This is a genomic window from Bacillus cereus group sp. MG4, assembly GCF_040460055.1.
GTDB classification, from domain to species: Bacteria; Bacillota; Bacilli; order Bacillales; family Bacillaceae_G; genus Bacillus_A; species Bacillus_A wiedmannii.
The window spans coordinates 1,439,507-1,497,177 of the sequence record NZ_JARVGZ010000001.1 but is presented as its reverse complement, the minus strand read 5'-3'; the positions used below and the strand labels follow the sequence as shown (position 1 = coordinate 1,497,177).

Sequence of the window (57,671 nt, the reverse complement as noted above, 5' to 3'; positions counted from 1 at the left end):
ATAAATGCAGGTAGTGTACCAGCTACAAATATATTTTTTCAAGATTCAATTCCACAAGGGACATTATTTATTGAAAATAGTGTAGTTGTTAATGGGGTTTTACAAGAAGGGGCAGATCCAGAACTTGGATTCCCATTAAATAATTTGCCTACTGGCGCGAGTGTAATTGTTGCGTTTGAAGTATTAATTGATGAAATTCCCCAAGGGAATAATGTCGTAAATAATGCGAATGTAACTGGAGATTTTCTTGTAAATCCAACAGAGCCACCGATAACTGTAACAGTACCAAGTAATACTGTTATGACAGTGGTGAATTCTTCAGGGTTAAATGTAATGAAAAGTGTAAGCGCTGCTGAAGCAGGTGTAGGAGATACGTTAACGTATACAGTTCGTATACAAAATATTGGAACAGTAGCAGCGACAAATGTATCAGTCATTGATCCAATTCCATCTGGAACAACATTTGTAGCAAATAGTGTAGTAATAAATGGAACGCCTCAACCTGGTTTAAATCCAACAACTGGATTTCCACTTGCTAATATTCCAGTAGGAGGGATGGTAACAGTTACTTTTCAAGTGACAATTACGAGTGTACCACCAAATAGAGTTCTTCCGAATAATGCGAATGTAACTGCTGATTTCCAAGTAAGTCCTCTCCAGCCACCAATTACAATTGTAACGATTAGTAATATTGTTGTGACGCGAGTAAATGTAGGGTCACTTAATGTAATGAAGAGTGTAAATACACTGCAAGCAGGAGTAGGAGATACGTTAACGTATACGATTCGCATTCAAAATACAGGAACTGTTCCTGCAACGAATATTATTTTCCAAGATCCAATTCCGTCTGGTACTGTGTTTGTAGCAAATAGTGTGACGATAAATGGAGTCGTTCAGCAAGGCGCGGATCCTATGACAGGTTTCCCGGTACCAAATATTCCGGTCGGGCAAACGGCTACGATTACGTTTCAAGTTACAGTGACGAGCGTTCCGAGCGGTGGAAATATAAGAAACCAATCGAACGTTACTGCAAGTTTTCTTATAAATCCAGCAAACCCTCCAATAACGACTGTTACGAATAGTAATTTTGTAGTGACGCAAGTAAACACAGCACAGTTAAATATACAAAAATCTTCATCTGTACAACAAGCAGCACTTGGAGAAACTTACACGTATTCTGTTGTTATTCGAAATAATGGAACAGTAACAGCAACAAATGTCTCTTTCATTGATCCAATTGCCCCAGAAACAACATTTGTAGCAAATAGTGTAGCGATAAATGGAACGCCTCAACCTGGATTTGATCCAAATATAGGTTTTACGCTTCCTAATATCGCAGCTGGAACATCATTGACTGTAACATTCCAAGTAACAGTAGTTGCGCCATCCACGCGCGGAGCTGTACTAAACACGGCATCTGCTACAGCCACTTTCTTATTAAATCCTTTACAACCACCTGTAACAACGACAAATTCAAGTAATACGACAGTAGTTACAATACCGTTACCTCCTCCTGGTGAAGTAACAGCAACAAAAATAGTTGACGTTGCAACTGGAGCGGTTGGGGATGTATTAACGTATACCGTGCTAATAACGAATGTAGGAATTATACCTGTTACAGATGTGTTCTTCCAAGATGTTATACCAGAAGGAACGACATTTGTAGAAGATAGTGTAACGATAGGTGGGGTGCAGCAACTTGGTTTAAATCCAGAAATAGGATTTACAGTTACTCCATTATTAATGAATGGTGGAAGTATTGAGGTAACGTTCCAAGTGACGATTACTGAAATTCCAGATAATGAAGTCATATTAAATGATGCAGACGTTACGTTTACTTCACAACCAAATCCGCAGGAACCACCAATTACGGAAACGATATTAACGAATTTAGTCGTTACGATGATTAATATAGCGTTTGTTTTTCCATTGAAACTAGTAGATAAAGAAGTAGCGACTGTAGGAGAAATATTAACGTATGATGTATTGATCTTTAATTTCGGAACAGTGGCAGCGACCAATGTTGAATTTATCGATACTACTTCCGCCGGTGTAGCATTTGTACCGGGAAGTGTGAGCATAAACGGGGTGCCGGCACCAGGATTAGATCCTTTCATTGGTTTTACAGTTCCAAATATACCTGTAGATGATTTTGTACTTGTCACATATCAGGAGATGGTAACGAGCATACCAGAAGGTGGTACAGTTGTTAACTTTGTAGACGTTACCGCTACATTTGCTGTAAGTGAAACAGAACCGCCTATTACTGAGACGACGACAAGTAACACGACATTAACAGAAATAAATGAGCCTGGTTTGAATGTTTTAAAATCGGTGAGTCAGCCGGTTGTTACAGTAGGCGATACAATCACATATACAACAGTAGTTCAAAATACAGGGACAGTGGTAGCGACGAATGTTCAATATAGTGATGTATTACCTTCCTCTATAACATTCGTGCCGAACAGTGTAACAATAGGCGGTGTGACACAACCTGGATTCAATCCTAATAATGGATTCCCACTTCCAGATATAAACCCAGGGGCTAGTGTAGAAGTTACATTTCAAGTAACGGTAGTCAGTGTTCCATCAAACGGAACAATTGCCAATACGGCAAATGTTACAGGAAGTTTTATATTAGTACCAGGAGAACCACCAGTTGTAGTGAATCAGCCAAGTAACACGACGCTCACAACTGTAAATAGAGGACGATTTACTGTTATTAAACAAGTAAATAGAGCAGCTACTCTCGTTGGAGATGTATTAACGTATACGGTTCAAATAACGAATACAGGAACAGTAACAGCAAATGATGTTCAGTTTATTGATACAATTTCAGCAGGAGCGTCATTTGTACCAAATAGTGTAACGATAAATGGAGCCCTGCAACCAAACTTAAATCCGATTACTGGCTTTGGAGTTGGAGATATACCAGTTGGTGAAACGGTTGTAGTGACGTTTCAAGCGACAGTTACAAACATCCCGGCATCAGGAACAATTACGAACGTTGCAAATATAACAGGAAGCTTTACTTTAGTACCAGGAGAGCCACCGGTTGTAGTAACAGAGCCGAGTAATACGACAATAACAAGGATAAATAGAGGACGATTCAGCGTTATAAAATTTGTAAATAAAGAAGCAACACGTTTAGGAGATACGTTAACGTATAGTGTGCAAGTTACAAATACAGGAACGGTAACAGCGACGAATGTCCAGTTTATCGATGTTCCGTCACCTAGTTTAGAATTCGTTCCTGGAAGTTTACAAATAAATGGAATTCCACAAGTAGGTTTAGATCCATTTGTAGGCTTTTCATTACCTGATCTTGCAGTAGGGGATAGTGTATTAATTACCTTTGCAGTAAATGTAATCGCAGTTCCGCCTTCTAGTAGCATTATGAATACAGCGAGAGTAACGGGTGATTTCGAATTAATTCCAGGAGAACCTCCGTTTACAATTACGAGTTCAAGTAATACGACAGTCACACCAGTAAATAGAGGCAGTTTAGATATGCAAAAAGAAGTAGATCATTCAATTGTTGGAGTAGGAGAAACGGTAATGTATACGGTTCGAATATTAAATACTGGTACTGCTGATGCGATGAATGTTCAATTTATCGATGTCCTATCTCCGGAAGCTGTTTTTGTACCAAATAGTGTAATTGTAAATGGAGTAGCTCGTCCGGGAGTAAATCCGCAGGTTGGATTTACGATTTTAGACATTCCAGTCGGTGAGACGGCGATTGTAACATATGAAGCTACGATTACGAGTTTTCCAGATGGTGGTACAGTAGTAAACGTTGCTGGGGCATTAGCAGAATATATTTTAGTACCAGGAGAGCCGCCAGTTATAGTAATGGACACGAGTAATACTGTGATTGTAACGGTAAATACTGCAATTTTATTTGTTGCAAAAGGAGCAAACTTTGAAGTAGCGATGGTAGGAGATGTTGTCACTTACGGAATTGCTGTTATAAATGATAGTACAGTTCCTGTGACGAATATTGTTTTAACGGATATCATTGATTCGAATACGCTATTTATAAATGGCACGGTAACGGTCAATGATGTACCTTTTCCATTTGCCAACCCGAATACTGGTATTCCGTTAGGTGATTTTCAACCAAATGATGCAGCTATTATTAATTTCCAAGTTGTAATAACAGGAGGGCAAATAAATAACTTAGTTACAAATACAGCGACAGCGAGTGGGTTTGCAACTGTGAATCCAAATGAACCGCCTGTAGTAGTTGAAGGTGATAGCAATACAGTTGTTATCCCGTTTATTCCTCAAAATGTCTCAACGACAGTCGTAAAAACGGCGGATCATCAAACAGCAACGATTGGAGATGTTATTACGTTTACGACAGTTATTACAAATACGGGAGATACAGCGATACAAAATATTCGTTTTCAAGATATGTTAGATAGTAGTGTTCGATTTGTTCTTGGAAGTGTAAAGGTTGATAATACGCCAGTGCCAAATGTAAACCCAGTATCAGGATTTCTTATAGGAAGTTTAAATCCAGGTGAAGCACGCACAGTCTCGTTCCAAGTAGTAGTTCAGAGCGCGCCAAGTGGTTCAGGAAATTATATAAATCAAGCGAGTATTCGCTTCGAACATCAAGTAGGTACAGTGTTACCACCTGTTACACAAATAATAGAAAGTAATATTGTGGTCATACCGTTCGTCCCAACGATCGAACAAATTTGTGAAACGAACTTTAATTGCTTAAATAAAATTCCATTTCAATGTTCTCCGTGTAATCATTTGCACGAACATAAGAAATAAAAACAAAAAGAGCATTTTGTGAAGTGCCCCCCTAAAAGTTAGACACGGTTATTTCATTAGGCAGCTTGATAAAAGTGAGTCCGGTATGTACCGGGCTCATTTTTAATTTTGCCTTAATCCGTAGTGCTTTTTCTATATCATTTAAAGCAATGGATCTATTGTTAAAAAAGTCAATTGATTTTTAAAGTTTAAAAATATTTTAATTTTTTAATAAAGGAACCTAAATCATAACCTGTTTTTATTATAGCTATAGCTGAAATCACAATTAATGGGTATTTAATATATGGATTGTTGAGGAGTTCCATTATGTTTTTCATGTTGTAAACCTCCTTGGTATTATTTATATCATTATATTTAAAATATATAATATAATGATTGACAGTCAATATAATGTAAAGAAAGATACTTAATTGAAGGAGAACTAAACAAAATAATAGATAAAAAAACCTTTATTTTTATCATTTCTTCTACAAGTAATTAAGAGTCAGTATAGCATATAGAAACAGATCTTAGGAAAGAAGCTATTGGGCAATTGAAATAAGCCTCTACTTTTACCGTATTTAGTTTAAGAATTAGTTTGTCCAATTCTTTTGAAACATAACTATAATAATTTAATTTCAATATCATAAGCAACTCAATTATTATATAGAAATACAAATTCAATGACTTGAGTTCAATGTTTTGTTACGCTATAAATAGCTTGATTTGTTTTTAACTTAAACATATTAAGAGTACTTAATAATTTTGATGAAGGTGTACTTACGAGTATTTCAGGAAATAGTGCTCAAGATTTACAGCAACAGGGAGACTTAAATCAGTCTAGTACTCTATCAAAAGAGGATGCAAAGAACCAGATTTTTAATCTATACGGGAACGATCTTAAATTTGTTGAGGAACCTGAGATCAAAGAAGTAGTATATGTGAATACGTCCTATAAAGTAAAATTTATGCTCTGGATCTTTAGCTCAGCTGGTTAGAGCAAACGGCTCATAACCGTTCGGTCGTAGGTTCGATTCCTACAAGGTCCACTTATAAAAACAAGGGGAAAGCACTCAAATGGGGGCTTTCTCCTTGTTTTTAATAAATAAAATGTCTTTTTTCCTTTAGCAAGGTTTATAAAATTCTAAGAGTTCAACTGGAATATTATTTTTGTATGCTATACATGCTTTTGTATCACCAGGCTGAATGGTCTTTTTGTCAATTAACAAAAGCGCAGCAAACGTATTTGCTTCTATCTCTAATTTGTCAACGGAAAAGAATGTATTCTTACGCAGAAAAGGTGTATTTGCATGAGTATGTAGGACTGCATGTCCTAATTCATGAGCACAAACAGTTCTTTGCATAGATGGAGACAAATTAGTATTAATGACAATGAAACGATTTCTTTTTTCATATTTATAAAAACCATTTATTTCTTCATGTAAATCCCATGTTAATATATGTATTTTTAAGTAATCTGCAAGCTCATAGGGGTTTGTCGTGTTGTATTTGGTGCTAAGTTGTTGGACTAGATCTCTAATGACGAATTTCAATGTATTCCCTCCTAAGCTCGCATCAGTTATCGTCTGGATTACGATATTTCTTAGGCACGTATTTTTTATTAATTACTTTCGTTTGTTTTACAATGTAATCCATTGCATCTAATAGTGATTCTACAGCTTCTTGACTCATAGGTTCACCAGAGAACATTAAGCCATCTTCTCCTTGAAGGTCTTTCTTTATTTCTTCCATTCTTTTTGCTATGTCTTTCTCATCTTTTGGCGTTAATTGCTTCTTTGTTTCGTCCGTAACATCTCGTCCTAGTAAATAGTCAGCTGAAACCGAAAAGCAATCAGCTAATTTAGTTAGAACATCATGTGGAGGGAATCTTTCTTCTGATTCGTAGTAACCTATCATTCTTTGGGATACTCCAATTTTTTCAGCTAGTTGTTTTTGTGTTAAATTTTCTTTTTTTCGTAAGGATTTTATTCTAAGTCCTATCACATTGTTCACCTCTCTAATTGAACTAATTGTTCTCTTTTGAATTTATCTTAGCACAAATTGTTCTTTTTTGCATTGACAAAGAACAATTAGTTCTGTAATCTGTATTTAGAACTAATTGTTCTTTCGGAGGTGTGATAATGGGAAATAAAATGTACGATCCGCAAAAGAATTTATATAAAGAAATTGCACATTATTGTGGAGTGACTGAACGGTATATTCGAATGATTGATCAAAAAGAAAGAACTCCATCAATGGGAACAGCTAAGAAGATTGCTAAGTATTTTGATATGAGTATAGATGCTCTTTTTTTTAGTAATAAATCGAACTTAAAGTTCTTTTTAATGTCGTGTTGGTTTGAAAGGAATAAAAAGTAGGTTTCATCATGGGGAAGTTATTGATAGTGAGTACAGAATCTCGAATGTAGGTATTTGATCTTAACAATAGTGGAGAGGTAGATATTATGGGGATTTTTAGAGTTAAAAAGGATAATAATTATTCCGTTATTAATAATACAGGTTTAAAAGATAAAAGGCTTTCTTGGAAGGCGAAGGGGATATTAGCATACATACTTACACTTCCAGATGATTGGGTGTTTTATAGGGAAGAATTATCGCAGCACGCAAAAGATGGTATTAATAGCTTAAGAGCTGGAATGCAAGAATTAAAAGAGTACGGATATATTAAGAGATTTCCTATTAAAGATGTAAAAAACAAAATTGTTAGGTGGGAGACTATTATTTACGAAATCCCATTGGAGGATTTTCCACCAGTGGAAAATCCACCTGTTGATAATCCTGTTGCTGGGAACCTAACGGTGGAAAACCGCAAGCTACTAAATACTGATATACAAAGTACTAAAGAACTAAATACGGATATACCAAATACAAATTATCATCATGATAATCAAGATAAATCACTATCACAAAGATTGATGGATGAAGATTTTAAAATAGCTTATAGCTATTTGCTGAAAAACGGTATTTCGTTAAGTAAAATAGCTATCGCAGAGCTTGGTGAATTTTGTGGAGTATTGGGAAGTGAATTGATTCTTGAAGCAGTAAATAGATCTCTTGATGAAAATGTACCGAAATGGAGATATGTACGTGGGATTCTCAAAAAGTGGGAAACAAAAAAAGTAAAAACACGAAATGACGTAGCTGTACTAGATGAACAGTTTGATCTTAGTAAAAATAAAAAACAATCTGGTTCAGGATACACAAAACGAAATGAAATGGTACCAGGATGGTTACATCAAAAGGAAGATGAAGACTCAGGAGAACAACATAGACATATTAATGAGGTAACGATTGAAGAAGAGCGTGAGAGGTTAAAAGCTTTATTAAGAAAATACAAATCACAATAAATATCCGTTTTTCCGATTAAATTGATTATTAAGGTTAGTTTATCTTTGGTTACATCAATAAAAGCAGAATTTAAATAAAGAAAAGTAGGGGGATTATTGTATGTTTGACTGGCTGAAAGATTATCAGAAACTAGAAGAAGAAATTACATATTTAGAATATAACTTAGACAAATCAAAAGCGGAATTAAAGCGCTGGATTAGTGGTGATTTGCAAAATGTACGATTAACCGCTGAATCGGAAGGGGCTAAAGTAGAAGACCGGATTGAAGCTATTGAATATGAATTAGGACATAAGATGAATGAAGTGTTCAATTTAAAGATTTTAATTAATAAGTTTACAGGACTAGATCATCAAATACTCAAAATGAAGTATGTTGATGGAATGACCTTAGAACAAATAGCGTTTGACTTGCATTATAGTACAGGCTATATCCGACGAAAACACGCTGAAATAAGAAAGATTGTCAAGTTTTTAGATGGGTATTAATGTTACCTTTTTATAGGCTACATGCGGTGTACAGAAAGTATTGAAAAAGTGATTTATAGTAGTAATATAAGATTTCGACGAAAGAGCAACTATTTTTATGGTTGCTCTTTTTGTTGTGAAAGAAGCGAAGTACTATGGAGTAATTCAATAGGTTAATAGGTATTTAGAAGTTAAAAGTACTTAGTAAAATAGTAGTGTTTGGTCCAAAAATAATAGGGAAATAAGGAGATGTTTAGTAATGGGTATGTTAGCTGCGTCAGTTAAGACAAAGAATTTGCCGCAACGGGTCCTCCGATGGCAGACAATGGTAGAAAATGAATGTAATGCACAAGGGGTACCTGAGTTAGTACCTTATGTATTAGGAATTATTATGGTGGAAAGTGATGGTAATGCTGAACAGACGCCCGATATTATGCAGTCAAGTGAATCTCAAGGGAGACCGATGAATTCAATTGACAATCCTAAGGAGTCAATTCATTACGGGGTAATGCACTTAATAGGAGCTTTTGCAGATGCAAAAAAATATGGTATTACAGATTTAAGTGCAATTGTTCAAGCATATAATTTTGGGCGTTTTTACATCCGTTGGTTAGCCTCTAACAATAAACAGCATTCACTGCAGGTGGCAGAACAGTATTCTAAAACTGTTGTTGCGCCATCTCTTGGAAATAGCACTGGCGCAATGATTCGATATAGTCATCCTATCGCTGTGGCATACAATGGTGGCTATAAATATAAAAATGGTGGAAATTTCTTCTATGCTGAAATTGTTAAACAGTATGTAGATTTTGTCGGAGGAGTTGATCCTACTGATGTAGATACGCGTAAAAACGTGACGCTACCTTCTGATTGGTTAACTAATAACTTAGGTTGGTTACAATGTGTAGAGCGACAATCTTGGGTGTATAAAGAACCAAATGAACTTGCGGAAGTAGTAGGAAAGATTCCTCTTGGCAGTGGGCATGTGTATTTAGAGACTGCATGGGATGGGAAAAGATTTTGGTTTAAAATTGCCAATGATAACTGGGTTCCTGAAACAGTAATGCGTATTGAAAAAGATGGTAGAAGTAAAGGTGTCATTTGGAATGAATGGGATGGGCTAGAATGTTACCATCACGCAAATTACAACAGTGGTATACGCGATCGAGCAAGTGTAGGCCAATGGGTAATTGAGTTTAGAGATAACAACTGGATTTATATTACAGATAAAGGGTGGGTAGAGTTTGACGAAAAAATTATTCGTTGGATTCGCTAAAAAAGATAGTGCTCTTATTGAAGTACTTCACAAAAGTCACCTGAGAAAACTAAAGTATATCTGGATGTGTTAAACATACATTATATTTTGAAAACAATACATGGTTAAAGGAAATCTTAATGTAAGGTAACGACGGAGAACTTTTTTCTATCAATCTTATGGTATGAAAAATTAGTATATAGGCCAAAAATATATAAATAGTAAATCAAGGTGCTTATGTAAGTACCTTTTTTATATGGTGTGAAAAATAGAAAGGAAGATTAATATGGCAAAATTTATTTATCCAACAGATACAACAAGGGTAACAAGTGGTTTTAGAGGCAGTAGACCAGATCATCATGGGGTAGACCTTGCAGAACCAGGTTATCATCCGATTTATGCAGCGGCTAGTGGACAAGTTAGTTGCTCTTATTATTCATCTAGTTATGGTGAATGTATTATGATTGTGAATAATATTGATGGGGTCAAATGGGAAACTGTATATGCTCATATGCGTAGTGGTTCTCGAACGGTGAATGTAGGGGATTATGTTACCCAAGGACAAACTATTGGAGTTATGGGGAACACTGGAGATTCTAGTGGCCAACACTTGCATTTTGAACTGCATAAAGGCGGCTGGAATATTAATAAGAGTAATGCTGTGAATCCGTTAGACTATCTGGGAAAAGGAGACGGTGGTAACACTGGAAATGGTTCTGATCCTACTGATGTAGATACACGTAAAAACGTGACGCTACCTTCTGATTGGTTAACTAATAACTTAGGTTGGTTACAATGTGTAGAGCGACAATCTTGGGTGTATAAAGAACCAAATGAACTTGCGGAAGTAGTAGGAAAGATTCCTCTTGGCAGTGGGCATGTGTATTTAGAGAGTGCATGGGATGGGAAAAGATTTTGGTTTAAAATTGCCAATGATAACTGGGTTCCTGAAACAGTAATGCGTATTGAAAAAGATGGTAGAAGTAAAGGTGTCATTTGGAATGAATGGGATGGGCTAGAATGTTACCATCACGCAAATTACAACAGTGGTATACGCGATCGAGTAAGTGTAGGCCAATGGGTAATTGAGTTTAGAGATAACAACTGGATTTATATTACAGATAAAGGGTGGGTAGAGTTTGACGAAAAAATTATTCGTTGGATTCGATAGATTTGTTAAAAAGAAGAGTAGGTCCTTATGGAGCGACTCTTCTTTATTTTTTATTAATTAGAATCACAAGCTAAATAACAATGTAGCTAGAAAAAGGATTTCTATCAATGATTAACAAAGGAGCATATATAAATGAAGAAAATAGCAGATATATCTTATCATAATGGAAATATAAATTGGGCTGAAGCGAGTAATGATTTGGAGCTGGCTATTATTCGTGTACAATATGGATCTAATAAGGTTGATTTAAAATATAAAGAATATGTCCAAGGTTGTAAAGCATATGGAGTTCCATTTGGTCATTATGCTTATGGATGTTATACAAGTGTCCAAGACGCTATTGTAGAAGCAAGAGATTTTATGAATCGTGCAGACAAGGATGCAAAATTCCTTGTATTGGATGTAGAAGATGACACACTTGCTAGTTGTGGACCCACTAACTTAGCAAAAGCATCACAGGCCTTCATTGATACATGTCGTGCAGCGGGCTGGAAAGTTGGATTATACGTGTCACATCACATGTATACAAGTTATGGACTAAATAGTGTGAGTGCAGATTTCTTATGGATTCCTCGTTATGGTGGCAGTAAACCTGCATATAGCTGTGATCTATGGCAATATACTGAAACTGGTAGCGTTGCAGGAATTACTGGTAATGTAGACTTAAATTACTTAGTAGGAAATAAAACTATTGAATGGTTTATAGGAAAGGGCTCTAATTCAAATAATCCTGATCCTACAGATGTAGACACCCGAAAGAATGTATCATTACCACCAGATTGGTTAACCAATAACTTAGGTTGGTTACAATGTGTAGAGCGACAGTCTTGGGTATATAAAGAACCAAATGATCTTGCGGAAGTAGTAGGAAAGCTTCCTCTTGGCAGTGGCCATGTATATTTAGAGAGTGCATGGGATGGGAAAAGATTTTGGTTTAAAATCGCCAATGACAACTGGGTTCCTGAAACAGCAATGCGTATCGAAAAAGATGGTAGGAGTAAAGGTGTCATTTGGAATGAATGGGAAGGATTAGAGTGTTACCATCATGCGAATTACAACAGTGGTATACGTGATCGAGTAAGTGTAGGACAATGGATAATTGAGTTTAGGGATAACAATTGGATTTACATTAAAGATAAAGGTTGGGTAGAATTTGATGAAAAAATCATTCGTTGGATTCGCTAATTAAAAAAATTATTTGTATTAAAGTAAAACTAAAAAAGATGAAACATATCGATAGGATAGTTTTAGAACAAGTAGTGTTTGAGTTGCATTATAGTACAGGGTACATCTGACGAAAACATGCTGAAATAAGAAAGATTGTCAAATTTTCAAATGGGTATTAATGTTACCTTTTTGTAGGCTACATGCAGTGTACAGAAAGTATTGAAAAAGTGATTTATAGTAGTAATATAAGATTTCGACGAAAGAGCAGCTATTTTATGGTTGCTCTTTTTGTTGTGAAAGAAGGTGAGCAACATGAAGTAATTTTATAGATTAATGGGTATTTGGCTGATAGTCATATTTAATATAGTAGTAGTTTTTTAGGCAAGCATAATGGGAAAATAAGGAGATGTTTAGTAATGAGTATATTAGCTACTTCAGTTAAAACAAAGAATTTGCCACAACAAGTGTTACGTTGGCAATCAATGGTAGAAAGTGAATGTTCTGCACAAGGAGTACCTGAGTTAATTCCTTACGTACTTGGAATCATTATGGTGGAAAGTGACGGGAATTCTGAAAAAACACCTGATATTATGCAATCAAGTGAATCACAAGGGTGGCCAATGAATACAATTAAAAATCCTAAAGATTCAATTTATTATGGAGTAAAGCATCTAAAAGGAGCTTTTGATGATGCGAAAAAAAATGGTATTACAGATTTAAGTGCCATTGTTCAATCATATAATTTTGGACGAGCTTACCTTCGCTGGTTAGCTTCAAACAAGAAACAACATTCATTACCGGTGGCGGATCTGTATTCTAAAACGGTTGTTGCACCATCACTTGGAAATACAACAGGTGCCATGGTTCGATATAGTAATCCAATTGCTGTGGCATACAATGGTGGCTACCGATATAAAAACGGAGGGAATTTCTTCTACGCTGAAATTGTTAAGCAATATGTTGATTTTGATGGGGGAACTAATCCTTCTGAAAATAAAGAACCATCAGAGTGGGCGAGAAGTGCATGGAAGTGGGGATTAGAAAAAGGAATTGTAGATGGGAATTCACATCCACATGGAACGGTAGTAGAAGAAATCTTGGTACACATGTTACAACGTGTATACAACAACAAAGTATTTTTAGGTACTGGAAGTGCAGTATCCTTCGCTATTGATACAAGTTACCGGAATGGAGAACCGTCAGAATGGGCGAGAGACGCATGGAAGTGGGGTCTAGAAAAAGGGATTGTAGATGGAAATTCACATCCATATGGAGAAGTGACAGAAGAAATTCTGGTACACATGTTGCAACGTGTATACAACAACAAAGTATTCTCAGGTACTGGAAGCTCAGGAGCATTTGTCACTAATGTAAGTTATCAAAATGGAGAGCCATCAGAATGGGCGAGAGATGCATGGAAATGGGGATTAGAAAAAGGAATTATAGATGGGAATTCACATCCACATGGAAAAGTAACAGAGGAAATTTTAGTACACATACTACAACGATGTACAAATAATGGGGTATTTAAGTAATTATAAGACTTTCATATTATAAAGATTCTTGTCAAATAAAAAAGTAAACGAAGGTACTCATTTAAGTACCTTGATTATACTGTGCAAAAAAGAAAGGAAGATTAGTATGGCAAAGTTTATTTATCCAACAGATACAACGAGAGTAACAAGTGGTTTTAGAGGCAGTAGACCAAATCATCATGGGATAGACCTTGCTGAAGCAGGGTATCATCCGATTTATGCAGCGGCTAATGGAAAAGTTAGTCGCTCGTATTTTTCATCTAGTTACGGTGAATGTATTATGATCGTGCATACTATTGATGGAGTTACATGGGAGACTGTATACGCTCATATGCGTAGTGGTTCTCGAACGGTGAACGTAGGAGATTATGTTACCCAAGGACAAACTATTGGAGTTATGGGGAACACTGGGGATTCTAGTGGCCAACACTTACATTTTGAACTGCATAAAGGCGGCTGGAATATTAATAAGAGTAATGCTGTGAACCCATTAGACCATTTAGGAAAAGGACCTGATCCTTCTGAAAATAAAGAGCCATCAGATTGGGCAAAAGATGCATGGAAATGGGGATTAGAAAAAGGAATTGTAGATGGAAATTCTCATCCGCATGGAACAGTTTTAGAAGAAATTTTAGTACACATGTTACAGCGTGTATACAATAACAAAGTATTCTTAGGTACTGGAAGCGTAGTATCGGTTTCTATTGATACAAGTTATAGAAATGGGCAACCATCGGAATGGGCGAGAGATGCATGGAAATGGGGACTAGAAAAAGGAATTGTAGATGGAAATTCTCATCCACATGGAGAAGTGACGGAAGAAATCCTGGTACACATGCTGCAACGTATATACAATAACAAAGTATTCTCAGATACTAGAAGTACAGTGTCAATCGCCTCTAATATGAGCTACCAAAATGGAGAGCCATCAGAATGGGCGAGAGATGCATGGAAATGGGGATTAGAAAGAGGAATTATTGATGAGAACTCACATCCACATGGAAAAGTGACAGAGGAAATTTTAGTGCACATTCTACAACGATGTGCGAATAATGGAGTATTTAATTAAATAAAAAGCCTGATTCTTATTCTACTAATCCCTGTCTAATAGACAGGGATTAAAATTTATAATTAGAAGATTTAAATTCACAAATTGTTTGTTTTTAGTGTAGCTGAACTAAGTGTATACAATCTACGTTGTGTTTTAGAAATAGTATATGTTTACTAGAAACATATTTTTGATATTAGGTTACGACGTAAGTGATCCGAATTGGTAGTTTTTCTGTTAAATACTGCACTCATTAAATATCTGAATATTCTTTCGAGTCGGAGAGTAAATATTACTCCTTTAATTAAATTAAGATATTATTTTTTAAACTACATAGCAAAATTTACGTACTAAATGAGATTGTTAGAAAATCAATAAACAAAATTAAAACGGGAGAGGAAGATATGACAAATACACATCCAGAGGAAAATCAATTTCAGAACCAAATTCTAAATCAAATCATGCCAAGCGATGACAATAAATTTATGGAAATTGATGACGTTGTGGATAATTTAGTGAATGCTGGGATTATTACCGCTAGCAATTTTAACGTCAACGTGGAGCTGTTTAGAGGAAGTCCAATTACTGTTTCCATTGTAAAAACGGGAAACCCAGCAACAGAGGTTCCTACAAAAGTAGTTACCGAGGATATTATTGAGGGACAAATTGAGGTGGACGTTAAACCAGAAGGGATTAAATAATGAGATGAAAAGACAAGTATATGCATATTAAGATTTTTAATTTTTAATTAAATACGAAGTAGGAGAGAGGTGGAAATAATGGATGGTTTGCAAGAGATGAAAGGTGATGTTCAGGAAATAAGACAAGATATTAAAGATATACGACTAGAGATTAGAGGTCTAGAAATGAGGACAGCAGGTAATGAAAAAGACATTATTAATATTAATAAGCAATTAGATAAGATTAGTGCAAATACAACATGGATATTACGCCTTATTATTGGTGGAATAATTGGAGCAGCTCTGACCTTCCTCTTGAAAGGTGGCGGTATGTAATGATTGAAATTACGGCAATGATTGGGGCTGTTATAGGGTTATCGCAAATTGCTAAAACAAATGGATTGCAAACAAAATATATTCCGATATTTAATTTGACGCTTGGCATTATACTGGGTGTTTTATTTTTGTCTCAAGATATCAAAATGAATATATTTCAAGGAATGATTATCGGATTGTCAGCAAGTGGATTGTTTGACCATACGAAAATTATAAAAAAGGATAACAATAGGAAATGAAAAAGAAATCCAAATTAACCCATGGAATGATCGTATCATGGAAGAAGAACACAAGTGGTTATTAGAACCAAACGCGAAAATTTGGCCCGAAAAGGAATAGACGAAAATAAAAACGAGCACTCCTATTTATAGTGATGAAGTGACCCCTAAAAGTTAGACAAGGTTATTTTATCAAGCTGCCTTAATCCGTTTTGTATTATAATAATCTATATATTTTTCTAATTCTATTTTAAAATGCTCTACACTTTCAAATTCTTTTATGTAGAGGAACTCCGACTTCATAATTCTGAAGAAATTCTCTATTACTGCGTTGTCGTAACAGTTACCTTTTCGAGACATGCTCTGTACAATAGCTCTTGATTCAAGTGTACGGACGTATTGTCTCATTTGATAATGTCATTCTTGATCAGAGTCCATCAGTAGTTGGTGATTTTCAGGCAAATGTTCTAATGCATTCTCTAACATCTTTGAAACAAGTGAATACGTCGGTCTAGAACCAATTGTATAGGTAATAATTTCACCATTATACAAGTCTAATACAGGTGATACATACAGTTTCTCTCCAAACAATGTAAACTCTGTGATGTCCGTTACCTATTTTTGATTCGGTGCATCTGTATAAAAATTACGCTCTAAAATATTAGGTGCAATTCTACCGACTTTTCCTTTATAGGATTTATATTTCTTCATATGCACAACACACTTTAATCCAAGCTCTTTCATAATGCGTTGAACCTTTTTGTGATTCACTTTCTGACCACGATTCGTTAATTCATCACGAATGCGACGGTAACCATAACGACCTTCATTTTCCTCATAAATCGCTTTCATCTCAGCTTTCAAATCGGCATCTACATCTGGACGATTCATTTTCTTTACTAAATTATAATACGTGCTTCGTGGAATATTAGCTAGCTCCACGAGTGCCTTCACCGAATATTTATGCCTTAATTCATAGACTACTTGCGCTTTGTCTGGTCTCGTGATTTTTCCAAACAGAAATCGTTGAAGGGGCAGGAATGTTAAAAATAGCTGCCATCTCAAATAAGGACATACCGTTTTCAATCATAAAGTTTAGTACGTCTAGTTTAAATTGTCGTGTGTAATTTGTACAACGTTTTAGAAAAGCTTCCACACCATTCTGTTTATACTGGTTTACCCAATTCAAAATAATTGTGTTACTTATACCGATCGCTCTACCTATTTTTCGATAACTTTCATTTCCGTTCAAATACCGTAGAACGATTTGTATTTTTTCATCAGCTGTAAATTTAGCCATAGAAAAACTGCACCTCCAATTGTTAGACTGTGTCTAACAATGGGGGTGCAGTTCAGAATAAGATGCTCTTTTTGTATCAATCACATAGATTCATTTTCGGGTGAGGTAAAAAACTCGTTGATTTTGTTGGAAAGTAGAAATGGAATGGCTCCTTTTATAATAGAAATATCCCAGTCCCACCATGCGAGATTTTCTAGTTTGTCAATCGTTTCTTGCGGGAAACGATATCGAATAAATTTTGCAGGATTACCAGCTACAATTGCATATGGGGGTACGTCTTTTGTAACAACACTCTTTGCCCCAATAATGGCTCCGTTACCAATTGTAACACCAGATAAAATGCAGGATTGATAACCAATCCATACATCGTTGCCGACTACGATGTCACCTTTTGAAGAAGGATGACCAGTAATATGTGCTCCTTCATTAAAAAATGCATTAAATGGGTATGTCGTTATCCAGTCTGCGCGATGTTCACCGCCAAGTATAAAAACGACTTCTTCTCCTAATGAACAAAACTTACCTATTTTTAATTTCGTTTCATCATTCCAAGAAAAAATGGTTGGACCTACTTTACTATAAGTATAATCACCAATATCATATTTATTATATTCAGGTTTTTGATTTAAAAATAACATAACAAATTTAGCATCCTCTCTAAAGCAAGTAATGGATATGGAACATTATATGCAACTTGGAATAAGTGGAACTGTGTTATATGAATTGGTAATACACAATTAGTAGGTGCAACGAATAAAAAGGGAGTGGAATGAATGATATACGAAATGGGGCTATATAATAAACCTTTTCAGTCAATTCAATCAGGAAAAAAAGTATATGAAGTACGTTTATACGATACAAAACGTCAACTTATAAAACAAGGCGATAATATTGTATTTACAAACCTTACGACAGAAGCAATGATGACTGTAAAAGTAACGGAAATAAAACGATACGCAAGCTTTAAAGCAATGTACGAACAAATTGATCACAAATTATTGGATTGTGAAAATGATAGTTTAGAGGAAATGCTAGAAAGTACATACAAAATATATACGAAAGAACAAGAAAAAAAGTGGGGAACAGTTGCGATTCGTATTGAGGTAATAAAATGATAAGAAATCGGGGCGGGGCTATCATTGTACAGGAAGGGAAAATTGCTCTTATAAAACGTATTCGAGAAGGGGAAACATATTATGTTTTTCCAGGCGGAGGAATTGAAGAAGGAGAAACAGCTGAAGAAGCAACAAAGCGAGAAATTTATGAAGAATTAGGGGTACATATAAAGTGGAGCATCTGATTGCAAAGGTGGAGTATAAGGGAACGGAGTATTATTTTAATGCCCATATTGTAGGTGGAGTTTTCGGAAATGGTAAAGCTGAAGAATTCGAAATGAAAGATAGAGGGAGTTATATTCCATTATGGTTGCCGATACACGAGTTGGAGAAAGTGAATATAAAACCGTATGAAGTGGTCGGAAGTATATGTAATCATTATAAAAAGTAAGGTCTGACAACATACAAAAAAAACCATTGACATAGTCTTCTGATTTAAGTATTGTATTCGAGTATGTTTATAATCAGGAGGTTTATATGAGCAATCAAACTACTACACATCATGTGAAAATGACAACAGCAGATCCATCTGGAATTGGTCTATTTGGATTAGCGATGGTAACACTTGTAGCATCATCTCAAAAGTTAGGCTTAACAGATGGCGTTTCACTTGTATTACCGTGGGCAATCTTTTTAGGAGGATTTGCACAAATCTTTGCGTGCATTCACGATGCAAAGCATAACAATACGTTCGGTACAACAGCATTCGGTGCCTACGGCCTATTTTGGTTAGGTGTTGGAATGACTTGGTTAATTCAACTTGGAGTATTTGGCGAAAAATTAGCACAAGCTGCAGATTCAAAACAGCTGGGTGTAGCCTTTATTGGATATTTGATTTTCACAATCTTTATGACAATTGGTGCAATGGAAACACATAAAGTATTATTTATGATTTTCGTCCTTATTGATTTCTTATTTATTGGTCTTTCATTAAGTACTTTAGGTGTTATGCCGCATGCAATGCATAATTTAGCAGCGTATTCTGAACTATGTATTTCATTATTATCTTTCTATGGTTCAGCAGCAGCAGTGTTAAATACACACTTCGGTAAAGTTGTATTACCAGTTGGAAAGCCGTTTGGTATTTTTAAAAAGTAATAAAAAAGCACAGGTGATTGTATAGTCATCTGTGCTTTTTTGTATGGAATAAATAAAAATGAAAAATATAATTGAAATTGATTATCATTATTAATATAATGAGAATGAGAATCATTTATTGTAAGAGGGGGATGCCGAAGTGGCAAAAATTTTAATAGCTTATGCAAGTATGTCAGGAAATACAGAGAGTATTGCTGATTTAATAAAAGTTAGTTTAGATGCTTTTGATCATGAAGTAGTATTGCAAGAAATGGAAGGCATGGATGCTGAAGAATTATTAGCCTATGATGGAATCATTTTAGGATCTTATACGTGGGGCGATGGTGAATTACCGTTTGAGGCGGAAGATTTCCATGAGGACTTAGAAAATATAGATTTATCAGGGAAGAAAGTAGCGGTATTCGGATCAGGTGATACGGCGTATGAACTATTTTGTGAAGCGGTAACGATATTTGAAGAAAGACTTGTAGAACGCGGTGCAGAGCTTGTACAAGAAGGATTGAAAATCGAACTAGCTCCAGAAGATGAAGAGGATGTTGAAAAATGCAGTAATTTTGCAATTGCATTTGCTGAGAAGTTCTAAGAATGGGAGTGTCAACGTGGAGACAATGTTAAGTGCGACCGCTATTACAAAGTTAAGAGATGGAAAACTTATGTTAGCTACTACATATAATGGCTTATTTATTGAACGAGGCGGAGAATGGAAACAAATATTAAATGGTTTTCAAAAACGAATTAGGGATTTACATAGCGAAGATAATGTAGTGTATGGTGTAGGTGACGAAGGGATTTTTATTCGTAGTATGAATGGTGGGGAGAACTGGACGGTTCAGCGTTTTCCAACAAAAGCAACGAGTTGGAATGTGTGTAGTAATGTACAAGGAACAGTCATTGCTCATGGAGATAAAACGTTGTATCGTTCTAATGATTTTGGTTCGACATGGGAAACCATTCATCCATTTCTTGAGTATGGTGGCGGGGCACCATCTATTCGATCGTTATTTTTATATAAACATTACTTATTTATTGGTACGAAAATACATGCTAAATATGGTGGTGTTTGGCTCTTTAATTTGGAGACACGTAAATTAAAGAGGATTAAAATCGTGATGAATCAGATGATCTCAGCGTTGACTGTACACAATTCTTATATAGTAGCAGCGAGTGGATCGTGCAAGGGGATTAGCGGGAATATTTCTTTTTGTAAAATAGATGAAAGTATTGAGAGTGAAAAAACATATTGGCACACATGTCAAAGTGAGCAGAAAGCAAGTAGCTATTTAGCCTTGAGTGTAGATCAACATGTGCTATATACAACGTCAACGCAAAATAAGGCGGGGATTAGTACGGTTTGTCGTGTACTTTTAGAAGAAGGACTTGTTACAGTATGTGACTCAGTTAAAGGGCATGGCTGGCGCATCGTTAACCAAAAAGAGGGTTATGTTGTAGCTGGATCAGGTGAATCAAAAGCGATGCAATGGAAGAAAAAAATTATATAGCAAAAAAAACTTTACTTTTATTATATTGATATGATATAGTTACTTTAAACCATTTTACTTTTAATAATATAGAGATTTAAATGAGCTGTAACTTCCGAGGAGGATAGCAATGTTAAATCTCCTCTGGGGTTGCAGTTTTTTAATTTTTGAAGTATTATTGTAAAGTGGTTGAAAATGAATATGTACATATAGGTACATTGTAGGAGGATTTTTTAAATGCAAAACGGTAAAGTAAAATGGTTTAACGCAGAAAAAGGTTTCGGTTTCATCGAAGTTGAAGGCGGAGAAGACGTATTCGTTCATTTCTCAGCTATCCAAGGCGACGGCTTCAAATCTTTAGAAGAAGGTCAAGAAGTTACTTTCGAAGTAGAACAAGGTAACCGTGGACCTCAAGCTACAAACGTTAACAAGAAGTAATTATGGAAAAAAGAAGGGCTTGCCCTTCTTTTTTTTGCATTTTTATTGAATAACCTCCTATGTACATATAATAATGAGATTAAATTTTCGTTTATTAGACGAAGTATTTCATGCATAAAGTGTATGAATGAATAAATAAATACTGAAAATAGAGTATGTGTGTGAAAAGGAATTTAGAAAGAGGTAAATAAATTGGAAAACGCTACACATTTTATTGTGTTCGATATAGAGAGAAATTTCAGGCCGTATAAATCAGAAGATCCGTCAGAGATAGTTGATATCGGAGCTGTAAAAATAGAAGCAAGTACAATGAAGGTAATTGGAGAATTTTCGGAGTTAGTAAAGCCGAGTGCACGACTCACTCGTCATACGACAAAATTAACGGGAATTACAAAGGAAGATTTAATTGGTGTGGAGAAATTTCCGCAAATTATAGAGAAATTTATTCAATTTATCGGAGAAGACTCTGTATTTGTTTCATGGGGAAGAGAAGATTATCGTTTTTTATCTCATGATTGTACGTTACACGGTGTAGAATGCCCATGTATGGAAAAAGAGAGCAAATTTGATTTGCAGAAGTTTGTTTTCCAAGCGTATGAAGAGTTATTTGAGCATACACCAAGTTTACAATTTGCAGTAGAACAGCTCGGTTTAACGTGGGAAGGGAAGCAGCACCGAGCTTTAGCGGATGCTGAGAATACAGCGAATATACTTCTTAAAGTATATAGCGAGAGAGACATTCATAAACGGTACAAAAGACATGGTGAGCTTGAACTTGTAGAGAACGGAAAACTAACAGAAAAAGCGAAAAAAAAGATGCGAAAATGGGTATTTAAAGAAATGAGAAAAAATACAGAGCGTCCTTTCGCTTGGAGTACATTTGAAAGTAGTGACACGTGGGAAAGTATAACGGAAAGATATTATATAAGTGAAGCTACAGTAGAACTTTTGAAAAAGCATTTTCGTACGGCGGTTAGAAAAGCGGAAAGACAGATTAGATATTTGGCTGAGATGGAGGAGAATGTAGAGGTTAAATGACATTCTCCTCTATTTCTAGATACATAAATTTAACGTCATTGTACTGATGGATGAATAAAGTATTCATATTAAATAGGAATTGATTTGTTGTGATTGGGCCATTATAATTGCTTTGAAAATTAAGGTGTGGTAAGAATTTTTAAATACATTCATAAAATTAGAGCCCATAGAAATGAAAAAGGATAGAGTTAAATGGAAGCAATCTTTAACATTGTAATAGTAATATTTTTAGTTTTTGGGATAATATTTACCACGCTATTAGCAGTAATTGCACTTCCTTTCATAGCAAAGAAGAAGAATTGGAAAAAGCTTAATATATCTTTAAAGCGTGGTGTATTAAAGATTAAAATCGAAGAGTAAATATGAGTTTTATACAAGGGAGGTGTGATAGTGATAGACTTGAATATTAAAGACTTCACCGTACAGATGGAATTAAACGGTGTCTTTTGGAATGAGGATGGGCTTGCTGAAATGACGGTGACTACAAAAGCTGAGCATTCTCTTATTCTTCGTCTAGTAGTTGACTTAGAAAGTAAAACTATTAGGGCGACGAGTGCCAAAATAGTGAATGGATTCTGCCCTCTGTGCAAACAGAAAAGGGACGAATGTAGTGAACTTAATGACTTGCAAAACAAAATGGATATTTTAGAAGAAGCCTATGATTGGGTAAGAGAGCATCCAGAATATCGTTTTCAATTATCTTTTTACGAGTACAATAAATTTGAGGTAGTGAAGTGAAATTTTCATTTTACCAACATACATAATGACTACTCTAATAGAAATACGCTTGTACAACAAGGAAGGAATCTACTGGATTCTGCAACAATTGTTATCTTGGATTAAAAATAAACATATTTTGTTATAAAGCAGAAAAACCGATTCTACTAAGAATCGGTTTTTAATATAAAGGTCAACTAAGTTCAAAATAAAAGAGCGCTTATTAACAGCGCTCAGTAAAAATAGATATATGGAAGGATTTATTCAATCCCGTTCGGATCATAAGAATACTGCTGCTTATTCTCAATCCGCTCAATCACGTCTTGCAATTCATCAGGCTTCAGAAATTCAATCGGAGAGAAGCCTTTCTCAAACGTAAGTGTATCAGCTTCGATCATTAGTACGTATCGGTCATTTACTTTTGCGATATGTATTTGATCCCCGAAATCAGCAAGCAGGGCCTTCACAGAGATATGATCTGCTTTTAACTTTAATTCCACTTCAGGAGCATGCTCGACGATTTGAGCGGTAGCCTCCATTACTTCTTCAGTTGAAAATTGTTCCATAATTTCGCGTTTCGGACTGGCAGCCCATACTTCCATTGCTTGGTCGAATTGTTCGCGTTCTTCCGTACCTTCTTCAAATACATCTTCAATTTGGTCATATACCATGTCCATTACTTGTGTTTTCATAATTTCAGGCATAGAGCGTTCGTACTCGACGAATTTTAAGAAGTCTTCAAAGTAGCGGGCGTGTGATGCTTGGTGAATTTTTAGCTCACCCACTTCGACCATACCTTCTTCAGGCATGTACGGATATTGGATAGATTTCATGTTTTTTGTTGTGATGGCCATTTCAACGTTACGAATCAGTGTGGATTCATCTGAAATAGAAGCGACTTTCGGTTCGAAGTCACATTTCATAACGAAAACGAATGGATCATCAAAGTATTTGCGTAGTTTTGCTTGCGCAATTAAAAATACACCACCGCGTACAGCGCTTGTGTCCAGATATGTATAAACGAGAGGTTCACTCATATCTTTGAAGTTTTCTTTTGTTTCCGCAAAGCGAATGCGATTAAAGAGGTTGTAATGAGGGTTTGAATCAAGTTCGTGCCCTTCTTCTACAATGAAGCGACCGATCTTTGTCGGAGCTTGTTCTGTTTTCGCATGACGTTCTACTTTTCGCTTTGAAATTTTTAATAATTCACCATTCAAAAATTCTTTTAAGGAGCTATCTTCATACTCTTCAGCGTCTAACGTTTGAAAATGTTTGTAGCGTTTATCAACAGCTTCACCTTTTCCTTCTACTTGTACAACATAAAAGGAAAGATAATTTATTTCAAAATCCATATTTATCACCTTGTTTCATTTCATTAACTCTTATCAGTATAGAGATGGAAAAAACTTTCGTCAATTTATATAAAGGAAGGGGGGCCCCTTCCTTTATATATTTTTTACTTTCGAAATTAAAATCCGTCTTCTAATGCTGAAAATGGAATGTTTAGTCTGTTTTCTATTGTACGTAAACGCTGGTTTAAGCGGTTTAATCTACGTGTATGACGCTCAACCGTGTTTTCTAATTGACGTACTCTTTGTTCAAGCTCATTTACTCGTCTTTCTAGTTGACGGTTTCCAGTACCAGGAAAAGAGATTGGAAGTTGGAATTGTCGATTTTGATCATATGGATTAACTTGTTCTGCTGGATCTATATATTGTTGGTATTGTGCTTGTAAATCATATTGAGGTTGATAACCATTTTGGTTATATGGATCGTATGGATTGTAGGGGTACATAAAAATATCCTCCATTTCTTTAAAATAGGTTAATTCACCATAATGTATGTGTAAAAGCGGAGTGTGGCACGGCAAATACCTATTTATGTTCACAAGGTGTTTCTTTATAAATAAGAATATGGAGTTTTACATTTGTATTTCTTTCGTTTTATGGTATATACTGGATAAAAAGGTGAGGTTACATAAAGGTTACAATTTTATCGAACTCCAACTTTTGTGTAAATATGTATAGACATTTAGAAAAGAAAAGAGTAATTTATATAGAGTAAAAAATAACTTGTAACATTTTATAAATATATTGTAAAATGATTGTAACAAAACATACATAAAAATGAAATAATACATAAAAGTAATATTGGGAAAAAGGGGAGAGTATATTGTTCCGTAAAGTAAAGGGTATATTAGTTGGGGTGTTATGTGTAGCTATAGTGAGTGGTTGTGGTGCAAAAGTAAGTGATGTTGCATTAGTAAGTGACATTGGTGGCCACACGGTAGAGGCTAAAGCAGAGGTGCAGGATTCTATTAGTTTAGTAGATGGTCGTACTGGTACGGAAGTGAAAAAGCTAGATTTATCGAGTCTAGGTTATTTTGAAGATGAAGCAAAATTTAAAAAATCGGTAACGAAGGTTGCTAGTGAGGTTGGGAAAAGCGTTGATAAAAAGATGGTTCCTTCACGCGTAGCACCTGATGGAAGTTGGCAAGAAGGAAAACCTGCTTATGAGTTAATGGAAAAAGAATTAGTAGATAAATTATTAAACGTTGGTATGTGGGATTCTTCCTATCAATTACCTATTGTTGAGAAAAAGCCTATCGCAACATTAAGTGATGCGCAAGGAAGTGGCACAGTAATTGGTAGATATGAAACGAATTTAGGTGGCTCAGCAGGTGGTCGTATTGAGAATATTCGTTTGTCAGCAGCGAGCATAAATGGGGTTGTATTAGCGAAAGGAGACCGTTTCTCTTTCAATGCATTAATAGGTGATACAACGCCAGATAAAGGATACCAATTAGGAAAAGAAATTGTAGATGGTAAATTAGTAGATGGATACGGCGGTGGTGTTTGTCAAACATCATCAACTTTATACAATGCAGCAGATCAAGCTGGTTTGAAAATGGTAGAGAGAACGACACATTCTAAAACGGTAGGTTATGTTCCACAAGGAAGAGATGCTACAATTGCGTATCCATACTTAGACTTAGTGTTTGAAAACACGAATGATGCACCTGTGAAACTTTATATGGGCATTCAGGGTGGAAAGTTAGTTGCTGAAGTACATAAAATGAAATAAGAGTTATAAAGCCATCTCTTCTGAAAGTTAGAAGGGATGGCTTTTTTATTATGAAAATAAAAATGTGTATAAATTCTGACTTTTCTTATTTACATAGGATGATTTTAGTTGTATCCTTCATAGTAACGGTTATATGAAATAGGAAAATATCGGGATAAGGAGATGGAGTAATTCATGGTACAAATTCATCCGAAAACACGTATTGGTCATGTTGAATTTAAAGTGCAAAATTTAGAGCGCCAAATTGCTTTTTATGAGAATGTAGTAGGCTTAGAAGTAATTCAGCGTGAGGAGAATAAAGCATATTTATCAGGAAAAGGTGGAAAGAACACGTTACTTGTTCTTGAAAAATTAGAGGACGGGGTACTGCAAGAACCGCGTACGACTGGTATATATCATGTAGCCTTTTTAGTTCCAACTCGTGAGGCTTTTGCTTCGGCATTATTGGGTGTGATTCGTAATAAGAACGTAATTGATAGTCCGGCTGAGCAAGAGGGACGTTATACATATTCAAATGAAATTTTACCAATTTCAAGGTTTAATAGCGCAAGCGATCATACGTATAGCGAAGCGTTTTATTTACAGGACTTAGAGGGAAATGGTATTGAAATTTATGCGGATCGTCCGCGCGATCAATGGGGAGAAGGGCCAGGAGGAAGTACCCCGCTTGATTTAAAAGAACTGGCAACACTCGTTGATTATGAGGTTGATGGATTACCTGCTAATACTGTCGTTGGGCACGTACATTTACGAATAGCAGATGTAGAGAAGTCACACGAGTTTTATGTAGAGACAGTAGGATTTGAAGTACAACAGCGTGAAGATGACTGCTTATTCATTTCTGCAGGAGGATATCATCACCATATCGGTGCAAATACGTGGAACGGAGTAAATAATCCGCACCCACCAGCGCATGCAACTGGATTAAAAGTGTATACAATAATATTGCCGCATAAAGAAGCGTTAGATGAAGTGAAAGAAAGATTAATAGAAAAACAGCATAAAGTAAACGAAAGTACAAACGGATTTACAGTAGTAGATCCTAGTGGTATTACAGTGCAGTTTGAAATAGAGACAGCATAAAAGAAGTCTAATATCGGCATATATGTTCTTCGGATTTCCGTAAAATTATGTTCTTCATAATAGGCTTTTAAATGAGCCGATGTTTCCCATATAGAGGTTTGTAATGGTAATTTGAAGTTTTCTCGTTTTTGAATCTCGTTTAATAAAAATTGTTCAATGTGTAGCTCTGAATAGAAAGGATTTGTATATATTCGAAAGTATGTGCAGTATGGATGGAAGTTACTGTTCCACGTGAAAAAGACGCCTACTACATCTTTTTTATAGTAGGCAACATACGCACATTTTGTTTTATTATCTCGTAATAAGTTAAATAGATAAGATTCTTCATTGTATAAATCAATAAGTTGTTTTACTTTTAGCTCGTCACTTTTACTATATTTCTCTATAATAAGGTTATTTTCATTGGATGACTTCTTCATAGCTCAATCCAAAACCTTCTTACAACGTTACCATCTTCCTCAGTGAAATCATCATCGCGAAGCCCACCGTTATGTAAAATTGTTTTTTCTGAAGCAGTATTTACTTCATCGCAAACGACAAGTGCTCTCGTGATATTTAATTCCTTCGTTTTTTCTAGAGATAACTCTAATAACTTCGTAGCATAACCTTTTCTTCTTTCAGAAGGGCGAATGCCATAACCAATATGACCGCCAGCGTTAAATAAATGTTCGGTTAAACTATGACGTATATTAACAGCTCCCACAATTTTATTTTCATCTGTAACAAGCCAATATGTAGAGTCTGGTACCCAAGATTCAGGAAGGTTTATTCCGTTATGTGCATCGTGAAGTTCTTGAATCATTGCCGTGAAATTAGAGGGATCTTTTGAGATAACCCACGGAATCATTGTTTCACCGCTATCTTTCCATTCGTTATAAAAATCTAAGTATTCTTCTTGTAAATCGGTAGTAGGTGTAAGTAAAGAGACGTTCATTGTTGGTAAGCTCCTTTATTTAAATAGTATGTATAAAAAATTGCGACACAAAATGAAAACGTTTTCTGAATTTTCTCAACCTCATTTTATGTAATCCACCTTTGTTTTTTAAGAAAATTTGTGGAGTTTTAAAAATAGAAGTTATTCATTTTATGTTAATATTTAAAATATTAACATAAAATGGTTGGGGTATTAAGTGTATTTTAGTGAAATTCCTTCATATCGATAAACGGATGTGTGTGATAATTTTTGTTTTATCTATCTATAATGAACGAAAGGGGGAAGGGCTCGTGAGTGTAAATGTTGATTTAATTATACGAATCGGTGTTGCAGGTTTGTTAGGAGCAATAATCGGTATTGAAAGGGAAATTCGATCAAAAGAGGCGGGATTAAAAACACATTTCCTAGTAGCGGTAGGAAGTGCTTTAATAATGGTCGTTTCAAAATATGCCTTTTCAGATATTATGAATGAGGAACATATGGCTCTTGATCCGAGCCGTATTGCAGCGCAAGTTGTTAGTGGAGTAGGTTTTTTAGGTGCAGGGACAATTATTATTCAAAAGCAGGCGGTGAAAGGATTAACGACAGCGGCTGGTTTATGGGCTACAGCCGGACTTGGATTGGCAATTGGGGCTGGTATGTATGTAGTAGGGATTGGAGCGACGATTCTTGTTTTAATTGGTCTAGAGATTGTGAGTCGTATTTTTAATGTGCAATTTTTATTTCCGCAAAATATAACGGTGCTAATGTATATAAATAAACATGAGGCGGTACAACAAATAGTAGAAACGCTACAAGTGAAAGGCATTCCGATACTTTCATATGAAGTGGAAGCTTCACAGCAAGGTACAAAAACTGTTTATAAGGTAGGGATGCAGCTGAAAAATATATCGTCAGAAGAAAAGAATGAGTTTATTCAGCATATGCAAACATTACCGGAAGTTACGTTTATAAAGTTAAAATCATAGCATTGAAAACGAAGATAGATGTAGAAGGAATTTCGCTATTATCTATCTTTTTTTGATATGAATTGCACGAAAAGTCAAGTGTTAATTTTGCACGATATGGATACATATGTGAACGTTCCCTTATTCTTTCTCAATACAGAATAAAAAGTAAGAATAGTAAAATAATGGTGTGGGACACTAAAAAATGTAAGGTAGGGGAGAGCATGAAAGGCTATTCAAAAAAAGTGTTAGTAGGAGTAAGTTTTGCTAGTTTAATGTTAGGGAGTTTTCAAGGGAGCACATTGGCAGAAGGCACAAAGGGAGAACAAGTTTCTTATCGAAATGTGCTCAAAATGGAGCCAGTTGGTGTACAATTGCCAGTACAAGAATTAGCTCATTCATCAAAAGTACTTGAAAATAAGTCTTTTGAGAAGAGGCTACAATTTGCTGATTTGTCACAAAGGCCGCCTGAATTGAAAAAGGAGAGTAAGCAATTAGCTGCAGCGAAAACTTATACAATTGCTGAGTTAAATCAATTAAGCAATCAGCAGTTAGTAGATTTACTTGTAACAATCGATTGGGAGCAAATTACGGGACTATTTCAGTTTAATAAGGATAGTCTTGCATTCTATCAAAATGATAGTAGGATGCAGGCAATTATTGATAAATTGAAGCAGCAAGGACAAGCTTATACGAAAGATGACTCCAAAGGGATTGAGACTTTAGTAGAGGTATTGCGTTCAGGATTTTATTTAGGATTTTATCATACAGAATTAAGTAAACTAAATGAGCGGAGCTATCATGATAAATGCTTACCTGCATTAAAAACGATTGCGAATAACCCGAATTTCAAACTCGGTACGTTAGAACAAAATAGAGTTGTATCATCATACGGAAAATTAATAGGAAATGCTTCGAGTGATGTGGAAACGATAACATCAGCTGCAAAGATTTTCAAACAATATAACGATAATTTTTCTACATTGGTAGACAATCTTTCAGCTGGAAATGCGATTTACGATATTATGCAAGGTGTTGATTACGACATTCAATCGTATTTGTACGATACGAGAAAAGCACCGAAAGATACAGTATGGTACCAAAAAATTGATAGCTATATTAATGAATTAAGTCGTTTTGCTTTAATCGGAACGGTGACAGAGAAGAATGGTTGGTTAATTAATAATGGTATTTATTATACAGGTAGACTTGGTACGTTCCATAGTACAGGAACAAAAGGATTGCAAGTTGTAACAGACGCGATGAAAATGTATCCGTATTTAGGAGAGCAATATTTCGTAGCGGCTGAGCAAATCGCGACGAATTATGGCGGGAAAGATGCAAATGGAAATGTTGTTAATTTAGATCAAATACGAGAAGATGGGAAGAAAAAGTATTTGCCGAAAACGTATACGTTTGATGATGGGGCAATTGTTTTAAAGGCCGGAGATAAAGTGACAGAAGAAAAAGTAAAACGTCTATATTGGGCGGCAAAAGAAGTAAAGGCACAATTCCATCGTACGGTTGAAAGTGATCAACCTTTAGAAAAAGGAAATCCTGATGATGTATTAACGATGGTTATTTATAATAGTCCAGCTGAATATCAATTTAATCGTCAATTGTACGGATATGAAACGAATAACGGTGGCCTTTATATAGAAGGAACAGGTACGTTCTTTACTTATGAACGTACGCTAGAAGAAAGTATTTATAGTTTAGAAGAATTGTTCCGACACGAGTTCACGCATTACTTGCAAGGTAGATATGAAGTACCAGGGCTTTGGGGACAAGGTAAGATGTATGAGAATGAGAGATTATCCTGGTTTGAAGAAGGGAATGCGGAGTTTTTTGCAGGGGCAACGAGAACGGATAATGTTGTACCGAGAAAGAGCATTATAGGAGGAATATCTTCAAATCCAGCAGAACGTTATACGGCAGAGCGAACGTTAAATGCAAAGTATGGAACGTGGGATTTCTATAATTATTCCTTCGCTTTACAATCGTATATGTACAATAAGAGATATGATATGTTTGACAAAGTTCATGATCTTATTAGAAAAAATGATGTAACAGCATATGATGCATACCGTTCTACTTTAAGTAAAGATGCGAATTTAAATAAAGAGTATCAAGATTATATGCAAATGTTAGTCGATAACCGTGAGAAATTTAATGTTCCATTAGTATCAGATGATTATTTAGTAACTCACGCACCAAAACCAGTTTCAGATATTGCGGCAGAAATTACAGCAGAAGCAAAATTAAGTAATGTATCAGTTAAGAAAAATAAATCACAGTTCTTTAATACATTTACACTGCAAGGAACGTATACAGGTACTACTGCAAAAGGGGAATATGAAGACTGGAAAACAATTACACAAAACGTAAATGATACGTTAAAACGTTTAAGTGCAAAAGAATGGACAGGCTACAAAACAGTAACAGCTTACTTTGTTAATTATCGTGTGAATGCATCAGGGCAATTTGAATATGATATTGTGTTCCATGGTATGAATACAGAAGAAGGTGCTGTGAATAAAGCACCAGTTGCGATTATAAATGGTCCATATAACGGAAATGTAAATGCAGCAATTTCGTTTAAAAGCGATGGATCAAAAGATGAAGATGGAAAAATTGTTGCTTATAAATGGGAGTTTGGTGATGGGACTGTAAGTAATGAACAAAATCCAACTCACGTGTATACAAAAGAAGGAACGTACACGGCAAAATTGACAGTAACAGATGATAAAGGATTAACTAATACCGTTACAACGAATGTAACGGTTCAAAAGAAAGAAGATAACAGTGTAGAAAAAGAGCCAAATAATTCATTCCAAACAGCAAATAAACTGCAATTAAATCAAGTTTTACGTGCTAGTTTAGGAAATGGTGATACGAGTGATTACTTTGAAATAAATGTGGAAACTGCGAAAAACCTACAAATTAATGTAACGAAGGAAAATAATATCGGAGTAAACTGGGTTCTTTATTCAGAAGCGGATTTAAATAATTACGTTACGTATGCCCAGCAAGAAGGGAATAAGTTAGTAGGAAGTTACTACACATATCCAGGGAAATATTATTTACATGTGTATCAGTATGGCGGAGGAACAGGGAATTATACGGTAGAAGTGAAATAGAAAAAAGGTCGCCGGGAGTGGCGACCTTTTTGTTACGCATTATAGAAAAATCAAATGAAATTTATAAAAGTTTGATAGGCAACACCAAGGGAAAATGCGGTAGCTACCATATGCGCAGTCCATTTAGGCATATTTAAATTCAATACGGTATTATACAAGATTCCATATAAGATACAAATGATTAATATAAATGCAATGAATTGAAGAACTAAAAAAATAGTGGTTGTTCCATTTATTCTCACTTCCTTTATTTGATATATTAATATAATTTATTTGCAAGTGGAAGATTTATTTCTATAAAGTTCCAAAAATGTGAGATGAAAGGTATATTGGTAATCACAAGAATTGGTGCAAACTATAATGTACCTCAAGATATTATTCCAAAATCAGTAAAAAAGGTCGCCATGAATGGTGACCTTTTTTCTATGCGTTATACCCGAATAATTTTAAATCTTCTCCTGAGTCTGAAATTATCTTTTCGAACTGCAATCCTACTTTTTCTAAAAGTTTTCCTGAATTGATGTTATCAATAGTAGTAATGGCTACAATTCGTTTCATACCTAGGTTCTGTACGCCGTAGTCTATTACAGCAGAGGCGGATTCAAAGCCATACCCCCTTGAACGGAATTTCTCTAAAAAGGCAAAGCCGATATCAATATCTTCTAATGAATCTCTTTTAATAAGACCGCACATACCAAGTGGAGTGAAATCTTCTTTTCGCTCTACTAAGTAAAGACCAAAGCCCATTTTATTATACATATCAACGGGTCCGTTTAAGATGTATTTTTTTGCATCGTCTAAGTTTTTAATTCTTTTATCACCAATAAACTGAATCCATGCAGGATCGTTTACTAATTCAAGAATAAATGGAGCGTCTTTTATATCAAACCAGCGAAGAACGAGTCGTTCAGTTTCAAGAACTATCAATCCAATGCACCACCTTTAATATTTATAATAATTAGTATGGATTGCGTAATACGAAATCGCAACATATTTTAAAAGAGTCCTGCTTGTTCACATAAAGTTCGTTTGTTTTGTATAAAAGGATATTTTATAATTAGGATTGATTGTAAAGAGTGAGATACTTATACAATGACTCCTAGGTAACTAGGAGTTTTTACTATATAACTATCATTATTACTAAATATGACACACTACACATTCTACTCAAGGAGGTACATAATGAAAAAATTATATAATGCATCGTTTACGTATTTAATCATCGGTTTATTATCAGGGATTTTCGCTAGAGAGTATGGAAAGTATAAAGGGATTGTAGGATCTACTTTGTTAAATCTTTTGCATACACATACACTTGTACTCGGCTTTTTCTTCTTTTTAATTGCTTTAGGATTAGCAAAAGTATTCGCGTTTCATGAAGCGAAAAGTTTTAATAAGTGGTTTGTTGTACATAACATTGCATTAATTTTAATGTTAGGTTCATTGGCAGCGAGAGGGCTACTTCAGCTAAATGGAGCGGACTTTAAAGGATTAACTTATATTGTAGGATTTTCCCATTCGTTAATGGCAGTTACTTTAGTTTGGTTTATGTTGTTAATAAAGAAGTCATTTAAAATATAGTTTTATCCCGCATTAACGGGCAGTAAGACCCACACTTCAAAATTCAACGAAAGCAAAGAAGTTAGGTAGGGGATCAACTGCCCGTAAAAGCCCGATTGGTTCAACTAATAATCAGTGGGGGATGGACAAAACCCACACTGATTAAAGTTTCACTTTATAGAAAAGAACTTGCAATAATTATTGCAAGTTCTTTTTGTTTATTCAATAATAGGAAACGAATTTCGTATATGTAAAGCTTGAATTATTTAATTTTTCGGATTATTATGTATAAAACACTTAACATATTTTGTAATTCTAATTTATAGAGAGTAGGAGAGTGTACGATGGAAATAACGGTAGAGCGTTTAGTAAATGAATTAAAGGGTGTACTTCCCGAAGATCGAGTAGTTGTGAATACGACAGTAAGAGAGTTACATAGTAAAGATGAATCTTATCATACTAGTAGTTTACCTGATGTAGTTGTTTTTCCGAAAACGACCGAAGAGGTTAGTAGGATAATGAAAGTAGCGAGTGAGCATGGAAAACCTGTCGTTCCTTTTGGGGTAGGTTCTAGTTTAGAGGGACATGTTATTCCATATGAAAAAGGAATTACAATGGACTTTTCGCTTATGAATAAAATACTCGAAATAAGAGAGAAAGATTTCCTTGTAAGAGTACAGCCAGGAGTGACTCGCTCTCAGCTTAATAAAGAATTGAAAAAGTATGGATTGTTTTTTAGTGTAGACCCAGGTGCAGATGCAACGTTAGGTGGAATGGCTGCCACAAATGCGAGCGGAACGACAGCAGTTAAGTATGGGGTAATGCGTGATCAAGTTCGTGACTTAGAAGTCGTTCTTGCTGATGGGGGAGTAATACATACTGGAAATTTAGCAGCGAAGTCGTCATCAGGTTACCATTTAAATGGTGTTTTCGTAGGATCAGAAGGTACGCTTGGATGCTTTACAGAGTTAACATTAAAAGTATACGGCATACCAGAACATGTTATGGCTGCGAGAGCATCGTTTCCAACTATAAATAATGCAGTAGAAGCTGTTATTAATATACTACAAGCGGGTATTCCAATTGCAAGAATTGAACTTGTAGATGAATTATCTATGAAACAAGTAAATCATTATAATGAAACAAGTTATAGAGAAGAGCCTACACTGTTTTTAGAGTTTCACGGTAATGAAGCTGGACTAAAGCAAGATATAGAATTTACGAAGGAAATTGTTTTTGATCATACATGTAAAGAAGTTGCTTTTGAAACGGAAACGGCAGCGAGAAATAAATTATGGGATGCACGGCATAATCTAGCATATTCTTACGTTCATAGCTATCCTGGTAAAAAGCTTATGAGTACAGACGTATGTGTACCAATTTCAGAATTAGCTGGTGCAATCCAACATGCGAAAGAGACATTAGATAAAGTAGGTCTTGTCGGTGGTATTCTTGGGCATGTAGGAGACGGGAATTTCCACGTGCTTTTAATGGTTGATCCGAACGATAAAGAAGAAGTGGAAAAGGCGGACGAAATAAACGAAAGTATCGTTTTATATGCTCTTAAACGAGGCGGGACGTGTACGGGAGAACATGGCGTTGGGATTGGGAAACGGAAGTATCAAGAAGAAGAACATGGGGCGGCATTACTCGTAATGGAAAAAATAAAGAAAGCTCTTGACCCGCAAAATATTTTGAATCCAAATAAAGTTTTTCAGTTGAAGGATAGGGGATGATGGGGTGAAAGTACTAGAAGCGATAAGTAATATAGCTGGAAAGTATTTTGCATTTTGGGTTATTTGTATTGCAGCTATTGCATATTTCATTCCGGCTCCATTTCTCGGGTTAACTAGTTACATAACAATTTTACTTGGCGTTGTAATGTTTGGGATGGGATTAACATTAAAGGCTGTTGACTTTAAAATCATTGCTACAAAACCATTGCCAGTTATTATCGGTGTATGTGCTCAGTTTATTATTATGCCACTTGTCGCATACGTACTAGCCTACGTTATGAATCTGCCAGCGGAATTAGCAGCTGGATTAGTGTTGCTCGGTTCAGTACCGGGTGGCACTGCATCAAATGTTATGGTTTATTTAGCAAAAGGGAACTTAGCGTTGTCTATTGCAATGACGTCATTATCAACGTTACTAGCACCAATTGCTACACCTTTTATTTTATTATTACTTGCAGGACAATGGATGCCAGTGAATGCTATGTCTATGTTTCTTTCTATCGTACAAGTCATTATCCTACCTATTATTTTAGGATTAGTAGTGAAGAAGTTTTTCCCTACAACTGTTACGAAAGGAATGACTGTTATTCCTTTAATATCAGTTGTAGCAATTATTATTATTGTTTCTGCAGTTGTTTCAGCCAATGTAAGTAGCATTACTTCTTCAGTCCTGTTTATTTTTATTGCAGTAATGCTTCATAATGCATTTGGTTTTTTACTCGGATATATAACAGCGTTCGTACTTGGACTAGACGAAGGAACAAGAAGGGCTATTTCAATAGAAGTAGGAATGCAAAATTCAGGCTTAGGTGTTGCGCTGGCAACAGCGCATTTTGGACCAGCAGCTGCACTTCCAAGTGTATTAGCAGCAGTATGGCATAATATTGCGGGACCAATTTTAGCAACCATCTGGTCAAAAAATGCAAAGAATACTTACAGTGATGAAAATGTATCGGTAAATATAGAAAAATAGGAATGATAAAGAATGCAAAAACGTATTGTACATTTTGAAGGACTTGTTGTTTTCTTAGCTACGATTTATACGTATTCGATATATGAATTTAGTTGGATTATATTTGGGGTATTCCTTTTAGCACCGGATTTATCAATGTTAGCGTACGGTATAAATAATCGTGTTGGTGCTAAAATTTATAATATATGTCACACATATATTATATCTATATTAATAGCTATCATAGGTGTCTATTTTAAGATAGATACCGTTATAATGATTGGGTTAATATGGACAGCACATATTGGGATGGATCGAATGTTTGGATATGGATTGAAATATGAGACGGATTTTAAGGATACACATATTCAAAGGTTATAAATTGTTTTTGGGAGAGAGATACAATGAAACAGAGAATTACAATCGAAGAATATAACATCAAATGGGAAAGTGAATTTAATAAATTACAAACTATTATTAACGATGCAATGGAAGAACTTGTTTTATCCGTTGAACATGTGGGAAGTACAGCTGTTAAAGGACTTGTAGCAAAACCAATATTAGATATTGATATAGTAATAGAAGATTATGAAATTTTTCATGAAGTAGTAAAAGGGCTTGAAACTATAGGGTATTACCATCAAGCAGACTGGAGCTTCGAAGGAAGAGAGGTATTTGGCAAAAAGGACGCTTTTGTTCCGTGGGACGGGGAAAGGACAGTTTGGATGGAACATCATTTATATGTGTGTGATAAGAATAGTGAAGAGCTAAGAAGACATATAGCGTTTCGAGATTACCTTCGTGAACATGAAGATGTAGCTATTGAATATGGAAGTTTAAAGAAAGTGTTAGCAAGAGAGTCGAAAAATAGAGCGAGCTATAGTGAAGGTAAAACGGCATTTATTACAAGTATATTGGAGGGAATAAACTAAGGCGGCATGGAATACATGCTGCCTATTCTTTTTAGAAAGCTGCCATTGTAAAACAAATACAAACTGGCCCTGTTGAATGAAAAGAGACTTAAATATAATGAGAAATAAAAGACCAGAAAAGAGGGAGATTATGTACATACCCAAATACTTTGCAATACAAGATGAAGAGATGAAGTACGAAATAATGGAACAAAATAGCTTTGCGACATTATTTTCTCAACATAATGGGGAACCATATGCAACGCATTTGCCGTTGTTATTAAATAAGGAGACTCTAACTTTACATGGCCATTTCGCACGTCCAAATGAACAGTGGAAAGATAGTGGGAATCAACAAGTACTCGCTATATTCCAAGGGCCATACAGTTACATTTCGCCGTCATGGTATGAAACAAACAATGCAGTACCAACATGGAATTACGTTGCAGTGCATGTATATGGAGAATTGGAAATTGTTGAGGATGAACAGGAATTAATAGATTCTCTTCAAGATTTAGTACATACATATGAAAATCCAAAGAGTACCTATTCACTTGATGATGTAGATCCGAATTATATGGGAGGATTAAGTAAAGGGATAGTTGGTTTTAAAATTAAGATTAGTAAAATAGAAGGAAAAGCGAAGTTAAGTCAAAATCATTCTGTGGAGAGGCGGAAATTAGTTGTGGAGGAACTTGAGAAAGTGGGTAGTGAGGGGAGTAAAGGGATTGCGAAGTCGATGAGAAGTTTTTTATAATAAGTAAGAGGGGCGATGAAAGAATCTTTTAATTTTATCAAAAAAATATGGGTTTAATAATGAGGGAGTGAGTATATTAGTCAAAGCATTTAGAGTTGAATGTTATTAAATGAATTCCCACTAAAAAGAAAGCTGTGTTTATATAAGCTTCTTTTTTAGTGGGAATTGCAAAAGTATTTCATAAAAGCTTATAAAAATCAACCACCACCGTCGCCTTCTGATAACATAACTCTTTTTATGTCAGAATTTTCAGATGAAGTGTCACTTACTACATTAGTTGTTAAAGTTAATAGAGTGATAATTCCCATCAGACTCAATAGTATTTTTTTCATTTTAATGCTCCTTTCTCAAAAGATTTTTGTCTTGCTTGTAATGCTAAATAAAAATATTCACTTGCTTTAGAGTGTTGATTTTCTTCATGAAATTTAGTTGCTAGAGTTTCATAATACTCTTGAACATTATCATATAGCTCTTCGTTATTAAAATAAGAAATTCCTGCTAGAATTACTTTTTCTAACTCTTCAGCTGGTGAATTATTGTTCATTTCTCTTAAAATGAAATTACGATGTTGATATTCTTTTTGTTCTAATTTATTACAAATATTTATTCCTTTTTCAATTAGATCATGAGCGATATCAGGCTGATTTATTTTGTAATGTTCTTTTGCTTTAACATAGATAGCTTTATAGTGAGTTGGAGACTGTTCAACAACTTCCGAAAGATAACGAATAGCTAAAGCGGAGAGATTTTGTGTTGCATACATCCATCCTAAGTTGTGTCGAACCATTAAAATAAATCTTTTTTCGCTGATTTTTTGGAATTGATCCATTGCAGCTGTAAAGTGCTCTTCGGCTAGTTCCCATTCTTTTAAATATGTGCAGGCTAGGCCTAAAATGTTATCACAAAAAGCCGTATTCAGTTCATATCCAGATTGATTAGAAAACATATCTTTAGCTTTTGTTACTTCTTTGATAGCTTGAAGTGCTTGTTGATTATCGTAGTAAGAATACCCTAGTTTATAATAGAATTCCGCCTTTTCAAGTTCATCGGGAACATATTGAAGCGAAGCTTCGGCTTTATAATAATGCTCTTTTGCTAGTACATAGTTTCCGACTGCGTCAGAATGAATTGCTTTAAAGAAATGGTAGTAATATGATAAGAAATTATTTGTTGGGATTTCAAATGATTCAACTTGATTAAAACTAGCTTTAGATACACCTAAGTTATCAATTAAATAGTTATAACGAAAGTCTAATAAAGAATAATAAAGCAAAAGATTTTGATCTTGTCCAATCTCTTGAGAAGTAGTTTTTAATTCATTGATTTTAATATCTATTTGCTCTTTAAGGCGAGTTGCATTATTTATATGTCTAGATCGTATTTCTATGTACCATTCATTTAACAGTTGTGTGATTTGTTCACTTTTAGTGGATGTAAACATAAAAGTTCCTCCTTTTTTGAATATTCTTATAAAATATAATAACAGAAATGATACTACTTAAAAGTGGAAATATTATTTCTCAACATTTGTTAAGTAAGTTTATTATTAGGGTAATCGGAATAATTGGTATTATGTTTTGTTTCATTTCATAAAGAAAAGAGGAAATAGTTATTCTAAAATAGAAAAAATATTTTGTTAGGGGTACAAATTATACGTTGGAGTATAATTCCTTCATTCGTGAATGGTGAATAAAATAAAAATGTGCCTTCAATAATTGAAAGCACATTAAAAGATATTACACAATCAAGTCCCACAAAAAGTACGATAAGGACGATTCGTCGGTACAGGTGGAACGCAGTATTCTTCTTGCTCCGTAGAATATGCGTAAGGATTTGATAGAGCTTCAAGAAGTTTCTCCATTACGCTATAGTCGCCATTTGTAACAGCAGCTTCTAGCGCTTCTTCTACACGGTGGTTCCTTGGGATAATTGATGGGTTATTATTTTTCATCATTTCGTAGGCGTTTTCTTTCGATTCTTCTTGTCTTTCTAATCGAGATTGCCACAGTTTGTACCATTCTTTAAATTCTGGACTTTTAAATAGAGCTGTATTTTCGATCGTATCGAGAGTTAATGAACGGAATGTATTTGTGTAATCCGCTTTATATTTCTCCATCATTTTTAAAAGTTGCTCAATAAGAGAATGATCTTGTTCCTCGTTATTAAATAGTCCTAATTTCTTCTTCATTCCAATGAACCACTGGTTTTCATATTGTACGCTAAATTTTGAAATTTCGTCTTGAGCAATTTTTAATGCTTCTTCTTCATCTTCATGCAGAATTGGTATTAAAGATTCCGCTAATCGCGCCAGATCCCATGCGGCCATATACGGTTGATTTCCATATGCGTAGCGACCTTGTGTATCAATAGAGCTAAATACGGTTCCTTGATCATAATTGTCCATAAATGCACAAGGGCCGTAATCGATCGTTTCTCCGCTAATTGTTATATTGTCAGTGTTCATTACGCCGTGGATAAATCCAACAAGTTGCCATTTTGCGATAAGACTTGCTTGTCTTTTAATGACTTCTTGTAGTAATGCAGTATATCGGTTTTCATGAGCTTCAATTTCTGGATAATGCCTTTGTATCGTATAGTCAGCTAGTGATTGAAGATCCTCGATAGAACCGCGAGCTGCAGCATATTGAAATGTGCCGACACGTATATGGCTGCTTGCTACTCTAGTTAAAATAGCTCCAGGTAACTTTGTTTCACGATATGTTGGTTCCCCAGTTGTGACAACTGCTAAGCTGCGGGTAGTTGGAATATCAAGTGCATACATTGCTTCGCTAATAATATATTCGCGTAGCATCGGACCGAGTGCAGCACGACCATCACCGCGGCGTGAATACGGAGTAGGGCCAGAACCTTTCAATTGAATGTCAAAACGTTTTCCTGAAGGTGTAATTTGTTCGCCAATTAAAAGAGCACGACCGTCGCCTAACATATTAAAATGTCCGAATTGATGACCAGCATATGCTTGAGCTAATGGATGAGCGTCTTCTGGGAGAGCATTACCGACGAAAATAGCGATTTCGGATTCTTTCTTCAGTTCTTCAGGATTAAAGCCAAGAGATATTGCTAATGAATGGTTTAGTTTAACTAACTCCGGTGAACTTACGGGAGTAGGGGGGATGTCTGTATAAAATGATTGTGGTAAAGTAGCATAACTATTATCTAAATTCCAACCTACTTCATTATTTTTAGTCATTTTATCTCCTCCTTTTTGTATTTTAAATTATGTATTTGTACGTATGTATTCTTTGTAAAGTTAACTAAAAGTATAATATAATATTTCCCCTTGCAATCTATTGTAAGGACTTCATTGCACTATGTCTATTTAACAGTAAATATAAAAACCCCATTTTAAAAAAATGGAGTTTTTATTATTACTTAATCTTTACGATTATTTTTCCTTTTGCTCTTCCAGCCTCTGAATATTCCATTGCTTTTTGAGCATCTTCAAAAGGGAAAACTCGATCGATTACTGGTTTGATTTTTCCAGCCTCAATATAATTTGCGATAGTGCGTAATTGATCGCCGCTTGGCTTCATAAATAAAAATGAATATTGCGCATTATGATTCTTTTCAAGTGTAGTAAGTTTTCTACTTGCTAATGAAAATAAGAGTGTTTTAAAAAATCCTGAACCAAATTCTTTACCGAATCGAGCATTTGGCATTCCTGAAACGGAAACAATGTTGCCACCGCTTTTTATAATATTGAATGATTTTTCAAGTGTTGTTCCGCCGATTGTATCAAATACCGCATCATAATTTGTTAGTATATCTTCAAATTTTTCTGTTTTGTAATTAATAATTTTATCTACGCCAAGAGACTTTACTAAATTCGCACCAGCTTCACTAGCGGTCGTTGCAACAGTGGCCCCCATTATTTTTGCTAACTGAATTGCGAAAGTACCAACACCGCCAGATCCAGCGTGAATTAAAATCTTTTGGTCTTTTTGTAAGTTCATAATGTCATGTAACGCTTGATATGATGTTAAGCCAACGAGTGGAATCGAAGCAGCTTCCTCAAAACTTAAATTTTTCGGTTTTAAGGCTATATCATCCTCATGAATGGCTATATATTCCGCGAAAGTGCCAATCTTATTTTTTCTTGGACGTGCATATATTTCATCACCGACTTTAAAGTGAGTTACTTTTGATCCAACCTTCACGATAACACCGGAAAAGTCATTCCCAAGAATTAGGGGCATTTCATATTTAAGTAACATCTTTACTTTTCCATCGCGTATTTTAAAGTCAATTGGATTAATACTAGCTGCATGAATTTCTGCGAGCACTTCATTTTCATTTATTTCAGGAGTAGGTACTTCTGCCATACGCATTGGAACTTTCCCGTATTTATCAATTACCATTGCTTTCATTTCTTATGCCTCCACATTTCAATAATAGTTGTGCAATAGCTTTTCAATATCTAATACAAGATTTTTTAATAAACCTAATTTTGTACGTATATCAATATAATAAAAGTTTTTTGTACCTTCTTTTCGCATTAAAATAATACCGGCTTCTCGTAAAATTCTAAGGTGATGTGATACAGCTGGTCGAGAAAGGTGTGTCTGTTTCGTAATTTCTCCTACACGTAATCCGGTTTGACATTCCGTTTCCATGAGAACAAACAAAATCGCTTGACGTGTTTCATCGCCAATTGCCAATAATACTTTTTGAGAATCAATAAAATCTTTTTTTATAACATTTAATTGTTCTTGTTTATTCATTTCAATCACTTTACCTCCTGGTAATTAGTCGAAAGGTTTAAGGTGATGAACCATTACAGCGATACGGTAATGCTACATGATTGTTGAATGAGCTGCAATATTGGGAAAGAAAATCGAGACGAATGAAATTTTATGTGTCGAAAGTGATAGGGGGTAGAAAAGTATTTAATAATACGTTGTTTACAGATGAGAATGGTTAAGCCATTGAGCAAAAAAATTAAGCGGTCGTAACCTTTTATAATTTTTAGGGTTACGACCGCTTATAATGTTTTCATTATTTTGTTGTCTACTAAAGGGATTTCTTTCGTTTTACTCTTTCATACACGCATAATTCAAGCAGATTATAGTTGTATGAAAAAGTAAAAGTAATTTGGGGCGTAATCTATCTATATGATAATTCAAAATGAAATATAAGTCTATATCTTTGTTGTTTTTTTGATTATATTTATATCACTGAGCTCAGAACAATGATGTGGAGGGTAAATATATGAAATCGAATTACGTACCAGTTTTAATTATTGGAGGAGGATTATCAGGGTTAGCATCTGCGCTATTTCTTGCAAAACATAACATTAATTATTTACTGCTTGAAAGGCACCAGTCTACTGCAATTCATCCAAAAGCAGGTGGAATCACTTTTCGTACGATGGAGTTATTTCGAGAATTGGGTTTAGAACAAAGAATTAGATTGGCGGGTAAAGCGTTAGAAAATTGCCGAGGAAGAATAGCAGTTCATACAATAGCTGAGGCGAATAAGGAAGAATTGGCAAAAATGAGGACCGCTCAGTATGGAAACGATGAAAAGTTACTTCAAAAAATAGAAGAGATTAGTCCATCAAAACAAACGGCTTGTTATCAAATTATTTTAGAAGAGATGATGTTACAAGAAGCGAGAACATTAGGGGGAGAATTATCTTTTTATCATGAATTAGTTTCTTATGAACAAAATGAGCACGGAGTAATAGCTACGATTCGGAATCGTGAAACGGAAGAAGAAAGTATTATTCATTGTGATTATGTAATTGCAGCAGATGGGGCAAAAAGTAAAATACGTGAGCAGCTAGGGATAAATACCGAAGGGCGAGGTACAATCGGTGGCTATTATATGAATATTTATTTTGAAGCTGATTTAAGCGAATTTATACAAGGAGACGCATTTGGTTTTTCTATGGTACTTCATCCGGAGGTACTCGGTGCACTTATTCCAGTCGATAACGTAAAAAAATGGATTTATCATGTAGCTTACGATCCATTAAAAGGAGAACGACCAGAGGATTTCACTTTAAAACGTTGTAAACAAATTATTCAAACCGCAATCGGAAGCACAAATGTTGAGTCAGAAATAGTAAGTGTTTTACCGTGGGAGGCGAGTGAAAGTACGGCTACAAAATTTCAAGATAATCGCATTTTTTTAGTTGGCGATTCTGCACATATTATGCCGCCAACAGGAGGATTTGGTTCAAATACAGGCATACAAGATGCGCATAACTTAGCTTGGAAATTAGCGGCTGTTATAAAGGGAAAGGCAAAGCCAAAATTGTTAGAAACATATCATGAAGAGAGATATCCTGTTGCAAAATTAACGACGAATTATGCGAGTAGTTTATTATTCCGTGCTGCGAATAGAGAAGAAGGTAGTTCGAATAATATGGATGGTTTAGCTGTAACTGTTGGGTATCAGTATTGTTCAAAAGCAATAATAGATGACTCAGCCACTCCACATAGAATGGATACCGTTGAGTTGAATGGAAGACCCGGAACGCGAGCACCTCATTTTTGGGGGATGTATAAAGGGAAAGAAGCTTCTATATTAGACTTATTTGGTAACAATTTTGTATTACTTACTGGAGTAGACAATAGTTCTTGGGCTGAAGCTGCACAAGATGTTTCATCTAAATTAGGAATAAATATTAAAGTGTATCGAGTAGGGTTAAGCGGAGACTTTATTGCTCAAGAAAATGTTATTTGTGAATTATATGGGATAGAGAATGGAGGAGCTGTATTAATTAGACCAGATGGCTTTATAGGATGGCGTTCGGAAAAAGAGATAGTAAATCTAGATACAGTGCTTAAAGAAGTAATGAATCATTTATTGTGTAATTTTTAAGTAACTAGGAAGGATTGTCTTATATAAGGCAATTCTTATATCCTCTTTCAACTTACAAAATAAAAATATTGTAAGTTGAAAGAGGATATGTTAATCTTATAACCTAATTGAAATAGTATTTTTTTGTACTCAACTTACAAATAATAAAAAATGTAAGTTGTTATTTAAATAATATTATTATGTAAACAAAATGGACGGTGAAAAAAATGACAGATAAGGCGCTAACGACAAATGTTGTTTTAGATGCAGCGGAAAAAGAGTTAATGAAATATGGATGGAGTAGGACGACACTTGTTAGTATTGCGAAGTCACTTGATGTTAGTCATGCGGCTTTATATTCTTATTTTCGGAGTAAGGCCACGCTACGTGATGCTATTTTAGAAAGGTGGCTGCTTAAGTACTCGGATCAGCTTGAGAAAATTGCGGAAAAAGATGGAGAGACGGAAAACGTTTTACAAGAGTGGTTCTTTTGCTTATTTCAGCTTAAAAAGAAAGAGCTATTTGAAAACGAAGAGTTATTTACATTGAATAGTTCGTTAGTGCAGCAAAAGAATAAGGTGATTCAAAAACATGAAGAAAGATTAGTTGGACAACTGGAGAAAGTGATAAACCTTGGGATAGAGCGCGATGAGATTAAAAAACAAGATGGTTTGTTTTTAGCGCATACTGTATTTGGGCTACTTTCATCATTTTATCATCCTGCTTTTTCTGAGAGATGGAAAGAAGAGAGGATAAACGAAGAGTTTCGAAAGTCGTGGGAAATTGTTGCCAGTGGCCTTTTTCTAAAGTAAAAAGTTACGTATCATATAAGGCTTTCAAATAGTAGGAGAAGGGGAGATTATATGAGTCATTATAAAGAAGAGCAACAACGTGTCAATGTAGTTATTGAAAAAGTAGACGAGGAACTGAAAGAGCTTGATGGTCGAGTTGGTTCGGTGAAGTCTGAAATTGTTAGTATTAGAAAAAACTTTTGGGAAGATGTAAAAGTAAATATAGATAATATTAAAGAAGCGGTTGAAACGGCGGCGAGTATTAGGCAAGAGGCAGAGCTTCTTGCTGAAAGAGAACATACACATCGTCATACGAAAAATGAATATAACCTTTTAACGAAAATAAAAGAAACGCCGTATTTTGGGCGGATTGATTTTAAAGAAGATGCTGAAGCGGATACCGATGAAATGTATATCGGTATCGGCTCTTTTTATGATAAAGAAAATGGTGAGTTTTTAGTATACGATTGGCGGGCACCTATTTCGAGCCTTTATTATGATTACACTTTAGGGAGGGCCCAGTATAAAGCGCCCATGGGTACGATTTCAGGTGATTTGCTTTTAAAACGTCAATACATGATTCGAAACGGGACGATTCAAAGTATGTTTGATACAGGTGTGACGATAGGTGATGAATTATTACAAGAAGCACTTGGAAGAAATGCGAGTGAACAAATGAAAAGTATTGTAGCGACAATACAGAGAGAACAAAATCAAATTATTCGAAACGATAAAAGTGATGTGTTAGTTGTGCAAGGGACTGCTGGAAGCGGGAAAACTTCAGCAGCATTACAGCGAGTTGCTTATTTATTGTATCATTACCGCGGCACGGTTCATGCGGATCAAATGTTGCTGTTTTCTCCGAATGAGTTGTTCAATAGCTATATTGCAAACGTTTTGCCAGAGCTTGGGGAAGAAAATATGCAACAAACGACTTTTCAAGCGTATGTGGAACATATGATTGGAAAAAGCTTTACTGTAGAAGACTCATTTGCGCAGTTAGAATACGTATTAACGAAAAAGCATGAAAGTACGTATGAAACTAGAGTAAATGGAATTCAATATAAATCCTCGGTTGAATTTATGGGACTACTCGAGAAATATGCGAGAAGCTTAAGTGAAAAAGGTTTACAATTTCATGATGTTACATGTAAAGGTGAGGTGCTCATAGAGGCAAAATCAATATGTGCGTATTTTTATAGTCTAGACATGACTGTTGCTATAGCGAATCGAATGCAACTTACAATGGAATGGGTTCTTCGGAAGTTACATGAATTTGAAAAGATAGAAGCGAAAAAAGATTGGGTAGAACAAGAAGTTCAGTATTTAAATAAAGAAGATTACAATCGCATATATGAAAAAATAGAGAAAGATAATCAATTTGATTATTATGAGAAGGAACATGAGTTATTAACGAAATATGTAGTGAAGAAACATTTTCGTTCGTTACGTAGAAAGGTGAAAAAATTCGCTTTTGTAAATCATCCTGCGATTTTTCAGCAGTTATTTGAAAGCACGCAGAAAGATATTTTTGTACCAGATTGCTGGGAAGATATATGTAAGCAAACAGTGAAGCGTTTGAAGAATCAACAGCTAGCAAATGAAGATGCTACGCCGTATTTGTTTTTAAAAGAGATACTTGAAGGTTTTAAAACGAATCATCTTGTGAAGTTTGTATTTATTGATGAAGTGCAAGATTATACATCATTTCAATTCGCATTTCTAAAACGACTATTTCCGAAGGCGAAATGGACGTTACTTGGTGATCGTAATCAAAATATTTTCTCGCATGATCAAAATAGAGAGAATAATATTATCTCCACATTATTTGCAAATCGTAAAGTGGAAACAGTCCACCTGAACCGTAGTTATCGATCGACAAAACCGATCATTGAATTTACAAAGTGTATGATTCCAAATGGAAATGATATTAAAGCTTTTAACAGGGATGGTAAGAAGCCCGTTTATATAAAAGTAAGTGATGAACGAAAGCATGTAGAAAATATGATTCTTAAGGTGAAAGAGTTAGAAGAGAAAGGCTATAAAACAATTGCGGTTATTTGTAAAACAAATGAAGAATGTATGAAATTTATGGAGTTAATAGGAGATACATTACATGTCCAACTCGTGCAAAAAGAGAATACAACGTATGAGAAAGGCGTTGTTATTATCCCTGCTTATTTGGCGAAAGGGATAGAATTTGACGCGGTTATTATATTTGATGCTTCTAATGAAAGTTATTATAGAGAGTCTGAACGCAATTTATTTTATACAGCGTGCACGAGGGCGATGCATGAATTATATGTATATTATACCGGGGAGCTAACGGAATTTCTTGCACATGTTCCAGAAGAATTATATATAAGGGAGAGATGTTAAATGGCGAATCAATATAATACTTTTCAAAATTGTAGTAAGGAAGTTTCAATGTTATTACCACTTCCGAAGTATGTAAAGTTAGTACGGGAGCATGAAGAGTTACGTGACGATGTACAAGTTTACATCAAGCGCTATCAAGCAGAAGAACCGTTACATTACGGTGGTTCTCATATTACAACCATTACCTCTCAAAATGGTAAGTGTTTATTAAGCTATACGAATATGATGCCAGTACACTCAAATAAACTGCCTCATAAAGATGACGCTGAAAAATTAGCAATGGATGTAATGGAAAAGGTTGATCAACAATATGCAAGTGGTTTAACTTTACTTCGTATAGAAAAACAAACGAGACAGTATAAAAATGAAGGAGAAATTGTTACTTTCCCTGTTTTATGGGTAAAAATGATGCATAATAACGGCAGCTTTAACTGGGTAACAATTGGCGGAGAAGGACAAATTATCGAATTTGAGCGTGAAGTACGATGGGATTATATGATGAGTCGTCGTCAAACGGAAATGTGGTATTACGATGATTGGGCATTAGCGCGTATGGGGAAAGGGCCACAATTAATGCCGCCAGCTGCTTTAGCGTAGAAACTATCTATTTAAAAAATATTCACAAATTTTAATAGGTTTGGTATGATTAATTTCGACAAGTTAATCGAGGCCGGAGATATTTGAGATAAGCCATAAATTTATTTAGGGATACAGAAGTGTCCTCTAAATAATTTATGGCTTTTTTTATTGATGAAATGTAATCAATAGGAAGTTACATGTGAATAGGAGGGATATGGAAAATAAATAGTATAGTAATAACATAGGAGAATTATATTTGTAAGATTGGAATTTTAATATAGGCTTATAAAAATAATGAAAGTGTATCTTCTATTTCGTGTAAATCTCATTAACTTGTTGAAATTTGCAACGTAGGAAGGGGTTAGAAGGATGAGAAAAATTATTAGCGTATTAGTTATTTTCTTTATGATGGGAAGTATCTTTGCTGGGCGAGCTGTTCATGCAAAAGCAGAAGGGAAGCATGAATGGAATACGAATAAATTTTTAAATATTGCACATCGCGGAGCAAGTGGACATGCACCTGAGCATACTTTTGCTTCTTATGATCTTGTAAAAAAAATGAAAGCGGATTATTTGGAGTTAGATATTCAGTTAACTAAGGACGGCCAGTTGATTGCAATGCATGATACAGCAGTTGACCGCACTACAAATGGTACAGGTGAAGTACGAGATAAAACATTAAGTGAAATAAAGAGCTTAGATGCAGGATCTTGGTTCAATAAAGCTTATCCAGAAAAGGCTAAGCAAGGGTATGGTGGTCAAAAAGTTCCAACTCTTGAAGAAATCTTCCAAAAGTACGGAAGAAGCATGAAGTATTACATTGAAACAAAATCACCAGATGTGTATCCAGGAATGGAAGAGAAATTGTTAGCTTTATTAAAAAAATATAATTTAATAGGTCAAAACATGTCTTCTAGCCGTGTTATGATTCAATCATTTAGTAAAGATAGTTTAACAAAGATTCATAGTATGAATAAAAATATTCCGTTAGTTCAACTGCTTTGGTATTATCCAAATGAAAACAATGAGATTGTTGAATGGTCTGGCATTACACATGAACCGAAAAGTGTAACAAATGAAGATTTTCAAGAAATTAAAAAGTATGCAGTCGGTATTGGGCCAAACTTACGTAATGACAATGGAGAATTAATTATTGATGAGTCATATATGAAAATGGCTAGGAAAAATGGACTGTTAATACATCCTTATACAATTAATGAGAAACCAGATATGAGATTGTTAATTAAATGGGGTGCTACAGGGATGTTTACAAATTATCCGGATCGATTACATAGTGTGCTAAAGGAAAAATAAATAGGTGAAAAGGTATACCGACGTTTTGGGTATACCTTTTTCTATTATGCTAGATTATAGTAATAGGATACATATTCTTCTAGACCATGAACCTCTTTTTCAGGTGGCTCAATACCGCCTTTTCTGCCGTAGCAAATATTTCTCAAATATTCTCCAAAAATCATAGAGCGACTCTTTTCATCTTCCATCCAATTATATCTATTAATTATAAAATCACCATCAAAACTTGTATCAAATGTATATGGAATACAAGTAACAGTTTTAGATAGATGTTTTTTTAATACTCTATATTGCCGACCAGCTCCTAAACTTTTGCAAACAAAGAGTAACCGATTAATCTTTGTGAAATCAAAAATCTTTTTTGCTTCCATTACATTAGCGATAGAATGGAGGGAGTTTGTCTCGAATAGGATAGCGTCTTTTGGTACGCCATGTTCAATTAATTTATTTACAATTACTTTATTTACAATTACTTCTGCTTCTGACAAATCCCCGTAATTCCAGCTAGGATGTTTCATACCATGCAAACTAGTACCGCCTGTAACGATAATTTGATTTCCCAAACCTTGTTGATAAGCTTTTAGTGGAGCTTGCCAATTGCCAGGATGAGAACCGCCGAAAACGAAAATGGCATCACATTTTTGTGGTTTTATTTCTTTTAGAAAAGTAATTTCTGTAATTTGATCGATTTGTTTTTTCGTAAGAGTAGGGACATCAGGATATTTAGGGATTACCATTTGAAAACCTCCTATATAGTAAAATGATAAATTCATTATATAGCGATTTTATTAAGTGGAAAAAGGGAAGGTTTTAATTTGAAAGTTCCCCTTTTAAGTTAATTCTCCAATAAACCAAATTTCTTTTTCATAGCATTCACCTTCATCATAAATGATCTCTTGGAAGTGCAAGATTTGGAAGGGAGGGCAAATTGAAAATCCCCAAGACTTCCAAAAATCAGACTCATTTGAAAGAGGAATCCATTTTTGAAATTCATTATTTCTATTAAAAAAATTTTGAAAGTAGTCATCGTTTTTAAATACGATGATTTGCGATTTCCATAAATTCTCTATAGAAATCAAAGCAACAACTCGATATGTATGTGTATCACTCGGTTTTATCTTTATTAAATGATTTACTCGATTTATTAGGGTTTGAATACATAAACGTTTTACTTTACTAGGTGTTTTAGGAGAATCGATAAAATCTTGTGAAACTGGTAAAGGCATATACCAATATTCATCGTCATAGAAAGCAGAAGGGAATGTATTCGTATACTCTTTAATTCGTTGTATCATTGTTTCAGTTTTAAGCTTCATCCCACGTATTTTCTTTTCACGCATTGTTAAATCATCTCCATAAATTTTTGTAATGCAGCTGAGTGATATATATCTTTTCTAGTAATAAAAGTAGTAGGAACTTTTTTGAATCTATTAGGTAAAGGGTTGAATGATAAGTTATGTGCATGACCATTTAAAATAGATTTCATCATAATTGCTACGCCCATATTTGATGTTACACAGGCGAGTATTGCTTCAATTGTTCCGAACTCTAATATTCGTTTAGGCGAGATGTCTTCTTCTTGAAGCCATTCTTCTAATAAACTTCTATAATAGCAACCGTGACTAAAAGCGAGTAAATTCATATCTTCTATGTCTGTAAGAGAGGGTAAAGGTTTTTTACTAATGAGAACTAATTCTTCTTCACGAAATACACTTGTATGAAGTTCGGTATGCTGAGTAGATCCAGCTATAAACGCTCCGTCTAGTTTTCGTTCTAGCACTAGCCTAATTAGTTGTTCGGTCGTATTTGTTTCTAAAATTAATTCGACTTTTGGGTATTTCTCATAATAGCCCGTTAATATAGATGGCAGCCTGACCGCAGTTGTAGATTCTGTACATCCAATTTTTAACGTGCCTTTTGGTTCGGTGCCATTACTTTGAACCGCTTTTATAGATTGATCCATTAAGTGGATAATTTGTTTGGCGTATGTGAATAAAATCTCACCGTTAGAAGTTAAAGTTACACCTTTTCCGTTACGGTAAAATAAAGGAACACCTAACTCATTTTCTAGTTGTTTCATACGCATTGTTACGCCTGATTGTACATAGTTTAAATTTTTAGCTGCGTGAGAAATATTATTTTCCTTCGCAACTTCGTAAAATACAGTTAAATCTTTTATGTCCACGTATCATCCCTCCGAAAAGGTATCATTTTTTTTGATGGATTATATGATGAATCTTTATTTTATATGATATCAGAACTTTCATATAATGGAAGGGGATGGAGGGATGATTGTGTTAAACGAAGAAAGGATGAATAGTACGTATAAATGGGTTATGTTAATTTTTGCGACGGTTGCTCAAACAACAGCGACACTTATAACGTATGGTGTCGGAGCTTTCGCTTTATTTTGGAAAGAAGAATATGGGCTTACGAATATGGAGAGTGGATTGTTAGTCAGTGTTGTAAATATAGGACCGCTATTTTGTATGCTTTTTGTCGGTCGGTTACTTGATCAATATAATGAAAAATTATTAATTTCTATCAGTTCATTTTTGCTAGGAGGTTCGCTTTTACTAACTAATATAGTAAGTGGATTTAAGGGGCTATTATTTGTACTTTTATTAGTAGGAATGTTTTATAGTGTTTCCCAGCCAGGAGGAAGTAAAGTGATTTTGAAATGGTTCCCAAAAGAAAATCGTGGATTAGCGATGGGAATAAGGCAAGCTGGTATACCGATTGGTGGCGCGTTAGCGGGAGTGCTAGTCCCATTTCTTACAATACAATATAATGTGACTTACGCAATAAATAGTATTGCATGCATTTGTATAATTGGAGGATTATTATTTTTTATCTTTTATAAAGAGCCATATGTTCAGGCGGAAGCAAGGAAAGAATATATTAAAATTTCTTTTTGGACGGAGCTAAAAGTAGTGATATGTAAGAAAGAGTTGTACCCAATATATATAACGGGTATTTGTATGATTTCATTACAAATGGTGTTAGTTGGGCACTTTATGAAATTTTTAGTAAGAGAACAATCCATTACATATATTGTTGCTGGAACAGTATTTTCAGTGATGTTCTTTTCTGGGATGATTGGCCGTGTTGTATTAGCAGCTAGTAGTGATTTGTTTTATAAGGGGAATCGGCGCATGCCTTTATTTATAGCTGTCTGTGCTTCTATCAGTTTGATTCTATTGTTAGTAATAAGCATACATACAGTAACGAGTGGAGTATTGTATGGTGTAAGTGCATTGTTAGGCTTCTTTTCAATTGGATGGTTTAGTCTTTTTATCGTCGAAGTTGCTGAATGTGCAAGTGAAGAGTCTATTGGGATAACAGTTAGTTGGGCACTTACATTAAACCAGATTGCTATTATTGTTGCACCTGTTTTATTTGGGTATATTGTGGATGAGAAAGGGTATACGTATGCGTGGTTGTGTATAGTGGTAGTACTAAGTATTTCGGCAGTGAGTTTATATAGTAAAAACAAAAAAAGAAAGTTAGCAATGTAAATTTTTTATGAAGAAAGTCTAAAGAAATGCCGAATGAGCGACATTTCTTTTTTATATGTTGTATAATCAAAATATAAATGATATTTGTTTTCAATAACGTTTATTGTCCCTTTTGAAATTGCCTGTCACTTTAGCCATAATGAGTTGTTTTTCTGTATCGTTATGTGCATGATTTATTTTGTATAAAAACTTTTCAGCGTCATTTCCTTTTAATATTATAATCTATTTTCCGTAATATTCAATTAAAACTATGTTTTTTTGTTACCCTGTAATGAAACATCCTATCATTTAAATGATTGCGTTTATCAGTATTTTTCATCGTAACATCTCCGTTTCTTATTATGTGTAACAAATGTTACATAAGCTGTTGGAATTATAGTAGGGTGTATCCGATTGTAAGGTGGAAATTTTGCAAGAAAGAAATACAATAGAGAGTAGCCCAAAACTGAATATGAGAAAAAGGAATCTCGTTCACTTAGGTGAATAATAGATAGTATTATAAAATATTTGAAAATTAAAAGATATAGAATAGAATGGATGTACGTTAAGTGAAACTAGATAAAAGAGGGTCCCTATTATGCTAAAGAAATGGTTAATTGTTTTCTTTATTTTTGCTATTTTTTGTGGGAGTGTCGTTGCGCTAATATATGCAAATAACGGTAAGAAATATGATATAAAGGCATTTTCTAATTTAAATAGTAAGAAAAAGGGCGATATGCAAGAAGTTGATGCGAATGAGAAAAAGCGCTATGAAGTTGCAGCTGGAAAACTAGATCAATATTTAAAAGATAAAGGATTTAATGGGAGTGTTCTTGTAGCAAGTAAAGATCATGTAATTTTACGAAAAGGTTATGGGTACGCGAATGTGAAAGATAAAGTAGTAACAACGCCAAGAACGAAATATCGCATTGGTTCTATTACGAAAACAGTTGTTGCAATATCTATTATGCAGCTAAAAGAAAAAGGGAAATTAAATATTGAAGACAATGTAAATAAGTATATTCCATCATTTCCGGCAGATAAAAACATTACGTTACGAAATTTGTTAACACATACGTCTGGGTTGCCAGATCAGGGACAAGGTAGGGTTGATGCGGCGTCACGATTAAAGTTAGTAACGTGGATTGGTGCACAAAAATTGCAATTTCCTGCAGGGACTGGGTGGAAATATACAGATTATAATTATATGGTGCTTGCGTATATTGTAGAAAAGATATCGAATAAACCGCTCGCTGAATATGTGAAAGAAAATATTTTTACGCCTGTTGAAATGCATGAATCTGGAATGGGTGCAACTCTCCCTGAAGATATTTTCTTAGCAGAAGGTTATACGAAAAAAGATAACGAGTTAATAGCTGCACCTCGGTTAAAAATGAATTGGCTGTATGGGTGTGGTGAAATGTATACGACTGTTGAAGATATGAAAAGATTAGATGAGGCTATTATGGATGGAAAGTTGATTTCTAAACAAAGTGTATCAGATATGTTTACTGCATCACCTGTAAGAAAATATGGATTTAGTTTCTATACTAATCCAGATTATTATCATAATCATGGTGTATTAGCTGGTTGGAATACATTTAATAATTTTAACCGGGATAAACGAACGTTTGTAATATTATTCTCTAATGTACAAAATGGTATGAATGATACGTTTAATCAGGAGTTTAGGAAAATGACGAATGATTTAATAGAAGGAAAATAATAATTTGTAAATCGGTATTGATATGTAATTATCAATACCGATTTTTTTATTTCGTAAAGTTCAGCGTGCTAAATAAGTTGGTAAGGAAGATAGTGGAATAAATACATATAGGTAGTTAAATGATATGAATGTAAAGAATAATTGGAAATTTTTACATTGAAGAAAAAGCTTGAGCTTCACACTATGTGAAACTTTACAGTATTGGAGACAAGAACAGGAGGTTGGAAAAATGAAAAGAGTAATAAAGTTTTGTTTAATAAGTGCATTATCTACAACGATTATTAGTGGTTGTTCTTTTGAAGGTGGCAAAGAAAATGTAAAAGGGAAAGAGAATGAAAAAGTAGAGGTACAGAAAAAAGTTGGGAAATATACGATGCCAGATGAAAAAGATAAGCATGAAGGTACATGGTTGCAATGGCCTCATGAATACACATATGGTCAAGAATATAAGCAGGAAGTTGAACCGATTTGGGTTAAGATGGCAAGTGCTTTAACTGAGGGTGAGAAAGTCCACATTGTTGCAAACGATGAGGAGGAGAAAGAGCGAATCAATAAGCTTTTAATAGAAAAAGGACTGAATATGGATAAAATTAATTTCTTTATCGCTCCTACTGATGATGTATGGGCACGAGATAGTGGACCGATTTTTGTTTATGACAATAATAAAAATTTAAAAATATTAGACCCAGCATTTAATGGATGGGGAAAGAAAACGCCTTATAAAAATGATGCTCGTATACGTGAAAATGTTAGTAAACAAGCAGGGGTTGAAAGAATTGATTGGGGGAAATTTGTTCTTGAAGGCGGCGCAATTGAATTAGACAGCAATGGGACTGCGTTATTAACTCGAAGCGCGGTAACGAATAAAAATAGAAATCCTGATTTATCGGAAAAAGAAATTGAAAAGTATATAAGTGATCTTGGGGTGTCAAACTTTATTTGGTTAGACGGAGTGCCTAATTTAGATATTACGGACTTTCATATTGATGGATTTGCTAAATTCCATAATAAATCTACCATTGTAACGATGAAAGAAGATGACCTAGCCGAATGGGGTTTATCTAATAAAGATATGGATACATTGTTAGATGCGAAAAATGCTTCAGGAAAGAAATATAAGTATGAATACTTACCGCTTAGTAAAGAAAAAGTTGTATTAGAAAATGGAAAAACTCTCGATTATAAGGGGTCATATATCAATTATTATATTGGAAATACAGTTGTATTGGTGCCTAATTATAATGATCCAAATGATAAAATCGCAAATGATACGATTCAGAAATTATACCCAGATCGTAAAGTAGTTGGTATTGATGTGAGAGAACTTTATAAAAATGGCGGTATGATTCATTGTGTTACACAGCAACAACCGATTCAATTGAAGTAATCGATTGAAATGTAGTAACTGTTGGACAAAATAGGTACATTGTTACCTTTACCTATTTTGTCATGTTTTATTTTTTGTAAAAAGAGAGTAAGGGCATTGAAAGGAATAATATTAACTAGCTTCATAATGATAGGGTTTATGATTCTACTATTCAATTTCATACTTTCATATAAATTTTTATTATTGTATTTTGAAATTCTGTCAAGAGTCAATTTTTCGCTTAACCACGGCTATATATTTTATATATAAATATATAATATTTCCCCGTGCTATAATCCATTCAAGAAATGTGCACGTTTCAAAAGTTGTAATGAAAAGTGAGAGGTAGTGAGGAAGAGCGGGCTAATCCATTATTATAAAAAAAGCGAGGTAAATAGTATGGAACAAAAACAAAATGGAATTATTTTTACCGCAATACCAGATAAATCAAATGAATATTATCGTCCGTTTTATGAAGATCTGATTTATTTTAATGAATATTTAAATGAAAATAAATCATTTACTGATCAACTTGTTTCTTTATCTGTTGAAGAGCAAGACTTTCATACAAGCTTTTTTGAGTATGATGATATTTGGCTACGAGATGTTGCACCAGTCGTCACAAATCATTTAGTTAAATTTAAATATCAACCAAATTACTTACCGAAAGATCAATGGCGATATTTAGATCAACAATTTAATAAATGGTTGAAAAAGAACGACTTTGAATATGTGAAGTCCCCATTAATATTAGATGGTGGTAATCTTATTTGGAATAAAAAAGATACGGTTATATTAACAGAACGCATATTTGATGATAATGATGATTGGACAGAAGAGGAAATTATTGAGCAATTAGAGTGGGATTTAGATGTGAGCCGAATTATAAT

The 57,671-nt window shown here is 34.7% G+C and carries 55 protein-coding genes, 1 tRNA gene and 7 pseudogenes (2 of these 63 running past the window's edge); 43 read left to right on the top strand and 20 right to left on the bottom strand.

Going from position 1 to position 57,671, the window contains the following annotated elements:
- Positions 1-4,791 carry the 3' portion of a DUF7507 domain-containing protein gene (locus QCI41_RS07950; RefSeq protein ID WP_353837697.1) on the top strand. 2,682 nt of this gene lie to the left of the window's left edge, so the window shows 4,791 of its 7,473 coding nt (coding positions 2,683-7,473); its start codon lies beyond the left edge, outside the window; the stop codon is at positions 4,789-4,791.
- 188 nt (positions 4,792-4,979) lie between these two features.
- On the opposite strand, the gene QCI41_RS07945 is transcribed toward QCI41_RS07950, so the two are convergent.
- Entirely contained in the window at positions 4,980-5,108 is a 129-nt protein-coding gene (locus QCI41_RS07945) for a hypothetical protein (RefSeq protein WP_000789922.1), read from the bottom strand.
- A 429-nt stretch (positions 5,109-5,537) separates the two neighbouring features.
- Here QCI41_RS07945 and QCI41_RS07940 point away from each other — a divergent pair.
- Together QCI41_RS07940 and QCI41_RS07935 are read left to right on the top strand one after the other, a co-directional pair.
- Positions 5,538-5,717, top strand: a pseudogene (locus QCI41_RS07940) (M4 family metallopeptidase); the annotation flags it as partial.
- 28 nt (positions 5,718-5,745) lie between these two features.
- Positions 5,746-5,819, top strand: a tRNA-Ile gene (locus tag QCI41_RS07935).
- Between the two features lie 75 nt (positions 5,820-5,894).
- Here the strand turns inward: QCI41_RS07935 and QCI41_RS07930 are convergent.
- Positions 5,895-6,323: an ImmA/IrrE family metallo-endopeptidase gene (locus tag QCI41_RS07930; protein WP_046957781.1), complete on the bottom strand. Its 429-nt coding sequence runs from the start codon at positions 6,321-6,323 to the stop codon at positions 5,895-5,897.
- Between the two features lie 22 nt (positions 6,324-6,345).
- On the bottom strand, positions 6,346-6,774 hold the full coding sequence (locus QCI41_RS07925; protein WP_000579786.1) for a helix-turn-helix domain-containing protein: 429 nt from the start codon (positions 6,772-6,774) through the stop codon (positions 6,346-6,348).
- Between the two features lie 137 nt (positions 6,775-6,911).
- Here QCI41_RS07925 and QCI41_RS07920 point away from each other — a divergent pair, with 137 nt between their 5' ends.
- The 12 genes and pseudogenes from QCI41_RS07920 to QCI41_RS07865 all read left to right on the top strand — a co-directional run.
- Positions 6,912-7,148: a helix-turn-helix transcriptional regulator gene (locus tag QCI41_RS07920; RefSeq protein ID WP_000527104.1), complete on the top strand. Its 237-nt coding sequence runs from the start codon at positions 6,912-6,914 to the stop codon at positions 7,146-7,148.
- A gap of 86 nt (positions 7,149-7,234) precedes the next feature.
- The gene (locus QCI41_RS07915; protein ID WP_046957782.1) at positions 7,235-8,137 is read left to right on the top strand and encodes a DnaD domain-containing protein; all 903 of its coding nucleotides are present in this window, start codon (positions 7,235-7,237) and stop codon (positions 8,135-8,137) included.
- A gap of 100 nt (positions 8,138-8,237) precedes the next feature.
- Positions 8,238-8,624, top strand: a complete 387-nt coding sequence (locus QCI41_RS07910) for a hypothetical protein (RefSeq protein ID WP_000460739.1) — start codon at positions 8,238-8,240, stop codon at positions 8,622-8,624.
- A gap of 238 nt (positions 8,625-8,862) precedes the next feature.
- The gene (locus QCI41_RS07905) at positions 8,863-9,879 is read left to right on the top strand and encodes a lysozyme family protein (protein ID WP_353837698.1); all 1,017 of its coding nucleotides are present in this window, start codon (positions 8,863-8,865) and stop codon (positions 9,877-9,879) included.
- Between the two features lie 265 nt (positions 9,880-10,144).
- Positions 10,145-11,029: a M23 family metallopeptidase gene (locus QCI41_RS07900; protein WP_353837699.1), complete on the top strand. Its 885-nt coding sequence runs from the start codon at positions 10,145-10,147 to the stop codon at positions 11,027-11,029.
- Between the two features lie 132 nt (positions 11,030-11,161).
- Complete coding sequence (locus tag QCI41_RS07895) at positions 11,162-12,214, top strand: glycoside hydrolase family 25 protein (protein WP_353837700.1); 1,053 nt, start codon at positions 11,162-11,164, stop codon at positions 12,212-12,214.
- A gap of 398 nt (positions 12,215-12,612) precedes the next feature.
- Entirely contained in the window at positions 12,613-13,731 is a 1,119-nt protein-coding gene (locus QCI41_RS07890; protein ID WP_353837701.1) for a lysozyme family protein, read from the top strand.
- 106 nt (positions 13,732-13,837) lie between these two features.
- Positions 13,838-14,800: a M23 family metallopeptidase gene (locus tag QCI41_RS07885; protein WP_353837702.1), complete on the top strand. Its 963-nt coding sequence runs from the start codon at positions 13,838-13,840 to the stop codon at positions 14,798-14,800.
- A gap of 383 nt (positions 14,801-15,183) precedes the next feature.
- Entirely contained in the window at positions 15,184-15,480 is a 297-nt protein-coding gene (locus QCI41_RS07880) for a hypothetical protein (protein WP_046957786.1), read from the top strand.
- 78 nt (positions 15,481-15,558) lie between these two features.
- Positions 15,559-15,795, top strand: coding sequence for a hemolysin XhlA family protein (locus QCI41_RS07875; protein WP_000348873.1), 237 nt, complete (start codon positions 15,559-15,561; stop codon positions 15,793-15,795).
- Positions 15,795-16,034 (top strand): hypothetical protein, encoded by a 240-nt coding sequence (locus QCI41_RS07870; protein ID WP_046957787.1) that lies wholly within the window; start codon positions 15,795-15,797, stop codon positions 16,032-16,034. Before QCI41_RS07875 ends, QCI41_RS07870 begins: the two co-directional genes overlap by 1 nt.
- Positions 16,035-16,047: 13 nt before the next feature.
- Positions 16,048-16,134: pseudogene (locus QCI41_RS07865) on the top strand (5-deoxy-glucuronate isomerase); the annotation flags it as partial.
- A 71-nt stretch (positions 16,135-16,205) separates the two neighbouring features.
- Here the strand turns inward: QCI41_RS07865 and QCI41_RS07860 are convergent.
- Positions 16,206-17,313: pseudogene (locus QCI41_RS07860) on the bottom strand (IS3 family transposase).
- 80 nt (positions 17,314-17,393) lie between these two features.
- Positions 17,394-17,951 (bottom strand): CatB-related O-acetyltransferase, encoded by a 558-nt coding sequence (locus tag QCI41_RS07855; RefSeq protein ID WP_046954606.1) that lies wholly within the window; start codon positions 17,949-17,951, stop codon positions 17,394-17,396.
- 135 nt (positions 17,952-18,086) lie between these two features.
- On the opposite strand from QCI41_RS07855, the gene QCI41_RS07850 reads away from it, so the two are divergent.
- The 9 genes and pseudogenes from QCI41_RS07850 to QCI41_RS07810 all read left to right on the top strand — a co-directional run bounded on the left by QCI41_RS07850 (position 18,087) and on the right by QCI41_RS07810 (position 23,218).
- Entirely contained in the window at positions 18,087-18,428 is a 342-nt protein-coding gene (locus QCI41_RS07850; protein ID WP_353837703.1) for an ASCH domain-containing protein, read from the top strand.
- Positions 18,425-18,819: pseudogene (locus tag QCI41_RS07845) on the top strand (NUDIX hydrolase). Before QCI41_RS07850 ends, QCI41_RS07845 begins: the two are co-directional and overlap by 4 nt.
- 86 nt (positions 18,820-18,905) lie before the next feature.
- The gene (locus QCI41_RS07840) at positions 18,906-19,526 is read left to right on the top strand and encodes an acetate uptake transporter (RefSeq protein WP_000070936.1); all 621 of its coding nucleotides are present in this window, start codon (positions 18,906-18,908) and stop codon (positions 19,524-19,526) included.
- Positions 19,527-19,665: 139 nt separating this feature from the next.
- On the top strand, positions 19,666-20,109 hold the full coding sequence (locus QCI41_RS07835) for a flavodoxin (RefSeq protein WP_001062763.1): 444 nt from the start codon (positions 19,666-19,668) through the stop codon (positions 20,107-20,109).
- A 16-nt stretch (positions 20,110-20,125) separates the two neighbouring features.
- Positions 20,126-21,025, top strand: a complete 900-nt coding sequence (locus QCI41_RS07830; RefSeq protein WP_353837704.1) for a WD40/YVTN/BNR-like repeat-containing protein — start codon at positions 20,126-20,128, stop codon at positions 21,023-21,025.
- Between the two features lie 216 nt (positions 21,026-21,241).
- Entirely contained in the window at positions 21,242-21,442 is a 201-nt protein-coding gene (gene cspB, locus QCI41_RS07825; RefSeq protein WP_001179147.1) for a cold shock-like protein CspB, read from the top strand.
- A 192-nt stretch (positions 21,443-21,634) separates the two neighbouring features.
- Complete coding sequence (locus tag QCI41_RS07820) at positions 21,635-22,480, top strand: exonuclease (RefSeq protein ID WP_097858318.1); 846 nt, start codon at positions 21,635-21,637, stop codon at positions 22,478-22,480.
- Positions 22,481-22,672: 192 nt separating this feature from the next.
- Positions 22,673-22,840: a hypothetical protein gene (locus tag QCI41_RS07815; RefSeq protein ID WP_353837705.1), complete on the top strand. Its 168-nt coding sequence runs from the start codon at positions 22,673-22,675 to the stop codon at positions 22,838-22,840.
- Positions 22,841-22,870: 30 nt separating this feature from the next.
- Positions 22,871-23,218, top strand: a complete 348-nt coding sequence (locus QCI41_RS07810; protein WP_353837706.1) for a hypothetical protein — start codon at positions 22,871-22,873, stop codon at positions 23,216-23,218.
- 239 nt (positions 23,219-23,457) lie between these two features.
- Here the strand turns inward: QCI41_RS07810 and QCI41_RS07805 are convergent, their stop codons facing one another.
- Positions 23,458-24,549, bottom strand: a complete 1,092-nt coding sequence (locus tag QCI41_RS07805) for a DUF3900 domain-containing protein (protein WP_000345047.1) — start codon at positions 24,547-24,549, stop codon at positions 23,458-23,460.
- A gap of 116 nt (positions 24,550-24,665) precedes the next feature.
- A complete protein-coding gene (locus tag QCI41_RS07800) occupies positions 24,666-25,007 on the bottom strand; it encodes a hypothetical protein (protein WP_116300170.1) in 342 nt (113 codons plus the stop codon).
- 362 nt (positions 25,008-25,369) lie between these two features.
- On the opposite strand from QCI41_RS07800, the gene QCI41_RS07795 reads away from it, so the two are divergent.
- Both QCI41_RS07795 and QCI41_RS07790 read left to right on the top strand, forming a co-directional pair.
- The gene (locus tag QCI41_RS07795) at positions 25,370-26,281 is read left to right on the top strand and encodes a VanW family protein (RefSeq protein ID WP_353837707.1); all 912 of its coding nucleotides are present in this window, start codon (positions 25,370-25,372) and stop codon (positions 26,279-26,281) included.
- Positions 26,282-26,455: 174 nt separating this feature from the next.
- Positions 26,456-27,364 carry a VOC family protein gene (locus tag QCI41_RS07790; RefSeq protein WP_353837708.1) on the top strand — a complete coding sequence of 303 codons (909 nt, stop codon included), beginning with the start codon at positions 26,456-26,458 and terminating at the stop codon, positions 27,362-27,364.
- Here the strand turns inward: QCI41_RS07790 and QCI41_RS07785 are convergent.
- Together QCI41_RS07785 and QCI41_RS07780 are read right to left on the bottom strand one after the other, a co-directional pair.
- Positions 27,349-27,783, bottom strand: a pseudogene (locus tag QCI41_RS07785) (GNAT family acetyltransferase); the annotation flags it as partial. The gene QCI41_RS07790 and the pseudogene QCI41_RS07785 sit on opposite strands and share 16 nt — an antisense overlap.
- Positions 27,780-28,298: a GNAT family N-acetyltransferase gene (locus QCI41_RS07780; protein WP_046954615.1), complete on the bottom strand. Its 519-nt coding sequence runs from the start codon at positions 28,296-28,298 to the stop codon at positions 27,780-27,782. The gene QCI41_RS07780 and the pseudogene QCI41_RS07785, both read right to left, overlap by 4 nt.
- A gap of 290 nt (positions 28,299-28,588) precedes the next feature.
- Here QCI41_RS07780 and QCI41_RS07775 point away from each other — a divergent pair, with 290 nt between their 5' ends.
- Both QCI41_RS07775 and colA read left to right on the top strand, forming a co-directional pair.
- Positions 28,589-29,266, top strand: a complete 678-nt coding sequence (locus tag QCI41_RS07775) for an MgtC/SapB family protein (protein WP_353837709.1) — start codon at positions 28,589-28,591, stop codon at positions 29,264-29,266.
- A 203-nt stretch (positions 29,267-29,469) separates the two neighbouring features.
- Positions 29,470-32,385 (top strand): collagenase ColA, encoded by a 2,916-nt coding sequence (gene colA / locus QCI41_RS07770; protein ID WP_353837710.1) that lies wholly within the window; start codon positions 29,470-29,472, stop codon positions 32,383-32,385.
- Between the two features lie 50 nt (positions 32,386-32,435).
- Here the strand turns inward: colA and QCI41_RS07765 are convergent.
- Positions 32,436-32,617: pseudogene (locus QCI41_RS07765) on the bottom strand (hypothetical protein).
- 191 nt (positions 32,618-32,808) lie between these two features.
- Positions 32,809-33,312, bottom strand: a complete 504-nt coding sequence (locus QCI41_RS07760; RefSeq protein WP_088081836.1) for a GNAT family N-acetyltransferase — start codon at positions 33,310-33,312, stop codon at positions 32,809-32,811.
- Between the two features lie 255 nt (positions 33,313-33,567).
- Between QCI41_RS07760 and QCI41_RS07755 the strand changes: the two genes are divergently transcribed.
- From QCI41_RS07755 to QCI41_RS07730, 6 genes are all read left to right on the top strand, one after another.
- Positions 33,568-33,966, top strand: coding sequence for a DUF2871 family protein (locus QCI41_RS07755; protein WP_046957809.1), 399 nt, complete (start codon positions 33,568-33,570; stop codon positions 33,964-33,966).
- A 323-nt stretch (positions 33,967-34,289) separates the two neighbouring features.
- Positions 34,290-35,681 carry an FAD-binding oxidoreductase gene (locus QCI41_RS07750; protein WP_353837711.1) on the top strand — a complete coding sequence of 464 codons (1,392 nt, stop codon included), beginning with the start codon at positions 34,290-34,292 and terminating at the stop codon, positions 35,679-35,681.
- Between the two features lie 4 nt (positions 35,682-35,685).
- On the top strand, positions 35,686-36,654 hold the full coding sequence (locus QCI41_RS07745; RefSeq protein ID WP_353837713.1) for a bile acid:sodium symporter family protein: 969 nt from the start codon (positions 35,686-35,688) through the stop codon (positions 36,652-36,654).
- A gap of 12 nt (positions 36,655-36,666) precedes the next feature.
- A complete protein-coding gene (locus QCI41_RS07740) occupies positions 36,667-37,014 on the top strand; it encodes a DUF4260 domain-containing protein (RefSeq protein WP_353837714.1) in 348 nt (115 codons plus the stop codon).
- A gap of 23 nt (positions 37,015-37,037) precedes the next feature.
- Positions 37,038-37,565, top strand: coding sequence for a GrpB family protein (locus tag QCI41_RS07735; RefSeq protein ID WP_353837715.1), 528 nt, complete (start codon positions 37,038-37,040; stop codon positions 37,563-37,565).
- 130 nt (positions 37,566-37,695) lie between these two features.
- Positions 37,696-38,301 carry an FMN-binding negative transcriptional regulator gene (locus tag QCI41_RS07730; protein ID WP_353837716.1) on the top strand — a complete coding sequence of 202 codons (606 nt, stop codon included), beginning with the start codon at positions 37,696-37,698 and terminating at the stop codon, positions 38,299-38,301.
- A 197-nt stretch (positions 38,302-38,498) separates the two neighbouring features.
- Here QCI41_RS07730 and QCI41_RS07725 read toward each other — a convergent pair whose 3' ends face one another.
- From QCI41_RS07725 to QCI41_RS07705, 5 genes are all read right to left on the bottom strand, one after another.
- A complete protein-coding gene (locus tag QCI41_RS07725) occupies positions 38,499-38,633 on the bottom strand; it encodes a hypothetical protein (protein ID WP_000722387.1) in 135 nt (44 codons plus the stop codon).
- A complete protein-coding gene (locus QCI41_RS07720; protein WP_000495320.1) occupies positions 38,630-39,742 on the bottom strand; it encodes a Rap family tetratricopeptide repeat protein in 1,113 nt (370 codons plus the stop codon). The genes QCI41_RS07725 and QCI41_RS07720 overlap by 4 nt, the downstream gene beginning before the upstream one ends.
- Before the next feature lie 303 nt (positions 39,743-40,045).
- Entirely contained in the window at positions 40,046-41,512 is a 1,467-nt protein-coding gene (locus QCI41_RS07715) for a protein adenylyltransferase SelO (protein WP_353837717.1), read from the bottom strand.
- A 178-nt stretch (positions 41,513-41,690) separates the two neighbouring features.
- Positions 41,691-42,689, bottom strand: a complete 999-nt coding sequence (locus QCI41_RS07710; RefSeq protein ID WP_353837718.1) for an NADP-dependent oxidoreductase — start codon at positions 42,687-42,689, stop codon at positions 41,691-41,693.
- Between the two features lie 18 nt (positions 42,690-42,707).
- Positions 42,708-43,052 (bottom strand): ArsR/SmtB family transcription factor, encoded by a 345-nt coding sequence (locus tag QCI41_RS07705; protein ID WP_353837719.1) that lies wholly within the window; start codon positions 43,050-43,052, stop codon positions 42,708-42,710.
- Between the two features lie 478 nt (positions 43,053-43,530).
- Here QCI41_RS07705 and QCI41_RS07700 point away from each other — a divergent pair, with 478 nt between their 5' ends.
- The 5 genes from QCI41_RS07700 to QCI41_RS07680 all read left to right on the top strand — a co-directional run bounded on the left by QCI41_RS07700 (position 43,531) and on the right by QCI41_RS07680 (position 50,192).
- Positions 43,531-45,150: an FAD-dependent oxidoreductase gene (locus QCI41_RS07700; RefSeq protein ID WP_353837720.1), complete on the top strand. Its 1,620-nt coding sequence runs from the start codon at positions 43,531-43,533 to the stop codon at positions 45,148-45,150.
- Positions 45,151-45,356: 206 nt separating this feature from the next.
- Positions 45,357-45,941 (top strand): TetR/AcrR family transcriptional regulator, encoded by a 585-nt coding sequence (locus QCI41_RS07695; protein WP_353837721.1) that lies wholly within the window; start codon positions 45,357-45,359, stop codon positions 45,939-45,941.
- Positions 45,942-45,992: 51 nt separating this feature from the next.
- The gene (gene helD / locus QCI41_RS07690; RefSeq protein ID WP_353837722.1) at positions 45,993-48,299 is read left to right on the top strand and encodes an RNA polymerase recycling motor HelD; all 2,307 of its coding nucleotides are present in this window, start codon (positions 45,993-45,995) and stop codon (positions 48,297-48,299) included.
- Positions 48,300-48,896: a hypothetical protein gene (locus QCI41_RS07685; RefSeq protein WP_353837723.1), complete on the top strand. Its 597-nt coding sequence runs from the start codon at positions 48,300-48,302 to the stop codon at positions 48,894-48,896.
- Positions 48,897-49,247: 351 nt separating this feature from the next.
- Positions 49,248-50,192, top strand: a complete 945-nt coding sequence (locus tag QCI41_RS07680) for a glycerophosphodiester phosphodiesterase (RefSeq protein WP_353837724.1) — start codon at positions 49,248-49,250, stop codon at positions 50,190-50,192.
- Between the two features lie 44 nt (positions 50,193-50,236).
- Here the strand turns inward: QCI41_RS07680 and QCI41_RS07675 are convergent, their stop codons facing one another.
- From QCI41_RS07675 to QCI41_RS07665, 3 genes are all read right to left on the bottom strand, one after another.
- Entirely contained in the window at positions 50,237-50,929 is a 693-nt protein-coding gene (locus QCI41_RS07675; protein ID WP_353837725.1) for a YdcF family protein, read from the bottom strand.
- A gap of 93 nt (positions 50,930-51,022) precedes the next feature.
- Positions 51,023-51,532, bottom strand: coding sequence for a DUF3916 domain-containing protein (locus QCI41_RS07670; RefSeq protein WP_353837726.1), 510 nt, complete (start codon positions 51,530-51,532; stop codon positions 51,023-51,025).
- A gap of 2 nt (positions 51,533-51,534) precedes the next feature.
- Complete coding sequence (locus tag QCI41_RS07665; protein WP_353837727.1) at positions 51,535-52,377, bottom strand: LysR family transcriptional regulator; 843 nt, start codon at positions 52,375-52,377, stop codon at positions 51,535-51,537.
- A gap of 85 nt (positions 52,378-52,462) precedes the next feature.
- Here QCI41_RS07665 and QCI41_RS07660 point away from each other — a divergent pair, with 85 nt between their 5' ends.
- Positions 52,463-53,710 carry an MFS transporter gene (locus QCI41_RS07660; RefSeq protein ID WP_353837728.1) on the top strand — a complete coding sequence of 416 codons (1,248 nt, stop codon included), beginning with the start codon at positions 52,463-52,465 and terminating at the stop codon, positions 53,708-53,710.
- Between the two features lie 90 nt (positions 53,711-53,800).
- On the opposite strand, the pseudogene QCI41_RS07655 reads toward QCI41_RS07660, so the two are convergent.
- Positions 53,801-54,029, bottom strand: a pseudogene (locus QCI41_RS07655) (hypothetical protein).
- Positions 54,030-54,287: 258 nt separating this feature from the next.
- Here QCI41_RS07655 and QCI41_RS07650 point away from each other — a divergent pair.
- The 3 genes from QCI41_RS07650 to QCI41_RS07640 form a co-directional block, all read left to right on the top strand.
- A complete protein-coding gene (locus QCI41_RS07650; RefSeq protein WP_353837729.1) occupies positions 54,288-55,415 on the top strand; it encodes a serine hydrolase domain-containing protein in 1,128 nt (375 codons plus the stop codon).
- A 229-nt stretch (positions 55,416-55,644) separates the two neighbouring features.
- Positions 55,645-56,802, top strand: a complete 1,158-nt coding sequence (locus QCI41_RS07645; RefSeq protein WP_353837730.1) for an agmatine deiminase family protein — start codon at positions 55,645-55,647, stop codon at positions 56,800-56,802.
- A 378-nt stretch (positions 56,803-57,180) separates the two neighbouring features.
- A protein-coding gene (locus QCI41_RS07640; protein WP_353837731.1) for an agmatine deiminase family protein crosses the window boundary here: on the top strand, positions 57,181-57,671 show its 5' portion. The gene runs 487 nt beyond the window's last position; the window shows 491 of its 978 coding nt (coding positions 1-491); it begins with the start codon at positions 57,181-57,183; the stop codon falls past the right edge of the window.

Bases quoted from the DNA above. Each gene is read 5' to 3' on its own strand.
- QCI41_RS07945 (WP_000789922.1), bottom strand. From the start codon at position 5,108: ATGAAAAACATAATGGAACTCCTCAACAATCCATATATTAAATACCCA.
- QCI41_RS07920 (WP_000527104.1), top strand. From the start codon at position 6,912: ATGGGAAATAAAATGTACGATCCGCAAAAGAATTTATATAAAGAAATT.
- QCI41_RS07915 (WP_046957782.1), top strand. From the start codon at position 7,235: ATGGGGATTTTTAGAGTTAAAAAGGATAATAATTATTCCGTTATTAAT.
- QCI41_RS07910 (WP_000460739.1), top strand. From the start codon at position 8,238: ATGTTTGACTGGCTGAAAGATTATCAGAAACTAGAAGAAGAAATTACA.
- QCI41_RS07905 (WP_353837698.1), top strand. From the start codon at position 8,863: ATGGGTATGTTAGCTGCGTCAGTTAAGACAAAGAATTTGCCGCAACGG.
- QCI41_RS07900 (WP_353837699.1), top strand. From the start codon at position 10,145: ATGGCAAAATTTATTTATCCAACAGATACAACAAGGGTAACAAGTGGT.
- QCI41_RS07895 (WP_353837700.1), top strand. From the start codon at position 11,162: ATGAAGAAAATAGCAGATATATCTTATCATAATGGAAATATAAATTGG.
- QCI41_RS07890 (WP_353837701.1), top strand. From the start codon at position 12,613: ATGAGTATATTAGCTACTTCAGTTAAAACAAAGAATTTGCCACAACAA.
- QCI41_RS07885 (WP_353837702.1), top strand. From the start codon at position 13,838: ATGGCAAAGTTTATTTATCCAACAGATACAACGAGAGTAACAAGTGGT.
- QCI41_RS07880 (WP_046957786.1), top strand. From the start codon at position 15,184: ATGACAAATACACATCCAGAGGAAAATCAATTTCAGAACCAAATTCTA.
- QCI41_RS07875 (WP_000348873.1), top strand. From the start codon at position 15,559: ATGGATGGTTTGCAAGAGATGAAAGGTGATGTTCAGGAAATAAGACAA.
- QCI41_RS07870 (WP_046957787.1), top strand. From the start codon at position 15,795: ATGATTGAAATTACGGCAATGATTGGGGCTGTTATAGGGTTATCGCAA.
- QCI41_RS07855 (WP_046954606.1), bottom strand. From the start codon at position 17,951: ATGTTATTTTTAAATCAAAAACCTGAATATAATAAATATGATATTGGT.
- QCI41_RS07850 (WP_353837703.1), top strand. From the start codon at position 18,087: ATGATATACGAAATGGGGCTATATAATAAACCTTTTCAGTCAATTCAA.
- QCI41_RS07840 (WP_000070936.1), top strand. From the start codon at position 18,906: ATGAGCAATCAAACTACTACACATCATGTGAAAATGACAACAGCAGAT.
- cspB (WP_001179147.1), top strand. From the start codon at position 21,242: ATGCAAAACGGTAAAGTAAAATGGTTTAACGCAGAAAAAGGTTTCGGT.
- QCI41_RS07815 (WP_353837705.1), top strand. From the start codon at position 22,673: ATGGAAGCAATCTTTAACATTGTAATAGTAATATTTTTAGTTTTTGGG.
- QCI41_RS07805 (WP_000345047.1), bottom strand. From the start codon at position 24,549: ATGGATTTTGAAATAAATTATCTTTCCTTTTATGTTGTACAAGTAGAA.
- QCI41_RS07800 (WP_116300170.1), bottom strand. From the start codon at position 25,007: ATGGAGGATATTTTTATGTACCCCTACAATCCATACGATCCATATAAC.
- QCI41_RS07790 (WP_353837708.1), top strand. From the start codon at position 26,456: ATGGTACAAATTCATCCGAAAACACGTATTGGTCATGTTGAATTTAAA.
- QCI41_RS07780 (WP_046954615.1), bottom strand. From the start codon at position 28,298: ATGAACGTCTCTTTACTTACACCTACTACCGATTTACAAGAAGAATAC.
- colA (WP_353837710.1), top strand. From the start codon at position 29,470: ATGAAAGGCTATTCAAAAAAAGTGTTAGTAGGAGTAAGTTTTGCTAGT.
- QCI41_RS07755 (WP_046957809.1), top strand. From the start codon at position 33,568: ATGAAAAAATTATATAATGCATCGTTTACGTATTTAATCATCGGTTTA.
- QCI41_RS07750 (WP_353837711.1), top strand. From the start codon at position 34,290: ATGGAAATAACGGTAGAGCGTTTAGTAAATGAATTAAAGGGTGTACTT.
- QCI41_RS07740 (WP_353837714.1), top strand. From the start codon at position 36,667: ATGCAAAAACGTATTGTACATTTTGAAGGACTTGTTGTTTTCTTAGCT.
- QCI41_RS07735 (WP_353837715.1), top strand. From the start codon at position 37,038: ATGAAACAGAGAATTACAATCGAAGAATATAACATCAAATGGGAAAGT.
- QCI41_RS07730 (WP_353837716.1), top strand. From the start codon at position 37,696: ATGTACATACCCAAATACTTTGCAATACAAGATGAAGAGATGAAGTAC.
- QCI41_RS07725 (WP_000722387.1), bottom strand. From the start codon at position 38,633: ATGAAAAAAATACTATTGAGTCTGATGGGAATTATCACTCTATTAACT.
- QCI41_RS07720 (WP_000495320.1), bottom strand. From the start codon at position 39,742: ATGTTTACATCCACTAAAAGTGAACAAATCACACAACTGTTAAATGAA.
- QCI41_RS07715 (WP_353837717.1), bottom strand. From the start codon at position 41,512: ATGACTAAAAATAATGAAGTAGGTTGGAATTTAGATAATAGTTATGCT.
- QCI41_RS07710 (WP_353837718.1), bottom strand. From the start codon at position 42,689: ATGAAAGCAATGGTAATTGATAAATACGGGAAAGTTCCAATGCGTATG.
- QCI41_RS07700 (WP_353837720.1), top strand. From the start codon at position 43,531: ATGAAATCGAATTACGTACCAGTTTTAATTATTGGAGGAGGATTATCA.
- QCI41_RS07695 (WP_353837721.1), top strand. From the start codon at position 45,357: ATGACAGATAAGGCGCTAACGACAAATGTTGTTTTAGATGCAGCGGAA.
- helD (WP_353837722.1), top strand. From the start codon at position 45,993: ATGAGTCATTATAAAGAAGAGCAACAACGTGTCAATGTAGTTATTGAA.
- QCI41_RS07685 (WP_353837723.1), top strand. From the start codon at position 48,300: ATGGCGAATCAATATAATACTTTTCAAAATTGTAGTAAGGAAGTTTCA.
- QCI41_RS07680 (WP_353837724.1), top strand. From the start codon at position 49,248: ATGAGAAAAATTATTAGCGTATTAGTTATTTTCTTTATGATGGGAAGT.
- QCI41_RS07675 (WP_353837725.1), bottom strand. From the start codon at position 50,929: ATGGTAATCCCTAAATATCCTGATGTCCCTACTCTTACGAAAAAACAA.
- QCI41_RS07670 (WP_353837726.1), bottom strand. From the start codon at position 51,532: ATGCGTGAAAAGAAAATACGTGGGATGAAGCTTAAAACTGAAACAATG.
- QCI41_RS07660 (WP_353837728.1), top strand. From the start codon at position 52,463: ATGGAAGGGGATGGAGGGATGATTGTGTTAAACGAAGAAAGGATGAAT.
- QCI41_RS07650 (WP_353837729.1), top strand. From the start codon at position 54,288: ATGCTAAAGAAATGGTTAATTGTTTTCTTTATTTTTGCTATTTTTTGT.
- QCI41_RS07645 (WP_353837730.1), top strand. From the start codon at position 55,645: ATGAAAAGAGTAATAAAGTTTTGTTTAATAAGTGCATTATCTACAACG.